This is a genomic window from Campylobacter concisus, assembly GCF_002913765.1.
GTDB lineage: Bacteria > Campylobacterota > Campylobacteria > Campylobacterales > Campylobacteraceae > Campylobacter_A > Campylobacter_A concisus_BB.
Window position 1 is genome coordinate 1 of the sequence record NZ_PPCH01000008.1, and the last position, 56,682, is coordinate 56,682.

Below are 56,682 nucleotides of genomic sequence, written 5' to 3' on the forward strand. Positions count from 1 at the left end.
AAAAAACTTTTAGTTTTTATATTAGTTTGTCTAATCTATTATTTAATCATAATAGACTGGCTCAATCGATCACTTGTTTAGATTTCAAAGATTGACTAATAGTTTAACAATTGTAAGTTAAAAGAACAACGATAAAAAGAAAAGGCTTTATTAACGGTGAAGTTAAAGGTGGTTTCTCGTTTCGTGAGCTGGAATTATATATGAGGGATGCTTAAAAATAGTTGAAATAATTGCAAAATATTTTATAAATTTAAATTTTATTTTGAGGTATAAATTTGGAGAGCTTCCTTGCCCTCCGTCTGTTTTATTGCTAGCACTCTGATAGCAAATTTACATCTATAATTACATAGGCTGTGTTACTTCATCCTTGATCTCTACAGTAACAGTTGTTCCGCTAGTATCATTTGTATATGCGGTATAGCCGTCAGTTGATGCACCCTTTTGCCAACCAGTATCTTTAAATTCTACTTTATCTCCAGCATCAGCTGTTATTTTTAGAGTATTATCACCATCTGTTAAGCTTATAACATCACTTAGTTTTACGCTTAAAGTAGTATTTTGGCTCTTGTTAGAGATATTAATCTCCTCAAAGTTATGTGCATGATCTGCGATGCTATCTAAATTTATAGATGTTCCTGGATTAGTGATAGCTAATTTGTCATAACCAGTGCCACCATCTATATCATTACCTTGCATATCTGACTTTGCAATCGTTAATGAGTCATCGCCTGCGCCTAGCTTTATAGTAGAGTAATGGATATAGTTGCCAACTTTGATGGTGTCGTTTCCACTTCCAGCTTCTACAGTACTATGATCTATATTTGTTCCAACTGTTAATGTATTGTTGCCATCGCCCAAATTTATATAAGAGCGATTTGTTATATATCCATCGACTTTGACGTTGTCATAACCATCTCCAGCAATTACTGATGCTCTATCGATATTTGTCTCTACTTTTAAGATATTATCTCCATCTCCTAAATTTAGTTTTGAGTCTTCTACCATGTCACCCCAAACACCGCCACTCTTATGCACCGTTACTATATCGTCACCATCGCCTAGTTTCACATCTGCTCTATGAGTGAATGTTTTAACATCTAGCTCTACTGCTTTACCTTGTGCTTCGATATTAACAGCACTTGCGCTTTTTGGATTGTCATCAAGTAACAAGCCTGTTCTATTTGTGCCATAAATAGCGCTAGCATTTATATGAGTAGGTGCATCACTAAAGTCAAAGACTATATCATCTTTGCCTGTTGATCCTTTGTTACCAGCAGCGTCTGTTAGATATGCCCAAGCTTCAAAAACTTTACCATCAGAATCCTTGCCAAAAGGAATATGTTCCCATGTTCCTTGAATCATATTTTGTTTTACAAAGCCTACATAGCCTTTTGCTATATCTTCGGCTTTTATAGTATAAGTTAGCTCACCAGTAGCACCTGGTCCACCCCACATATAGTGCATAACGTCACCAACTTTAACCGTGCCGTCGTTTGGAAGATATGCTTTCCAAGCTATACGTCCTGCGTGTTCAGGATTTAAATTCTCACTCCAGCTAAATTTACCATCATTGTTGAGATCATCTATCCATTCGACTTTTAAATTTGTCACTTTCGTATCAACAGTTATGGTTACTGGAGCAGCCTCGGCTGTGTTGCCAGCTTTGTCAGTAGTTTTTACTTTAAGCTCATGCTCGCCGTCGCTAAGCGGAGTGCTTACTTCAAATTTCCAAGAACCATCACCTTTTGCCTCTACTTGACCGATCTTGTTTGTACCATCAAAGATCTCTACAGTTGAGCCAGCCTCTGCCTTGCCTGATAGGGTTGGTGTGTTGTCATTTGTTAGGCCTTTTAGTGTTTTGCCATCAACTGTTACATCATTGCCCTTGACATTGCCATTTACGACGCCACCTGCAACATCATCAGTAACGCTATCAAATGTAACCTTAGTGCCTGTATCTACTGTTATAGTAGCTGGGTCAGAGGCCTTGATCGCATTTGTGGCTGGAGATGAAGCCGTGATACTATGAGCGCCTTCACCAAGCGGAGTGGCCGGAGTGATAGACCAGTTGCCAAATTTATCAGTTGTTGTGCTACCTATCTTAGTCGTGCCATCATATAGCTCTACTACTGAGTTAGGGTCCGCCTTGCCGTTAAATGTCGGAGTGCTGTCGTTTGTTAGTCCTTTTTTAGTTACGCCATTTACTACTACGTCATTATCTTTGACATTGCCGTGATCTACACCACCTGCAACATCATCGATCACCTCTGTGATAGTTACAACATTTACGTTCGCTAAGAATGCATAACCTGTATTGCTTCCACTATCGTTACCATTTAGGTTAAGGTGGTCTGTGATAGTAGCATCAACACCAGTTGCATGTACATAATCTGACTTCACAACGCCATTTTCATACATATTATATAGTGGCACGCCAGTTATTTCGATAGCATTGTTATTTAGTGCTGGGATGCCTGCATGTGTGACATTGCCAGCTGCATCGACTTCGTCAAAAGTCACAGTGCCGTCAGCTGCTTTGTGAATGATAAATGCCTTAACAAATGTTGGCTCTGGGTTATTTGCTGGATATTGTTTTACACCAGTGTCAGCATAAATTTTGTTATAGTCAGTTACAGCAACTGTTAGTTTATCGCCGTCTGAGAACACTTTTGGCAATGTTATGCGAGCTGTAGTGTGGCTGATATCACCGTCCTTTATAGCGTCAGCTACGCTTATACCAGCATTTAGTGCGCCCGAGCCACTTCCTGAAACACTTGGATCATAAACTTTGTTGCCTTCTATAAATTCTATCTTCGGAGCCTCCATGCCATCTCTAGATATCCATGTATTTCCATTAGACTGCTCTGCACGGTCATCACCTTTTATACTCACCTCTATACCACGTGAGTGTGTACCATTCATGCTGGCTGTTGGCATATCAGCTATATCTATACCAAATTTCTCGCCAGCACCATTTGTAGATGTAAGACCAGCTTTTATAGGTGTCTTATCAGTCGCTGAAGTGATCTGATCAACCGTCATAGAGCCATCAGCTGCTTTATGAACTAAGAAATACTTATAAGCAGTAGTATCTGTGCCACCTGTTTTTGCAAGAGAGGCTGCATCTGGTCCATATCCATATTTTACAGTTACTACATCGCCATCTTGAACATTCTCAGGTAGTGAGATGCGTGCTGTGGTGTGGTTGATATCACCATCTAGCATAGCTGTATTTCTATTTTGATTTGTTATTTGATCTGATTTTTCATTTAGAACATTGCCATGCTCATCAAGCTCAACAAATTTAACTTCAGCCTTACCAACATTTTCAAATTTAACACTTGAAGTAGCTTTAAGGGTTGTGCCTTCTAGCTCAGCTGTGATACTAGCTGCATTTCCGAGGGCTGTTTGATAGTGGTTATAGTCGTAGCTAACCTTTATGCCATTATCGCCGTCAAATACATTGTTTCCTTTTGTATCTATAACGCTTGTAATATTGCCACTAGCATCTTTATGAACTGTGTAATAGTCATTTATGCCAGTGCCTATGACATGTATCTTGCTGCCGTCCTTTGCAAGGTTTGGTATGCCGATAGTTGCAGTAGCTTTTGCGCCATCCTCAGCATAGTTCTCGCCTCTTGTGATAGTGCCGTTACCATCTGCATCATCATTAAATTTGATAGTAAATTTATCTGGAGCAGTAGTCTCGCCTGTGGCTGTGTTGCCAGCGCCATCAGTAGCCTTTGCAGTCACTGGAGTGTTGTCTTTTGTCGCATTGTCGCTGATAGTGACCTTGCCACTATGTGGATCAAGCTTGAAAGCACCTGTTGGAGCTGTCGTCTTGCCAGGAGTGCTATCTACGACCCAGCCAGCGCTTGGGTTTTTGACTACGGTGATTGTTTGCGTGTTGCCGCCATTATCTGTGTATGAAATTTCAACCTTTGTCGCGTCATTGTCGTGAGGCACCACATCAACTGTGCCGTCAGCCTTTGGAGTGAGATCTACTTGCGGCGGCACAACGTCTGATACTGGAGTAGTAACTGGTGTACCATTGCCTGCATCATCTTTTGGAGTAACTTTTACCTCAGTACCTGGTTTTAGTGGTTCATTATTTGGTGTAGGAACACTAAATGTACCATCAGGATTTACTGGAACTGTAACTGGGGTATGACCAGGAATTTCAACAATTACAGTGGTATTTGGATCAGGATTTGGAACCTTACCAGTTACTACTGTTGAAGTATTGTTAATTGGATCTAGAGTTACTGTTGGGATAGTTACGTCTGATACTGGAGTAGTAACTGGTGTACCATTGCCTGCATCATCTTTTGGAGTAACTTTTACCTCAGTACCTGGTTTTAGTGGTTCATTATTTGGTGTAGGAACACTAAATGTACCATCAGGATTTACTGGAACTGTAACTGGGGTATGACCAGGAATTTCAACAATTACAGTGGTATTTGGATCAGGATTTGGAACCTTACCAGTTACTACTGTTGAAGTATTGTTAATTGGATCTAGAGTTACTGTTGGGATAGTAGTATCTACAAAACCAGCGTCACCACCAGCATTATCGGCTGCGCCGCTTACGCCGCCTATCCTCTCGGCACCTCTTGCGCTGTTTAGATCGCCTATTGAGCGGAAATTTTCACTGATATTTGAGTAGTGACCACCCTCATCAAACGACGCTGCACCAAGGCTAACGCCATCTCCACCACCAGCTGCGGCTGCGTTACCACCAGCGGCAGTCTCCTCTAGTTTTGTTAGATCCTCGCCGTTTAACAACGCTTTTTGCAAGTCACTAACATCTGCTACGGTATTTGGTTTTTCTCCTGCGGCTACATTTTCGTCAAGCTTTAACGACTCATCACCCAAGATGGTGACGTCTTTGCCATTGTCCATTGAAACTACGGCTTTAGAAGAAGCTGAAGAGGTCTTTACAACCTCCCCAAGATATAAAGCGTCGCCAACTTTTAAAACGCGGCTAACACCATTTTGATCTACAGCTACCACTAAGCCTGAGATTTGTTTGATTACTCCTACTTGAGTTTGCATGTCTATCCTTATCGTAAAATAAATTTTACGTAATTTTAAGACATTTTAATCCTCTTTGTATATTGTACTTTGGTACAGTTGTGACATTATTGTGCTGCGATAACCTCAATTTCTACGAGTGCATCTTTTGGCAAAGTCTTCACAGCCACCGTGCTTCTAGCTGGATATGGCTCTTTGAAAAATTTAGCGTATGTGACATTTACTTTAGCAAAATCTGCCATATCTGCTAAAAAGATCGTAGTCTTTACGACATTATCAAAACTAAGTCCAGCCTCAGCCAAAATGTTTTGTAAATTTGTAAGTGACTGCTCGGCCTGAGCCTCTACATTGCTACCTGCAAACTCACCTGCTGGTGTGACGCCAAGCTGACCTGAGATAAATAAAAATCCATTCGCGCTAATCGCCTGAGAATATGGTCCGATCGCTTGTGGAGCGTTTTTTGTTGAAATTTGTTTTTTCATATCTTCTCCTTTGAAATTTGGCAAAATCCTACTATAAATTTCTAAATTTTTAGGCACCAAAGGCTATAATGAGCAAAATTTCAAAAGGACAAAGATGCAAATAACCCTTGCACCAAACGAATTTTTAGATGACTACGTACTTGGTGCGCAGCTTGCCAAAAACGCGGGCATCTCATCAAACGCCTACCTCTTTTGGAAAAATGCGATCAGCGCTAAATTTGAAAACTCACGCATCGTTTTTCTTAGAAAAAAGAGTGTCCCAGAGAAATTTGCAAGCGCTTTGCAAGCTTGCACGCCCTTAAATGGCCTCGTGCCAACTGGCGTTTTTTGCTCATTTACCTCGCTCGCCCCATCCCACCTCGTGGCGAAAAATGGCTCAAAAATTTATGAACTTTTTGAATTTCATGAAATTTGCGGTATCAAATTTTTAAATTTAAAGAAATTTTATGATGATTTCAAGCTTAGCTACTCGTATAGAATTTATATAGAAAAGTGCAAATTTTTCTCGCCAGCGCCCTTTGAAAAGCGTATAAAACTGACTGAGACTATGTGTCTTGGCTACTACTAGCCACCTCGAAAACGATTAGCGCCTCAGTTTTGTAGCCCCCTATCCTATCTTTATATAGCAAAATTTCATCGTTTTCTCTTTTGGCGTAAATTTTAATGTGAGCGGAGTTTGTACTCTCATCGTAGTCTTCGTATATAAATTTAAACTCCTCGCTACCTGGCGTGACAAACTGCAGCGCCTGAAACGAAACAGCAAGCACTATCTCCTCACTAATGCCACTTGCTCTAAATTTATCAGCCAGCTTCACTACAAACGACCCCACGTCGCTAAAATACTCCTCACGGCTTTCATACTCGCTTTCAAAAACTACTATCTCATTTAACGACCACTCATTTTGCGTCTTGTTTTGCTCAAATTTCTGCCTTTTTCTTATAGCAGCTTTTAAAAATATCCCTTGCGGTTTTGAGATAAAGCCCTCGTTTAAAATTTGCTTTAGTTTTAAATTTACTAGCTCGCTTTTGGTTTTGGTAAAAAATTTAAGTAGTGGCTTTGCTTGATCGTTGCAAAAAGTTTTCATTTTGGGGTAAATTCCGCTAGCCCCAAAGCTAGCGGATCAGATTTAGATTTTTTTGTAAGGTGCTTGACCGACTTCGTAGAAGTTATTGCCCTCGCAGTCGATAGCGACTATCGCTGGGAAGTCCTCTACTGTGAGCCTTGCGACTGCCTCTGGTCCTAGCTCTGGATAGGCTAGTACTTCATATTTTTTGATACTTTGGCTAATGACCGCTCCGATACCGCCGATAGCGACCATATAAACACAGCATGATTTTTTCATCGCATCAACTACTGCATCATTGCGATATCCCTTGCCGATCATGCCATTTATGCCAACTTCGTTTATCATAGTTGGTGTGTATTTGTCCATTCTGCCGCTTGTTGTTGGGCCTGCTGCGCCGATAGCTTGGTTTGGTTTAGCTGGTGTTGGTCCGACGTAGTAGATAGTCTCGCCCTTTAGCTCAACTGGCAACTTCTCACCACGTGCTAAAGCCTCTGTTAGTGCCTTGTGAGCGGCGTCACGAGCAGCGATGATAGTGCCTGAGATTAGGACATTGTCGCCTGCTTTTAGGCTTTTTACCACCTCTTTATCAAATGGTGCTGTTATTCTTTTTACTTCTGACATGTTATCTCCTTAAAGCTCGGCGTCTGCGTGGCGTGCAGCGTGGCAGTTGATATTTATGGCTACTGGTAGGCCTGCGATGTGAGTTGGATACCACTCGACATTTACTTTTATAGCAGTTGTATCGCCACCAAGCCCTTGAGGTCCGACGCCTGTTTTGCTAGCAAGCTCAAGAAGCTCATCTTCGAGTTTTGCATATCTAGCATCGGCATTTTTGCTATCTACTGGACGAACTGCGGCTTGTTTGGCTAGAAGTGCAGCTTTGTCCATAGTGCCGCCTATGCCAACGCCTATTGTCATTGGAGGGCAAGCGTTTGGTCCAGCGTATTTTACAGCCTCTAAAAATACCTTTTTAACGCCCTCTATGCCATCAGCTGGCACAAGCATTTTTAGTATTGATTTGTTCTCACTACCAAAGCCCTTTGGAGCGACTTTTATCTTTAGCTTATCGCCTGGGACGATCCTAGTGTGGATGACTGCTGGAGTGTTGTTTGTGGTGTTTTTTCTCTCAAAAAGTGGCTCAGCAACGACTGATTTTCTAAGATAGCCCTCAGTGTAGCCTTTTGCAACACCTTCATTGATCGCATCTTCTATGTAACCGCCTTCTATATGCACATCCTGACCGATCTCGACAAAGACAACCGTCATGCCCGTATCTTGGCAAATAGGCGCAACGCCCTCCTCTGCTAGCTTGGCATTTTGTAAAATTTTGCCCAAGATATCCTTACCTAGAGATGAGCTCTCAGTGGTTTGTGCTTTTGTAAAAGCAGCCTTTAGATCTGGCGTAACGACGTAACAGGCTTGTTTGCAAAGCTTTGCAACAGTCTCTTTTATATCTTTTACGTTTATCGTTCTCATTTATCCTCCTCGTAAAAAACAATTTTTAATTATATAAATTATATGTAAAATTTAAGATTAAATTATAATATTAAATTTAATCACCAAACCTCGGTGTTTAAATACTCTTAAGCAACTTTGGATAAACTACAACAAACTTAAATTTCAAAGGAAAAGTTATGAATTCGTTAGTCATCGTGATACTTGTTATCGCAGTCATTTTTGTCTTTTTCATCAGCCTTTACAACTCGCTTGTTGCAAAGCAAAACCAGGTAAAAAGCGTGGAGGCTGGCATCGACGCACAGCTAAAAAGAAGATATGACCTCATACCAAATTTAGTAGCTACTGCAAAAGAGTACATGGTGCATGAAAAGAGCCTACTAGAAAACATCACTGCCCTTAGAGAGAGTGCTAGAAGCGCCTCTACAAATGAGGAGAAATTTGAGCTAAATAACAAAATTTCAGGCTTGCTAAATGGTTTAAGAGTGAGCGTAGAAAACTACCCAGACCTAAAAGCAAATCAAAATTTACTTCACATCCAAAGCACGCTAAACGAGGTCGAAGAGCAAATTTCAGCTGCCAGACGTGCTTACAACTCAGCTGTTGAAATTTACAACAACGCCACACAGATGTTTCCTTCAAACATCGTAGCTTCAATGTTTGGCTTTCACAAAGATGTGTTTTTTGATATCCCTGAAAATGAAGCAGCTGCTCCAAACGTCGGTGATCTTTTCAAAAAATAAGGCATAAAAAATGCAAGCAGACGAACTAAAAGGCATCGATCTAAGCGACCTTGACGAGCTTGAAAAAGAGCGTCTTGCCATGGGGCAAAAAGCCTTTAAAATGATCGTTTATGGCTTTCTTGGCATCATAGTTGTAAGTGGTTTTTTGGCATCACTGCACCTTGGAAATTTATTTTTCTTTTTGCTAATCGGCGGAGTTTTTTATCTTGGCAAGACGATAAATGGGCTAAAAAACGAGCTTATAGCAAAATTTAAACAAAAAGTAGTTGGCGTCATCGTAAAAAACTATGGTCTAAATTTCAGTGCAAATGGCGGACTAAGTTTGAATGATTTTTATAAAATTTATGACGCTGATGTAAATAGACACTACGCAGAGGATATGATCTACGGACAGATCGATGAGACGCAGTTTAAGCTTTGCGATTTTTATGCGGCAAAAGAGACACAAGGCGAGAAACGAACCACTACAACGGTAAAATTTCAAGGCATTTTGCTAAAGGCTGAGTTTAAAAAAGAGCTAAACGCCACGATCTATGTCTGCGATAAAAAGCGAACTTCTGATCTAAGAAGCGATGGCGAGCAAGCGATGATGGATAATCCTAAATTTAATGAGCTTTTTAAGACCTTCACGACTGATCAGATCGCAGCCAGATACGCTCTGACGCCAAAGCTGATGGAAAATTTAACCACTCTAAGAACTAAATTTAACGCCCCACTCTCGGCAGTGTTTTTAAAAAATGAAATTTTTATCGCGATCGATCTTAGAAAGGATAGCTTTGAGCCTGATCTTAAAAAGCCGATAAACAGCAACGAAAGCGTGCAAAACTACATCTCTAGCATCAGTGACTTTTCGCAGATCATGCAAGATTTAGAGCTAAATAAAAACATCTGGAAGAGCTAAATGCCAGATAAGACAAAACTCAAAGAGGGCGACATATTTTACGTCTATAATGATTACTACAAGAGATATTTCTTTGGCAAAATCTTAGTTGATATTAAAAACCGCCTTGTAAAGCGAGCGAATGAGGGCCTTCTTTGGCCGCTTGATTTTTTTAGTGACTGCTACTTGGTTGCTGTTTATAAAGATATAGCAGATACACCAGTGCTAAAAAGCCGTGAATTTATAATCCCAGGTAGCTTCATCTACAAAAGCAGTTTCAACCGCAAAAATAAAGATGCTATAAAGTGGGTCTATTATGATCACGAAGATATCAACTACAAAGAGCTAGAATTCCCAGAGTATATCGTAAGTAGCAATGATAAAATTTGCCTACAACGGGGAGAGCTTAGCATACCAACTGGCTTAACTCGCGCGCAATATGAGAATGAATTTAACATTACTGGCACCAAAACTGGCGGCATAAACTACTCAAATGCCCTGCTTTTACAAGGTTTGCCAGCGTATAAAAAGAGGATAGATTATAACGATCTTCGCCTTTTGCCAGAGCTTCGCAAAAAGCTCTATGAGATGATAGGAGAGGATCCAGACATGCCCTACTACGAGCTAGCATTAAAGCATGGCAAAGATCTAGCACGCTTTTATAAATGATAAAAAATAGATAAGCAAATTTGGCCACAAAAGGGCTATTAAGAGGCGTTTTAAAATTTAACAAAAGAATTTAGCTCTCTTGCTTCAGCCTAGATGAGCGCGATAGAGAAATTTATGACGAAATTTCGTGACGTCGCATCTACGAGCCAAGGCTAATAAACTTTAGTAAATTTAAATATCACAAGCAAGATCAGTCGCAGCTACTTTTGCAAGTGGATGATAAATTTAAAACTAGCAAGCTATTTTTAAAATTTATAACCAAATTTACAAAAAGCGGCGGTAACGTTTTAGAGAGCTATTTAAATAAGGTAGTGCCACTTTAAATTTTGTGGTTTTAGAAGTTAAATTTAAGGGCTTGTAGCCTTTAAAAAGCACAATGCCGCTTAAATTTGCCCTATTTTTTATGATTTGTGAGGTTAAATTTAATGGCAAAAAAGCCATTAAATTTATAAACTAAGCCTGAGCAGGCTCCTCTTCTTCTTTTATCTTTTTTCTAACTTTTACGCGTGAGATGCTAGCTCCATCCATCTTTCTCACCTCGTAGTAGCAGTTTTCATCCTCGATCTTGTCCCCAACTACTGGCAAACGACCGATAAGGTTAAAGACATATCCGCCGATCGTTACTTGATCGGTCTCTTCATCAAAGCTTATGCCAAGGACCTCTTCAACGCTCTCTAAGTCGTATCTGCCTTGAAATTCATAGATATTTTCATTTATCTTTTTATAGTGCTGATCGACCTCATCGTGCTCGTCGTTGAAGTCGCCAAGCACCTCCTCCATGATATCTTCCATCGTAAGAAGTCCAGCCGTGCCGCCATACTCATCAACGACAAGCGCAGCCGAAATTTGTTCCTTGTTCATCATCACAAGCACCTTTGAGATAGAAAGGCTCTCAGGCACGATGACAAATTTACGTACGATCGCGTCAAAGCTCTTCTCTTTTTCCTCGCTAAAGTGTAGCTGCAAGATATCTCTAATGTGTATCATGCCTAAAATGATATCTTTTGAGCCGTCTATATAAGGATAGCGAGTATATTTTGACTCAAAAACGACTTGTAAATTCTCTTCAAAGCTCTTTTGTTTATTTATACAGATCATATCGCGTCTTGGCGTCATGATCTCTTTTGCGACCGTGTCACTAAAATCAACTGCATTTTTGATAAGCTCAGTCTCAAAACTATCAAGCACACCGCCCTTTAAGCTCTCGCCAACGATGATCTTGATCTCCTCTTCAGAGTGTGCTAGCTCATTCTCTTTTGCTGGCTGGATGCCTAAAATTTTAAGTCCAGATGTAGCTAGGATGTCAAAAAGCTTTATGATAGGCGAAAATAGTATCCAGAAAAAGTGAAGCGGACGAGCGATTTTAAGCACTGCTGATTCTGATTTGGCTATGGCGACTGACTTTGGAACAAGCTCGCCCATAACGACGTGAAGTAGCGTGATAAGCGTAAATGCGATCGCAAAGCCGACTGTATGAACTAAGATATCGCTAAGGTTGAAAACATTTTTAAGTGGGGCTTCTATGAGCCTTGCGACTGCTGGCTCACCGATCCAACCAAGGGCGAGTGAGCTTAGCGTGATGCCAAGCTGAGTGGCGCTAAGATAGGTATCAAGCTTGTTTGACATCTCAAAAGCAAGCTGGGCGTTTGGCTTTTTCTCTTTGATAAGCTCTTCAAGTCTAGACTTGCGAACCTTGACAAGGGAAAATTCCGACAAAACAAAAAATGCGTTTAGTAAAATGAATATAATGGCAAGTATTACCATTAAAAGCGAGTTATCGCTACTGGGGTACAATTATGATCCTTAAGAGTTAAAAATTTTGGCTGATTATAGCGAATTTATATTTAGCGGTCAAATTAGCCACGCCCAAAAGTAACAACGTTTCTTAAATTTAAGATTTATAAAAAGTTCTTAAATCATATTTTGGTAACATTATTTTCATCACTAAATTTATGGATTTTACAATGAGCAAAAAGAATTTTTCATCACGCTGGGCGTTTATACTAGCCTCAGTTGGTTCAGCCGTTGGTATGGCAAATGTTTGGGGCTTTCCTTACAAGCTTGGCACAAATGGCGGTGGAGCATTTTTACTCATCTACATCTTTTTCGTAGCGCTTTTTTCTTACGTTGGCTTAAGCGCTGAGTATGCGATCGGTAGGCGAGCAAAGACTGGCACGCTAGGATCATATAAATTTGCTTGGCAAAGTAGAAATTTAGGCGTCATCGGAAGTATCATCGGCTGGCTTCCACTTGCTGGCTCACTTTGCATAGCCATTGGCTACGCTGTCATCATCGCTTACGTGCTAAAGGCCCTTACTCAGGCGCTTACTGGCTCATTTATGAGCGTTGATACAAATGTTTGGTTTAATTCATTTGCGCTTCATGAGTACTCAGTCCTGCCATATCACTTCATAGTCATTATTGGCACGCTTCTTACGCTATTTTTTGGAGCAAAAAGTATAGAAAAGACCAATAAAATAATGATGCCGCTATTTTTCGTGTTATTTGCCATTTTGGCTATAAATGTCGCGATGCTGCCAAACGCACTTGAGGGATATAAATTTCTATTTATCCCTGACTTTAGCAAGCTTGAAGATCCGATGGTATGGGTCACTGCGATGGGTCAAGCCTTTTTCTCGCTCTCTATCACGGGTTCTGGCATGATAGTTTATGGAGCATATCTTTCAAAAGATGAAGACATCGTAGAAAGCGCCAAAACTACGGCATTTTTTGATACGCTTGCAGCGCTTGTAGCAGCGCTTGTTATGATCCCAGCGGTCTTTGCCTACGCTATGGATCCAGCTGAGGGTCCAAAGCTACTTTTCGTAACGCTTCCTAAAATTTTACAAAATATGATCGGCGGTCAAATTTTTGCGATCATACTATTTACCGCGGTCATCTTTGGCGGTATCACCTCACTTCAAAATATGTTTGAGGTCGTGGCTGAGTCGCTTATGCATAAATTCCCGCGCCTTAGCAGATTTTGGGTGCTTGCTCTACTTTGCGTAGTTTGCTTTGGGGTTGGAGCATTTATGGAGCCTATTAGTAGCTGGGGGCCTTGGATGGACTTTGTCTCTATCTACATTATCCCAATCGGCGCAGTCATCGGCGCAATATCTTGGTTTTGGATCATTAAAAAAGAAGAAATTTTAGACGAGGTAAATTCAGGAGCAAATAAAACTTACGGCTCATTTTGGTATTTTGTGGGTAAATTTATCTATGTGCCAATAGCCTTTTTGCTCTGCATCATCGCCATTAGCAAGGGAATTTCTTTTTAACTTAGCCCATCAAAAGACGAGCTAAGTCTAAATTTGAAGTTATTTTAGCTTTTTAGAGCCGATGTAAGTAGCAAAGACCTCTTGCGAGCCATCTTTTTTAAAGAGTATGACGTCGTATTGCTCGGCTTTGCCGCCTTGCTCCATGCCCTGACTCTCCATAGGCATGCCAGGCACTGCGATACCAACGACATCTTTTGGTTTAAGCTCAAGCAGGCGCTTGACCTCATCTGCTGGCACGTGACCCTCGATAACATAGCCATCAACGATAGCTGTGTGGCAGCTTGAAAGCTCTAGTGGCACGTGAAATTCTTTTTTGACCTTGACCATGTCATCTACTTTTATGGTCTCTTCGCTAAAGCCAGCCTTTTGCATAGCATTGGCCCAGTTGCCACAACAACCGCAAGTTGGGCTTTTATAGACCTTCATATCGGCCGCAAGCGCCAAGGTCGCACAAAGACTAAGAGCTAAAAATGCAAATTTCTTCATCATTTTCCTTTACGTTAAAATTTCCAAAATGATATAGTTTGGGTTTAAATTTTATATAAATGCTTAAACCTTGCCTGCTATAATTTCCAAAATTTACAAAAGGCACTTTATGTTTTCATCATTTTTCAAAGACAAAAAATGGGCGCTTTGGGCTTACGGCGGAGCGATGTTTATCATCTTGCTGCTTGTCTATCAAACGCACCTAAACGTCCGCATCAACGAGTGGTATAAAAATTTCTACGACATCATGCAAAACTCAAAGGATCACAAAGTAGATGAGTTTTGGCAAGGGATATTAAATTTCTTAAAGATCGCCATGCCATACGTCGTGACCTACACGGTGATATCGTTCTTTGCGAGCCACTGGGTCTTTCGCTGGAGGGAGGCGATGACCTTTAAGTATCTCAAATTTTGGCGAAACTGCCACAGCGACATCGAGGGCAGCTCGCAGCGTATCCAAGAGGATGTTTATCGCTTTGCTAAGATCATGGAGAGCCTTGGTGTGCAGGTTTTAAAGGCGTTTATGACGCTCATCGCCTTTATACCGGTGCTTTGGGAGCTAAGCAAGAGCGTGAGCCTGCCCTACATCAAAGACATCGAGGGATCGCTGGTTTATATCGCTCTGCTAATTAGCGTTGGAGGCCTCATCGTATCGTGGTTTGTAGGCATAAAGCTACCACATCTTGAGTATAACAACCAAAAAGCGGAGGCGGCGTTTAGAAAAGAGCTAGTTTATGGCGAGGATGATAAGGTCAAATTTTGCCAGCCAAACGTCATGCTAGAGCTTTTTACAGGGGTCAAGCTAAACTACTATAAACTCTTTTTGCACTATGGCTACTTCAACCTTTGGCTCATCTCGTTTTCGCAAATTTTAGTCATCGTGCCTTACATCATCATGGGTAATGGCCTATTTAGCGGTGTCATCACACTTGGTGTTTTGATCCAAGCTAGCAACGCTTTCTCACAGGTCAGAGAGAGTTTTAGCGTCTTTATCGATAACTGGACGACGATAACGGAGCTAAGGTCGGTCAATAAGCGTTTGAGAGAATTTGAGAGAAATATAGACTATAAAGCGTAGTGGGTTAAATTTATATATCAAAAAACTCAGACAAATTTTAAAATTTCATGAACGAGTAGTTTCGGCTTTAAAACTTGAGCTAAGCGATAAGCGAAGCCAAATTTTAGTAGTCAATTCTTGCGAGTGAATGAAGTTTTAAATTTTACAAAGACAGCTTGATTGAATTTGTAAATTTCTTTTTATCCAAAAGGGAGACAAGGGGACTTGAATTACGGTCTGCTTGCAGTTGCGAGCTAGCGAAGCAAAGCCGTCCCCTTATCCCCCTTTTTAAATCCCCCGTCTGCTTGCAGTTACAAGACGAAGTCGAAGTAAAAACCCCTCGCACGTTCAAAGGGCATGCAAATGTGCTTCGCACTGCATGCGATCTATTATAGGACAAGTGTTTGACAAATTTTAAAATTTATGAGCGAGCATATCACGGCTCTAAATTTAGTGGTGAGTGACTACGAGACCTAAATTTAGTAGTCTGCTAAGGCGAGTGAGTAAGATTTTAAAATTTGTAAATTTACTTTGTCAAATCAGACAAGCGTCAGGCAAATTTTAAAATTTCATGAACGAGTAATTTCGGCTCTAAAATTTGAGCTAAGCGTTAAGCGAAGCCAAATTTTAGTAGTCAATTCTTGCGAGTGAATGAAAGTTTTAAAATTTGCAAAAATGGTAAATTTCTATTTTTGAAATCGCAAAATTTAAATTTCACCCCTCGTTTAACAATGCATATCCAACTCAAGCTATAATACGCCAAATTTTAATCCAAAAAGGATGAAAATGAAAAAAATTTTACTTACGTTATTAACAGCTAGCATGCTTATCACTGGCTGCACGAGCGTCACAAAGTCAGGCGTTGTGGGCGCAGATCGCAAGCAGTTCATGCTAGTATCTTCTGAAGCGATGGAGCAAAGCTCGGCTCAAGCTTATGTCAAGACGCTCACAGCTGCTAGAAGCAAGGGCGAGCTAAATGTCGATCCGATCCTCACAAAAAGGGTTCAAGATATTGCAAAAAGGCTGATCGCGCAAACTGGCGTTTTCAGAGACGACGCCCTAAAATGGAAGTGGCAAGTAAATGTCATAAACGAAGATACGCTAAATGCTTGGTGCATGCCAGGGGGCAGGATCGTCGTTTATAGCGGTATTATTAAAAAGCTAAATTTGACAGATGCGCAGCTAGCAGCGGTCATGGGTCACGAGATCGCCCACGCGCTTAGAGAGCACAGCAGGGAGCAAGCGAGCACCGACCAGCTCAAAAACATCGGCATCTTTGCAGTCGCAACCGCCACAGGACTTGGCGATCTTGGCGCAAGCGCTCTAAATTTAGCCAGCCAATACACCATCTCACTGCCATTTTCTCGCTCACACGAGACCGAGGCTGATCACATAGGCACCGAGCTAATGGCAAGAGCTGGATACGATCCAAAAGAGGCGGTCGAAGTTTGGGTTAAGATGAGCAAGATGAGCGGTGGCAAAGTGCCTGAAATTTTAAGCACTCACCCATCAAACGAGAGCAGGATCAAAGACCTAAAAGAGATCGTAGCAAAGCTTGAGCCGATCTATCAAGCAGCCAAAAAAGGTTAGACTTGATCGAGCGAGCAAATTTAAGCGACCTTGAAGCGATCACGCAAATTTATAACGACTACATCTTAGAAAGAAGTGCGACTGCTGATATGCGGCCAGTTAGCACAAAGGAGCGAGAGCCTTGGTTTAACGCCCACGGCGGCTCGCGCCCTATCTTTATCTACAAAGAAAATGATGAAATTTTAGGCTACTGCTCGCTAAGTGACTTTAACCCCAAGATCGCTTATGATATAAGCGTAGAGATAAGCATCTATGTCGCTAAAAAGGCTCTTAAAAAGGGTATCGGCAAGCAGCTTTTAGCCCACAGCCTAAATGAAGCTAGAGGGCTAAATTTAAAAAACATCATCGCGCTAATCTTTAGCAAAAACAAAGCGAGCCTTGGGCTGTTTTTGAAATTTGGCTTTGAAAAATGGGGCGAACTGCCTGGCGTTTGCCTGATGGATGGCGAGTATAAAGATGTCGTTATCTTGGGGCTAAAGCTCTAAAAGCCAAGCATTAAGCAAATAAAGATATAATCACTTTCTTCTTGGGTAGATGTCCGAGCGGTTTAAGGAGCACGCCTGGAACGCGTGTGTGGGGCAACTCACCGAGAGTTCGAATCTCTCTCTACCCGCCATAAATTTGACAAAATTTACTCTATTGCCCTAATACAAAAAGAAATTTAAAGGATCAAAATGATCGAACATTTACTGCTAGTTTTTGCACTGCTAGCTATCATCATCGCTTTAGTGATGGTCTCAAACCGCCTAAAGATCGCCTATCCAGTGCTATTAGTCCTTGGCGGTCTTGCCATTAGCTTTGTGCCAAATTTACCCACCGTCAGGATCGATCCAGAGCTTATTTTCATCATATTTTTACCGCCGCTTCTTTACGAGGCCGCATGGGCAAACTCGATAAAAGAGCTCTATAAATGGCGCCGAATGATTGGCAGTTTTGCATTTATCGTCGTTTTCATAAGCGCAGCAGCAGTTGCTTTGATAGCAAATTTAGTGATCCCTGGCTTCTCGCTCGCCCTTGGCTTCATGCTTGGCGCCATCGTCTCGCCACCAGATGCGGTGAGTACGGCTGCGATCCTTAAATTTGTCAAAGCACCGCGCAGGATCAGCGCTATTTTAGAAGGCGAGAGCCTTTTAAATGACGCCTCATCGCTCATCATCTTTCGCTTTGCCGCAGTTGCAGTGACGACTGGGCAGTTTATCTGGTACAAGGCGGCTGCGAGCTTTGTCTGGATGGTGGCTGGCGGTGTTTTGGTCGGTCTTGTGGTGGCGCTTGCGGCATATTTTTTACATAAAATTTTACCGACTGATGAAAACAGCGATACGATCATGACGATCACGACGCCTTATGTCATGTATATTTTGGCTGAGGAGCTTGGCGCGAGCGGCGTTTTGGCGGTGGTTTGCGGCGGACTTTACCTCTCGACAAAACGAAATAAAATTCTCACCGCTGCAACAATGATCCACGCTGTGCCCGTTTGGAACAATTCTATCTTCTTGCTAAACGGCCTTGCCTTTACCATGATCGGCCTTGATCTGCCTGAAATTTTAGCAGGGCTAAAGCGTAGCGGCGTCTCGCTGCTTGAGGCGCTATCTTACGGCGTTTTGGTGACTGCCGTGCTCATCGTCGTTCGCCTCATGGCATCATACGGAGCCGTTTATATCACGATGTTTATGAAGCGCTTTATCAGCGTGGCGGATGATCGCAATCCAGGCAAAGCGACGCCGTTTATAGTCGGTTGGGCGGGCATGAGGGGCGTAGTCTCGCTGGCTGCGGCACTCTCTATCCCCGCTATGGCCGGTAGCGAGCCGTTTCCGCATAGAGATCTCATCTTGTTTATCACCTTTGTCGTTATCTTGCTAACGCTCGTAGTTCAGGGACTAACTCTGCCGCTACTTATAAAAAGCGCGAAATTTCCAGACTTTAACGACCACATGCCAAACGAGCTAGCCAGAATCAAGATAAAAAAGGCGATCGCCGAGGCTTCGCTTAAATTTCAAAGCGAGAAATTTTGCAATGAGGAGAATTTCTTGTTTCAGAAACTCAAAGAAGTTTGGAATTTCGAGCTTTCAAATGAAAATTTCGAGATCAGCGACGAGGTCAGGCAGACCTATTTTGAGATCCTAAATGAGCAGCGAAAGGCGCTACTTGAGCTAAACAAAGACCCAAAAATCGACGAAGAGATCATCAGGACCTTTTTGTATCGCATCGACCTTGAGGAGCAAAGGTGGCAGCCATATAGCGAGCATTAAAATTTTCTTCCAACATTGCAACTTACCGCACCGCAAAATCTCTTGCCAAATTTGGCCTCGACGATGAGCACAAGCACGAAAAATATCTTCTCATCGTTTAGCCGTGCGATCTGGCGCAGGGTCTGGCTGGCGTTATTAAATTTAACATCATTTTCGCGCAAACTCTTGCAAAACTCAGTCTCGTCAAAGCCAAGCATACGTGAAATTTCACTGATAGTGTAAGGCTCAAGCGAGGCGATGATGCGGTCCATGTTGCATATAGTTGGATTTTTGCGGTGCGTGGTGACGTCGATTATCTCATTTACGAGCTTTACTAGCTTTCTTCTGCGGTTAAAAAGGTGCAAGATCACGGCACAAACGATCAAAGCTCCTGCAAATTTATGCGCGCTCATCATCCACTCACTATAATCACCCATGGCGAAATTTAGCCCAGTAAATGCAAGCAGGCAGATCCCACAAGCAAGAGCGCAAACAAGACAAAATTTATATATCACTTCCACTTTAAGCAATGCAAATTCCTTAGTTTTTTGAAATTATACACCTACTATGCAAAAAATGAAGAGCGCCAACTAGAAATTTAGCTGGCGCGTTAGAGTAAATTTAGCTAAAACTTATAGTTAAAGCTGAGATTAAAGGTGCGTGGATCGCCATAAACCATCATGTTTTTGCCGATACCTTCGTAGTATTTTTTATTAAAGAGATTGTCGATATTTAGCTGCACATCAAAGTTTTTACCAAATTTATATCCAAACATCAAATTTGCCAAGGTGTAGCCCTTTTGTGTGATCTCACCTGCGCCTTTGCCAGTGTAAATTTTGCTCTTATACATAGCTCCAGCTCCTACTCTAAAGTCCCTAAATTCATACTTTGCAAATAAATTTGCCGTGCTTCTTGATGAGTCGGTGGCATATTTTTCACCATTAGCATCTTTTGCGTTAAAGTGCGTTGCACCAAAGCTTAGGCTTAAGTTTTTAGTGATCTCGCCGTTTAGATCTAGCTCGACACCCCTGCTTGTCACGCCTTTGCCAGCTTCATATATGTCGGCATTTGTCGCTGGATTTTTCTTGCCAGTCTTTACGCCAAGCTTGTCTTGCACGATCTTAAAGACGCCAAGACTTGCTTGAAGCGCCCCGTCAAGATACTCGCCTTTGATGCCCACTTCATAGTCCTTGCCTTGGATAGGATCAAGATATTTGTCATTTGCATCTTTTACGGTTTGAGGTTTAAATATGCTCGTGTAGCTAGCATATAGAGTGTGGTTTGCTCCGATGTCGTAAGTGACGCCAAGATATGGTGTGATCTCATTTGTGAAATTTCTATTGCCTTTACCACCCTCGATCTCGTATTTGTAGTAGCTCACCCTAGCACCTAGCAAAAATTTAAGCTCATCGGTGATTGATAGTTTATTTGCCGCGTAAAATGCCTTTTGTATCGTTTTGTCTTTATTGTTTTGATCTTCGTAAGGAAATTTTGGATCATCAAGGTGCAAATTTTTAAAGTCTATCCTACTTCTTGCCGTATAAGCAAGCCCAGCTGGCGTAGTCCTTTGCAGCCAGTAGCTACTTACCTTATCGCTACTTTTTTTATAGTTGTTATACATCGCGCCAAAGACAAACTCATGGGATAAATTTGCTATCTCGTAAGGGATATTTGCGTACGCATCGACGTTGTGGATGTTCTCCTCTCTTTTGTTTGCATAAGCGCTAAGACCACTCATATTGCCGGTGCCATCTAAATTTACCGCTCCGCCGTAGTAGAGTAAATTCGAATCAGTGTTTGCCCGTCTAAATGAGTAGCTTAAATTTAAGCTTGCTTCATTTTCAAAGTAGTGCTTAAAATCAGCGTAAAAATCAAGCGTTTTTATGTCCCATCTAGTCCAAGGCTGAGAGAAAATTTCATTTTTACTAAAATTTGTCCTAGAGCCATCTGTGTAAAAAGCTGGCATGCCCCCCCATCTAACACCGTGGCGTTTTAGCTCTTGATAAAACGCACCAAGACTAAGCCATGAGCTATCACCTATATCACTATCGACTACGCCGTAAATCGCGCTATTTTTGCGGTTGTAATAATCCATATAAGAGTGCGACTTCTCATGCATAAAAGAAAGCCTCGCTCTGACGCTTCCACTCTCATTTACAGGCGTTTGCACATCGCCATTTACGCCGTATCTATCGTATGAGCCAGCACTTACACCAAAATTTCCTTTTAGCTCCTTTGAGTCTGCTCTTTTTCTTATGAAATTTAAGCTTGCAGCTGGGTTGCCAGCGCCTGCAAGTAGGCCATTTGCCCCTTTTACCACCTCAACTCTCTCATAAGGCAGCAAGCTCATATCATTTGCGCCAAGGCTAAAGCCGCCAAAGCTAGGCATCGAATCAAGCAAGTAATAATCTATCGCAAAGCCACGAGCCGTCGGATATACGCGCTCGTCCCATTTATTTAGCGTGACGCCAGGGACATTTCTAAGAAGCACCTGATAGTCCTTGATGCCTTGATCTTTTAGCCTGGCCTCTGTTAGCACAGTTAGCGACTGGGGCGTTTGACGAGAGGTTAAATTTAGCCTAGTTGTACTCTTTACAAGCTCTTTTGCAAAATAGTTTGCGTCGTCTCTTCGCTCGCTCTCCACGACATCGACCGCTTCTAAAACCTTCTCGTTTTCACTAGCATAAATTTGAGGCAATGCCAAATTTAAAGCAACTAAGCTAAGTAAAATTTTTTTCATTTTTTTCTCCTTTTAAATTTTCTAAACCACAGATAAAGCCCTGATATACTCAAAACTAACGGTGAGATGCCCACTATAAACCAGATAAATTTTGTAGTTTGGTTGTAGTTTCCAAAGTGCGATCTTCTAAAGGCTGAGAGGATTTTCTCGCTTAAATTTGCATTTTTTATGTCTAGGACGCTAACTAGTTTGCCGCTATCTTTGTCATAAGTGATCACGCTTGAGTATTCGTTATGCAAGAAACTTTGCCACATCACGTAGCCAAAGATGCGGATGTTTGCCCCTTGCATGAAAGGCAGCGAGATAAAATGTGGCTCAAAGCCTTTGATCTCCTTTTTCGATCTAGTCACCAGCTCATCAAGGGATAAGCTCTTGTTATAAATTTTTGCGTCTATCACGAAGTCACCTTTAAACTCTGGCGCGCGTGCCATCTGAAATTCCCACCAAGCGCCACTTATGCAAATGAGTAGCAAAACTGGCGTGCAAAAAATTCCTATTATCTTGTGGATGTCGTTCATGAAAACATTTAGCCCATTTACACGCAGCCTAAGCAGAGTTAGCCAAAATTTACGGTAGATCACAAAGCCGCTAATGCAGATAAAAAATGTAAAAATAGCTGTTAGAAAGAGGATAATGTTGCCACTTTTCTCAAGCAAGAGCTCCTCATGGATATGCGCCAAAACTCCGAAAAATCCCTCATCGTGTGCCAGTGGCTCACTCTTTATCTTGCCACTAAAAGCGTCAAAATAGATAAATTTCCACTCTTTTTTGCTGTCGTTATGCTCGATTAGCCAAATTTTGTCGCATTTTTTAGGGTTTGCATCGATGTTTATGCCAACCATCTCGTAGCCGCTAAGCTCGCTTGCGACGATATCTCTTAGCTCATCAAAGCTGATCCTTTTGCTCAAATTTTCTTTGTTTAAATTTACATTTACGATATTTGGGTTAAAAAGGCTATTTAGCTCGTCTTTATAAACTAGGATCGCCCCGCTAAAGCAAACTACGACAAGCGGGATAAAAAAGAGAAGCGACAAATATGCATGCACCTTGTAAAAAAAGCTTTAAATTTAAAAATTTCACCCCTTTTGCCACCTTTATAAAAGTTAGTCTTGATAACAGCTCGCAATTTTATAAGATTTTTGCTTTTATAATTTTTAAAACCATTATCAAAATATAATTTTAAAAAGAAAGTGACGTTTGTGAAATTTGAGTTTAGAAAGGTAAAAAATTTGATTTAAAAAAGAGAGACAACTCCTCTTTGTGTAAGCGGAAAAGCCAGAAAAGGGGGAAGCAAAGTCTTAACCGCTACAAAAAGGAGGGTCCGTTTAGGACGATGAAATATTATTATTTAAATATAAATTTTAATGAAATTTTTAGTTAATAAAAAAGAAATTCTGCGTAATACTAAAGTCAATTACGATATTTAGGCATTTTCTAAAGAAATTTCTCTTTTAAAAAGGTAAAAATATATGCTTTTACATGAAAGCAAAAATCACATTTAAAATTTCATTTTTATTACTATTAAACGTGGTTTATAATGTTTAATTTAGCGACGTAAAAAAGGTATCTCGCTAAATGCGCTTAAAAACTCGGACAAATTTTCTTTATCAAGTCAGATAAGTATCGAGCAAATTTTAAAATTTCATGAACGAGTAATTTCGGCTCCAAAATTTGAGCTAAGCTACAAGCGAAGCCAAATTTTAGTAGTCAATTCTTGCGAGTGAGTGAAAGTTTAAAATTTGCAAATTTGCTTCGTCAATTTATATAAGTGTCAAGTAAATTTTAAAATTTGCAAAAAGCTTTATAAATCTTAATTCTTAGGCACGAGTTCTAAGACGTTGCAAGCTCGTTTGCTGCCCATTTTGCAAGCTTTATTAAGGGCATTTGCAGATAGATCAAAGCTCTGCTCTACGCCGTTTCCTTGCAGATATTTTGTAGCTAGCTCGTAGCAAGCTTCGCTGCTGCCATTTTCGCAAAGCGACTTAAATATCTCATAAGATCTAACCAGATCTCTCTCCACGCCAAGACCTCGGCCTAGCATGTCAGCATATAAAAAGCAAGAGGTTTTGTCTTTGTTCTCGCACTCGCCTGAAAGCTTTTTAGTAAAGCTCTCGCAAGCTTTTGCGTCACTTTTATTGATGCAGTTTTGCATATTTTCATCCCAGTTTGCGCTTAGAGATAAAACGCCAAAGGCTAAAAATAAAATGGATTTTTTCATAAATTTCCTTAAGAGATAAACCCCCTTTGGGGGAAAGGGGGTCATTACAAAAAGGAGGTTTCTTGTTGGACAAGTGGAATAATACAAGCCTCGTCTAAATTTAAAGCCAACTCTTATTTAACAAAAAACAATCAAACAAGATCTCTCTTGCTAAAGCCCAAATAGCCGCAAACTAGCAAGATCGCGCCAAGTACCAAAGGGTAGATGATAGCGTAAGCTACGAAGGTCGCTTTTGAAAATGTGCCTAAGATAAAGTAAGACGCAGTGCCGATGACTGCTAAATTTGGATCAAAAAGGCTAAGCGCTGCTATCCTAAAAAGCTCGATCGGATTTAACATCGCGATAGAGTAGATGACGTACTCATCGACAGAGCTTCGCATAAGCAGCCCAATAAGCGCTAGGTCGATAAAAGCTAGCATGATAAGCCAGAGCAAAAACGCCACGCCTTGACCTGTTTCTTGATTTTTGATAAGGCTTGAGATGAAAAAGCCAAGCGATAAAAAGACGATACTTAGGCTAAAAAGCAGGCCAAAGTAAAGCACCAGCACGCCCCAAGGTATCGACACGCCCTTTATAAAGCCAACCACCACGCAAAGCAAAAGCGAGAACAAAAGCGGCACAAAAACGACAAAAGTCCGCCCAAGCGCCTTGCCAAAATAGTACTCTTTAAGGCTTAGTGGGAAGCTTAGCACGTACTCAAGCAGGTTTGTGTCCCTATCTTGATTTATGCTTCTAACGGTTGAGATGAGGATAAATATCGGCACGATGATGACGCAAATTTGTATAAACAAAAGTAGCGCCCTTGTTAGCCCAGAAAAGCCAAGCACGCGCGAGTCGGTCACTCCGCTAAATAAAAATCCTATCATCAAAGCAGAAAAAAGAAGCGCATAGATCGCAAACCACCTCGAGCGAAACGACTCTTTGACGTCTAGTTTTGCTATTAAAAAAAGGTTATTCACTCTTGCTCCTTAAATTTTCTTCTTTGATGATCTTGCCAAGGTCCATATAGACGCATCTATCAAGCAGATGAGCGATCTCATCTATGCGGTGCGAGATGAAAACTAGCGTCTTTTTTTGCGTGAAGTTATCGAGCAAATTTTTAAAAGACTCCCTTGCTTTTACATCTAAATTTGCCGTTGGCTCGTCAAACATCAAAATTTCGCTATCTTTGGCAAATGCGATGGCTATTAACATCTTTTGCTTCATACCGCCAGAGAGTTTGTAAAAGGACTTATTCAAATTTGCATGCAGGTCAAGCTCTAAAAGCTTGCTAAATTTCTCAATATCTTCAAATTTGACATTTGAGCTTTTGCAGACAAACTCGCAAAGCTCACGTAGGCTAAATTTAAGCGGTGGCGGGGTTTGCGGCACAAATGATATAAATTTTAGCGCCTCTTTTCTATCTTTTAGGGTATTTACGCCATTTATCGCGACGCTTCCGCTATTTGGCACAAACTCACCCAAGATGATACGCATGAGCGAGCTTTTGCCAGCTCCATTTTGCCCAAGTATCGCTATCTTTTCGCTAGCTTTTACATTTAGACTGACGCTATCAAGTATCTTTTGCGAGCCAAAAATTTTCGTTACTTCTTTTATATCTATCAAAAAATTTCCTTATATGAGTTTCTTAAAGCCGTTGTCAAATTTAAGCGCATCTTGGTGGCAAACGTCGATACACCTGCCACAAAGCGTGCAGTCAGCCCCAGCTATCCTAAAGAGCTTTTTACTATCATCAGTTTTTGCCCCCTTTTTTGTCATAAAAAGCACGTGTGGCACTAGGCAAACATCGGTGCAAACCAAGCAGTGATCGCACTTTTCTTTATCCCAGCTGACCTTTATCGCATTTGGCTTAGCCAGTAGCGAGTAGGTCGCTCCAACAGGGCAGACATACCTGCACCATGCCCTGCGTGAGAAGAAAATTTCCACCACAAGCATAGCTACAACAAGCCAGATAGCGTGAAAGTAGCCATAGATGATAAATCTTGAAAATATCCCAACGACGTTAAAAATTTCAAAGACAAGACTTGAGCTAGCAAAGCTAAGAGCCAAAAACAAAATGGTAAAAGCATATCGCCACTTTGTGTCAAAAACTCGCGGTTTTACTATCTTCTTGGCGCGTAAATTTTCGTGAATTTTCTCAGCTATCTCGCTTATGAGTGAATACGGGCAAACCCACGAGCAAAAGCCCCTGCCACCAAAAATGATGTAAAAGGCTAATATACTAAGCGAGCCAATTAGCAAATTTACATGAATTTCATGCGTTGCTAAAAAGACTTGCAAGCTCATAAATGCATCTGCTAGGTGAAAGCCAAGTATCCTTGAGGCGCTGATGTCACCCTCTAAAATTTGCACATCGACCCTATAAGAGAGCACAAATAAAAGATGCACTAGCACGATGGTAAAAATTCGCCAAAAACGTATGCTTGGGCGCTTTTTGCCATCTTTTGTAGTCGTTATTAGCGTGCTTAGAAAGCTTACATTTCTAACTGTCGCACGAACGTTATATTTATCCATTTTTACTTTTTAAATTTAGAAATTTCATCAGCAAGGCTGTTTAGATCGCTGTCGCTAACGTTTGTAAGCAGTCCCTTCATAAGCGTGTTTTGCACCTTGCCAGCCTTGTAATCAGCTAGTTTTTTTAGCAGATCCTCTTTGCTTAGATGAGTGATATCAGGCGCTACTATGCCTTTGCCATTTGCGCCGTGGCACGGAGCGCAAGAGGTTAGGTATTGCTTGCTAACGCCTTCATTTTGCGTCTTAGCCACGCTTAGGCTTAGCTCTTTTACCTTTTTTAGCTCATCTTCGCTGGCAAATTCCTCGCTAGACTTTGACTGCTCTTTTGAGATATTTTGCTCCACTTTTGGCTGAACGCTAGCTTCTACTTTCTCCTTTTTAGGCGGAGTTTGGCTTAGCATAAACACCATGATGCCACATATCAGCACCGCTAAAATGATCGTTATGATTTTTCCGATTTTCATTGTTTGCTCCTAAACTGCGCATTAAAATCGCTTATCTCTTTGGCTAATTTTCTAATCTCACTTTCATCCATCTTTTTAACAAGATCACGCATCAGCACATTTACTTTCTCTTTGTTTTTATAAGCGTTTATCATCTTATAAATTTCATCCTCGCTCTTTGTTAGAAGCGATGGTCCGATGATGCCATTTGCATAGTCGTCGTGGCAGGCTGAGCACTTTGTGATGAAGTCCTTGCTAAGTCTGCCCTTTATAAGCCTTAAATTTATAGTTTGAAGCGGGCTTTTTACCATGGCAAGCGCTCCGATCTGGCGGCTTACGTTGTTATCTTCAAGACCAAATTTAACGCTTTTTTCGCCGTGCATGTCGTATTTTATAAATTCATTTTGCTTATTTGCACTCTCGTTGTTTTCATTTTTTTCGACCTTTATGCTAGCACTTGTCGCTACTTTTGCACCTTGCTCGCTAGCAGCCTCTTGCGCTTTGTCCTCACTCTTTTCACAGCCGACAAATAGCAACGCAGCAGCTATTAAAGGTATTATTGCTCTCATTTTTTCTCCTTGTAAATTTCATCATAGCTCATCTTTGGGGCGATATTTATGATCTTTGCTGGGCAGACCTCAGCGCAAACGCCACAACCCACGCAGCCATTTTTTATAAGTGGTAAATTTGCCTCGCTCATTGCTATCGCGCTATCGCCAACTGGACAAAGCGTGACGCAAAGATCGCAAATTTGATCGATCTTGCCTTTTATCTTATCTTTTAGCGCCTCTTCTCTGTCGTTATAGGCTTTGCGATCAAGCAGATGTTTAACGTCAGCTTCGCTTAAATTTTCTCTTTTCACGCTCAAACAGGCAGCCGTGTCACTTAAAACTGCAACGCCCATTTTGACATCACCCACGACCTTTGTGGCGTGATCGAGCGCACCGCTAGGACAGGCTAGCACGCATGGAAAAAGGTCGCACAAGTAACATCCTCGCTCTTTGGCGTCGATGTGAGCTGAGCCACTTGAGTAGCCATCTTCTATATCAAGTAAGCTTATACTGTGATAAGGGCAGACTTGTACGCACTGACCGCATTTTACGCAAAGATCATCAAAGTCATCAACAGCACCTGGCGGTCTAAGATAGAGCTTGTCACCACTACTTTTTGGCAAAAACTTGCCTATGGCGTATCCAGCCACCGCTGCAGCTGAGCCAATTATCATAAAATTTCTTCTATCCACGTTTCGCCTTTAAAGCGTTGAAATTTGAAACATCAAGCGGTTTTATCCTAGGCGAACTATCTTCAAGTAGCTTTATCGGTTCAGAAAATGGAGCGAGTTTAGCTAAGAAATTTAAGACGCTAAAGACGCTTGAGCCATAGAAAAACTGCAAATTTGGATAGTACTGCCAGAGCTTATCGATGTATGAGAGGTGCAAAAATGGCGTGTCGCCGTAGCCATCTTTATCTCTATCAAAGCTCTCATACTCATCATAATAATTCTTACTCCATCTGTTTAGTAGCATCTTTTCGCCCGGGGTATCGTTTACGACGATGTCCATGTTGCCGATAAAGTCGTTGTTTTCAAAGATGCTTGTGCCTTGTGTGGCGTGAAAATAGACGCCAACTACGTTGTGTAAAATTTTATTGCCTATAAAATTTATAGTTGATCCCGGCTGAAAAGGCGAGTTATCAAGCAAGATGCCACGCGCGTTATAGACAAGGGTGTTGTTTTCTATCGTAAAGTCAGACACGTCCTTTAGCCCGATGCCGATACCAAAGGCGCCGTCGCTATCCATAACGAGATTGTTTTTTATATTTGAGCTAGCTGAATACATAAAAAACATACCAACAGCGTTGCCGATAAATTCGTTATTTTCTACTAAATTTTGATTAGCATACATGAAGTGAAGCGAATATCTGCTGCCAACTGCTTTGTTGCTTAGAAATTTATTGTGGCTTGCGTACCATGCGACCATGTCACGGCTGTCGCGGATGTTGTTGCGCTCGATCAAATTTTCATGGCTATACCAAAGTCTCACCGCATCGCCTCTAAAGCCAAGGCTAGCGCCCTTTTTTGAGGTGATGTTGTTTTCAGTGATCTTTGAGCTGCTGCACTCTTTAAAGTCAATCCCAAAAAGCACATCACTTATGTCGTTTTTAGAAATTTCAACGTTATTTGCCTTGTCACAGCCTATGCCAGCGTCAAGCTCGCCAAGGTCGTTGCCACTGCCACTTATCTTTAAATTTTTAAGTGTCACGTTTGAAGCGATGATCTTTATAACGCTGCCCTTGCCGTCACCTTTTATGTGGGCATTTTTGCCTTCTCCGATGATAGTAAGAGGCTTAGAAATGATTATATTTCCTTCATAAACGGCATCCCCTAGTTTTATCACATCGCCAGGGTTAGCGTTGTTTATCGCATCTTGAAGGACGTTTGCAAAGCCAAAAAGTGGCAAAAAAACAAGGGCAAATTTAGAAATTTTACGCATTTAGCTCTTTTTTCTTTGAAAATACCGCAAGTATGCAAAGCACGCTCATCACCATCATCACCCAAAAGCCGATAGTTGGGTATGAGTGCGTTGTAAAGTGCGCCACGCTACCATCGCCTAAGACTGTTGGCATGAATGGCTTGATCTTAAAGGCGCCCCACTCTTGCATATTGTGTCCATACCAGTATAGCCAGCCCACAAATGCGCTCATAAATAGCACAGGTGCGATGATCGTTGGCACCATGAGAAGTGAGTTAAATTTACCGTCATAGTATAAAAATGCAAGCATGCAAAGTGTAGCGATGAGTAGATAATAAGGTGCGATCGCTCGCTCGACATTGCCACCATGCTCCATAGGATACATGCCGATGTAGTGGTTTATCGTATTCATCTCGTGCACGTCGCCACTATATCCATCTACGTGAAAATATACAGGGATGCCATCTGGAAAGGCTGCCTTTGGATAGTTTGGCGCTTCAAGAGATACGTACCAGATTGGGAAAGATGGCGTGCCTATCTCTGCTTTTTGCTCGATCATCTTATGAAGATCGCTTGCCACCTCTTTTGGCAAAAGGTGGTTTTTATACTGAAATGAGCTATAAAGATCGTAGATAGTGTAAGCATAAGATGGTAGCTCGTCGCCGTTAGCTATACGCTCTTTTGCTCCATGCCAGCCAAGAACTGGCAGAGTAAAACAAACGCTCATGATGATTAGTGCAACAATGGTATAAATTTTATATTTACTCATAATCTCTCCTTTAAATTTTAAAATTTAGCCTAGCAAAAGTTAAATTTTAAAATTTAAAAGGGGCAAAAATGCCCCTTAAAACTACATACCTGCGTTTTCGTCTATCCATTTTAGATACTGGATGATATTTTTGATCTCTTCGTCGTTCATGTGCTGATTTGGCATTCTAAGTTTAAAGAAATCAATCATCGCTTTAACGTAGTCGTCGTTATAGAATTTAGCAGGGTCTTTTATAAAGTCTGCTACCCATTTTTCGCCATTTTCATGTCTTAGCAAGACACCAGTTAGGTCTGGACCTGAGCTTACTTGACCGATAACGTGGCAGCCATTACATCCACCTTTTAGATAAGCTTCTTCGCCTTTTGCAGCAGCTGGGCTCATCGGAGTTGCGATCTCTTTAGCTAGGTTGTTTTTAGCTCTTAGACCAACGTCAGCAGTTTTAACCATGTATTGCCATACTTGGTACTCCCAAAGGATAGCGCCATTTACGTCGCCTTTTTTGTAAGCTTCGTCAGCTTTAGCTTTTACCTCTTTGATGTGGCCGTATTGATCAAGTGCGTCATCGACCAAAGCTTTTACTTTTGGATATTTCTCATAATGTTTCTCTTTTAGGTATTTAACAACCTCTTGGATAACATCATCAGTAGCTTTGTTAGTTGCGATTACTTTGTCATACTCAGCTTTTAGAGCCTCTGGGCTTAGAGTTTTTAGCTTGCTATTTTTTGCAGATTCGTATTTTTTATTTGGATCTTTAACAAGCAAGTAACCCATCATCTCTAGGTGAAGTGCTGAACAAAACTCGGTGCAGTAGTATGGGAAGACACCTTCCATATCAGCTACGAAATTTACTGAAGCAGTTTTGCCAGGCTCTAGTGAAGCGTGGATGTTGTAAAGGTCGATGCCAAAGCCGTGAGTCTCATCTTGAGCGCGCTCTAGGTTTGTTAGGTGAATTGTTACGTTATCGCCTTTATTTACCTCGATGTGCTCTGGGTTGATGTGGCTTCTGATCATTGTCGCATAGACAGTTACGTTTTTGCCGTTTCTCTCAACTCTTTCTTGACCAGCTAGAGTTGCATATGGGCTAGCCTCGCCTGTTCTTGAGTTTGTACCCATGTTGTAAGTAAGCGCTGGGCTTAGCTTGCTAGCAGCGATTGAGACAACGTCGTGTGGCTCACCAAGTGGGATAGGCATATCGTAGATTAGCTCCATTTTTGGACCATTGATGTCGATTAACTGGTGGTTTTGTGGATGGAGTGGGCCAACTGGGTTGAAGCGATCGATTGAAAGTTTATCAAGAGCGATTGCGTATTTGCCAACTGGTTTTGCTGATTTTCCCTCCATTGTGTCAAGGTGACCGATGTTGTAATGAACATTTACTTTATCAAGCACTTTTAAATTTTTGTAGTCCCATTTTACGATTTGACTATCAACGTAAAGTGAAGTATATACTACGCCATCTTGTGAGTCAAATGATGTATGCAGTGGTCCAAGGCCAAGTTCTACTTGTCCGTGCATTGTCTTTTCTCTATCTAAGATAGGTATGCCGTATGGGTCAGTGCCAGCGTACTCTTTTTTGTCGATTAGCTCTTTGATCTTTTTAAAGTCATAAACTGATGCGTGAGTATCAAGCTTGCCACCAACGATGATGTATCTACCATCTGGTGTTACGTCACAACCATGTGGGCTCTTTGACTCTGGGATCAAAAATAGTGCCCCAGCTTTTACAGCAGCCTCTATCGTAACTACCCTGTGGCCATTTATAACTTTGTAGTTTTTCTTGTCTTGTGCAAGTTTTTCTAAAATTTGCCAGTTATAAACGTGTAAGAAGTCGGTGTCGTTTCTACTTGCACCTGCCTCAAATGGAGGAAGGCCTTTTTCGATACCACCTGTATACATCTCGCTATTTATTGAGTTTGTAAAGCCCCAGCCGTAGCTCTCGCCCTTACCAGCGTCACTTAAGTCTTGCCAGTATGGAGGAAGCTCAAGTGAGAAAGATGCTTTCTCGTCGATCTTGCCTTTTGGATAGTCAAATTTCCAAAATGTCACAGCGCCTCTATAAACGGCTTCGTAGTCGTCCATAGAGTGGTAGTTATCATCAAGTGGAGCTGCGTACTGGCTGGCTTCGATGACATACTCGCTGTTTGGAGTGATGAAGCTACCGCCGTGGTCGCTCTTCATGATAGGGTTTACGACCATTTGAGTTGTCTCAAAGTCTTTTAAATTTATAACAGCGATCCTTGGGTTTGCCTTGTCGTTGATAAATAGATAATCACCAACATACTCACCATTTTTCTCAGTGAAATTTGGGTGGTGTGTATCGCCCCAAGTTATCTCTTTGCCCCTGATGTTGCCTTGTTTTAAAACAGCTTTTGACTCATCGTCATAGCCATATCCTTGCCAAGGCTCTGGGGTGAAAACGCCGATGTATTTGTAAATTCTCATCGACGGAACGCCATAAACTAGCACTTGACCACTCTGCCCGCCAGATGAAAAGACGATGAAATCATCTTTTTTACCGCTTGGCTGGTAAGTCTTAGCAGCTGCAAGGACATCTTTTTCGCTTAGCCCGCGCTCTTTCATGACTTTTTCAAGGTCACTACTAGCAGCACAAGCAGCAGTTAAAGATAGCCCAAGCAGTGCAGCACTTGCGACACAAAATAACTTTTGCATTTACTCTCCTTTTTAAAATGAATTTATCTCTAAACTCTTTGTCTTATTACCTAGATCCACGCCAACAAGCACGTTTTTATCTATAAAAATTTCTTTTATCTCGCCGCTAAAAAGCTCTTTTTTACCCTTTAGCTTAAAGCTTTTGTCAAATTTATAGATCACTCCGTCCTCGCCAGCTACCAAAACCTCATCTCCCGCGCAAGCAAGAGCTGAAATTTTAGATCTTAAAACTTGCTTTTTAGCTCCACTTTTAAGATCTAAAATTTCTCCGTTTCTAAAGCCTATGAAAATTTCATCATCGCTAAATTTACAAGCGCTAATGGGCGCAAAGCCAACGCTTTTTTGCTCTTTTGCGTTAAGCTTGTTATCAAGCAAAAATGCCTTGCCATTAAAGCTTGTAAAAAACACTCCCCCGCTAAGCGGCAAAAAGCTAGAAATTTTATAAACATTGTTAAAATTTTTTGATATAAATTTTTTAGAACTCTTGTCAAAAGTAGCGATCGTTACGACATTTGCCATATCGCAAGCGACGTAAATTTTCTCTTTATCTAGCAAGATATTTGAAACCTTACAGCCGACATTTGGCAGTGCAAATAAAAATTCCCTCTCGCTAGCTACCTTTACGATCTCGTTGTTTAAATTTGCAACGTAAAAAGAGCTCTCATCATAAGCACATCTTTGATCTTTGTAAATTTTCTCCTTTAGTCCTAGGCTTTTTGTCTCGCCATCTTTTACAAAGATGATGTTTTGACTATTTTCATCAACGAAGCAGCCCTTACTCTCAGCAAAAAGCGCTATCAAAGATAAGCTAAGACATAGCAGAAATTTCATTATCTAGGTTGCTTTCATCGTAAATTTAAAATTAACAAAAATATACATATTCATATCTTAAAAGCAAATTAGAAGTTAGTTTGTTTTCTTAAGCTTTTAAAGAAAAATATCAATAATTTTTTTTAAATTTTGCCATTTACAATAAATAGACTTTGGAATTTAATGGATAGAAATATATTTTTGATAAAATTTATTATCTATAAAAATTCGTATTTTAGGCTTTCTTTGCATTAAAAATTTAAATTATAAATATTTCTTTAAAAAAATTATTTAAATTATATAATTATATTAAGAAATGAAAAATTTCTCTTGCGTTTTGAGCGAGGGCTAAATTTTAGGTTTTTGATATTTTTTGCTTAAATTTGCTGATAACTTAAATTTGTTTAAATAGGCTATAATCCACCAAAAAAAGGAGAGATAATGCTAACACATTTAGATGAAAAAGACCGTCCAAAGATGGTCGATGTAAGCCCAAAAGATCCAACTAAAAGAGTAGCAACTGCTAGTGGGATCATCAAAATGAGCAAAGATGCTTTTAAGGCGATCAAAGAAAACACAGGCAAAAAAGGACCAGTCATCCAAACAGCCGTTGTCGCTGCGATAATGGGCGCTAAAAAGACAAGCGAGCTAATACCTATGTGCCATCCACTGGCCATTTTAGGCGTGGATTGTGACATCGAGGAGCTGCCTGAAATTTGCGCTTTTAAGCTTTTTGTAAGCGTAAAGATAGAGGGCAAAACAGGCGTCGAGATGGAGGCGCTAACAGGCGTAAGCGTGGGACTTCTTACTATTTATGATATGGTAAAAGCCATAGATAAAGGTATGGAGATCGGAAGCATCGTACTAGAGAGCAAAACAGGAGGCAAAAGTGGCGAATATATGCGATCTAAATAACAAAAAGGCAAAAATCGACTACCCAACACACTGGGAGTATAAAGTGATATTTGACGCTGGCGTAAATGCCGAAGAGAAGGTAAAAGAGATAGTAAAAGATAGAGAATTTAAGCTAGTTTTTTCAAAATTTAGCAAAGATAAAAAATACGCTAGCTACGATCTAGCTGTGCTAGTTTTAAGCGAAGAAGAGAGGCTAGAGATTTTTTCAGCGCTAAAACACGAAACAAAATACGTTTTATAAGGCAAAAATATGGATAAACTTGAGAAAAATTTACGTGATTATAAAGATAGCGAGGGGCTACTAACTAGCATAAAGGCTCTTTGCAACGACTTTTTTAAGGACGTCTCAGACAAAGACGAAAACACACTGCCTGATCTTTTGAAGCAAAAGATGAACGAGCTTTACGACAAGATGGATAAAGAGAGCCTCATAAGTGCCAAAAATCTAAAAAGCGCTATGGAGGGGATAAATCAAGCTCTAGTTAGCGGCGAAGAGAAGGAGCTTTATGAGCTATTTGATAAAAGAGATGAGATAAATAGAGCCATCGAGGCAAAGCGTGAAGAGATAAAAAATAGGCTAAAAATTTCATTTGAAGCGGCTGAAGAGGTCGTAAAAGATAGAAATTTTGGCGAAAAAGAGGAAATTTTAGAGCTTTTAAACAACGCCATTATCAGAGAAACAAGGATGCTTGGCATCTTAAAAGAGAGCGCTCAAATCGCCTTTTTAACAACACTTGAAGGCGCAAAAGATGTCGAAGAGACCGCTGGCGCGATAGCTAAAAATATGACCTACGCTGCGATAAGAGGCGGGGAATTTAGCAAAGAGCGAATGTTTGAAATTTCAAAAAATATCATCAGTGCAGCGGGGAATTTAGCAAATGAGGGGCACATCTTTGCAAAAGAGCTCATAAAAGGCGCGATAAATGGCACGAGAGATGGCATTTTAAGAGCTATTGAAAAGCTAAAAGATGAGGCTAAATTTGCTCCAGACGAGCTAAGGCTAAACTCACAGCTTTTAAATTTAAAAAACGTGGATGAAGAGTTTATAGCGCTTCTTAAAGAGCTTGAAAATGAATTTGACGGCGTGGCTAAAAGCGAGATCGAAAGCGTGATAAATAGCGAGCTTGACACAAATCTAGCAAAATTTAAACGCATAAGCGATCAAGCGATGGAGCAGATCAGCTCAAGGCTTGAAGAGCTAAAGTCAAACGGCGTTGCAAAGTTTGTGAGCGAGGCGAACAATAAATTTGAAGCCCTAAAGCAAGAGCTAAACGACAAGAGCAAAAAGCTAAAGCTAAATTTTGACGCAAACGATAAGCTTGAAGGCCTCAAACAAGATATCGCAGAGTTTGAGAAAAAAGCAAATGATAAGCTTGAAGACATCAAACAAATGGATATAAAATCAGAAGCTAAGAAATTTGGCGACAGAGCATATCAAGCCGCAAAAGACTTCATAAACGTCATAAAAAAAGATAAAAAAGAGGAGTAAATTTGCCAAGTTTTTGGCAAATTTATCATTTTGGCTAGGTCTTAGCCTAGCCCTTTTCATCACTTAAATTTATAAGAATAGATAGAGTAAAAACGCACCCAAGATCAAGCGGTAGATGACAAAAGGCAGCATCCTGATCCTTGAGATGATCCCCATAAAAAGCTTCACGCAGATATAAGCACTAACTGCACTTATGATGACGCCAAGGGCGATGTCGCTCCAAGGAAGCGCGTTTGGATCTTTTATAAGCTTGATGCTCTCAAGTCCGCCAGCTAGGATGATGACAGGGATCGAAAGTAAAAATGAGAAATTTGCACTGCCTTTATGGCTAAATCCTAAAAAAAGTGCCGCTGTCATCGTTATGCCTGATCTTGAGACGCCAGGGATGAGTGCCACAGCCTGCGCTAAGCCTATTATGAGGGCAAATTTTATGGTCATTTCGTATTCGCTCTTGTTTGATGAGCGAAGGTCGGCAAAGTAAAGTGCGATGCCAAAGATGATAGTTGTAACTGCGATCACAACGCCGCTTCTTGCGTACTCTTCGATCACGTTGTTAAACAAAAGCCCAAAGATGCCAACTGGGATAGTGGCAAATCCCACGCACCAGACAAGCAAGCTATCGCCAACCATCTTTCGTTGCGCTATCGAGGCAAAAAAGTCGCGAAGTAGCTTAAAAATCGTATCTTTAAAATAAAAAAGTATCGCGCTTAGCGTACCAACATGCACTGCCACGTCAAAAGCAAGCCCTTGATCTGGCCAGCCAAGTAGCTTTGGCACCAAGATGAGATGAGCCGAGCTTGATATCGGCAAAAACTCGCTTATGCCTTGCACCAAGGCCAAAACGATAACGTGAGAAATTTCCATAAAATGCCTTTTTGATTTTAGATTGCAGCTGGGGATTTTACTCCCCAAAGTTAAATTTTATATAAGTTCGCTAGCAAAATTTGCAAGCTTTTTCGGAGTAAATCCGAAGTGGTCAAATAGTTCATTTGCCTTGCCGCTAGCGCCAAAGCTGTTCATACCATAAACTGCGTCGGCAAATTTATACCACTCATAGCCAGTTGCTGCCTCAACTGCGATGATGGTTGTGTTTTTATCTAAAATTCTAGCCACATACTCAGCTGGCTGCTCGCAAAGTAGGTCAAAACAAGGCGCTGATACGATATTTGCACCCACACCTTGCTCAGCTAAAAGTGCAGCTGCTTTTACGCAGAGTGAGACCTCGCTGCCGCTTGCTATAAATGTGATCTTCGCATCTTTTGCCGAGCTTACAAGATATGCGCCGTTGCTAACCTCGCCAAATTCGCCTTTTGCAAGTGGGTCAAGCCCTTGGCGGCTAAGCACAAAGGCACTTGGAGCGTTTAAATTTAAAGCCACTTGCCAGCTAGCTGCGTTTTCGTTGCCATCAGCTGGGCGAAAAGTGTAGAAATTTGGCATCGCTCTAAATGTGCTAAGCTGCTCGATAGGCTGATGTGTCGGACCATCTTCGCCAACGCCGATGCTATCGTGTGTGAAGACAAAAAAGTGCTTGATGCCCATTAGCGCTGCTATCCTAGCACTTGGCTTTAGATAGTCGCTGAAGATAAAAAATGTCGCTGAAAATGGCAAGAAAAGACCGTATCTAGCGATGCCGTTGTTGATAGCTGCCATGGCGTGCTCTCTGATGCCGTAGTGGATGTTTTTGCCATTTGGGAAGTCGCCCATACCCTTTAGCTCGGTCTTGTTTGAAGGAGCAAGATCAGCGCTACCGCCGATAAAGCCAGGGAGTTTTTTAGCTATCTCATTTAAAATGACATGGTTTGTATCTCTTGTGGCTAGCTTTTTATCGCTAAAGTCTGGAAATTCGATCTTGCTAAAGTCTGGATTAAGAAGTGAATTTAATAAATTTTTGCCTTCAATGCTTAACGCCTCAACCTTTTTGTTCCACATCGCCTCTTCAAGATCGCCCTTTTCAACTGCACCTCTAAATCTTAAAAGCACGTCCTCATCGATAGCAAATTTCTTCTCAGGGTCAAAGCCAGCTGCGGCCTTTGCCTTCTTGATGATCTCCTCGCCAAGCGGTGCGCCGTGGCTATGGTGGCTGCCTTCAAGCTCCATTGCGCCGCGTGCTATGTGTGTGTTTGCGATGATGAGATATGGCGACTCTTTCTCGCTTGCTTGCTCAAGTGCAAATTCGATCTGGTTGTAGTCGTGTCCGTCGATGCGTGCGACCTCCCAGCCCTGCGCCTCAAATCTTGCCTTGACGTCCTCGCTAAATGCGATCGCTGTATCGCCCTCGATCGTGATGTTGTTTGAGTCGTAGATTAGCACAAGGTTGTCTAGTCTTAAATTTCCTGCGATCGAACATGCCTCGTAGCTTATGCCCTCTTCAAGATCGCCGTCACCACAAAGACAGTAAATTTTATGATCGATTATTTTATTATCTGGCTCATTTAGCACGTTTGCAGCGTATTTTTCTGCCATGGCTAGACCAACTGCATTTGCTACGCCTTGACCAAGCGGGCCAGTAGCCATCTCAACGCCTGGAGTGTGAATTTCTGGGTGTCCTGGGGTGTTTGAGCCAAGTTGGCGAAATTTCTTAAGCTCATCTAGGCTTAGATCGTAGCCGCTTAGGTGCAAGAAGCTGTAAACCAAACTTGATGCGTGACCACCGCTAAAAACGAGCCTATCTCTGTTTAGCCATTTTGGATTTTTAGGGTTGTGTTTTAAAAAGTTGCTTAAAACCACCATGATATCAGCTAGGCCCATAGGAGCACCTGGGTGTCCGCTGTTAGCGTTTTGCACCATATCAGCGCACAAAAATCTTATAGTATCGGCTTGTTTTTTTAGCATATGATCTCCTTTTTATTGCGTCAGATTATACAAAAAAGTGATTAAAACTTGCCTTGCATTTTTGCCCAAAATGTCTAAAAAGTGATATAAATTTACGAAAATTACGCACTATCTTAGATGCTTGTCTGTAAGCTCTAAGATCATTTTTGCGATATTTGCATCTACCTGTTTTAGCGCCTCTTCTATCTGGCAAATTAGCTCATCTTTTTTCTTTTTTGCACCAGATAGACCAAGTAAATTTGTAAATGAGTTTTTAGCTAGATCGTTATGCACGGGCTTTCCAGCGGCCGCTTCGTCGCTTGTAAGATCGATGATATCGTCTTGTATCTGAAAAGCAAGCCCAAGCTTTAGGCCGATATCGTAAATTTTCTCGCACTCATTTTCAGCTAAATTTGCTATCACAGCGCCCATTTTTAGGCTAGCAGCGATGAGCTTTGCGGTTTTATGGATGTGCAAAAAGACTAGCTCATCAAGGCTTAACATCTTGCCAGAGAGGCCAAATTTAGCCTTTGCTCTTTTTATATCCTCTTTGTTTGTATTTTCAAAAAAACAATCCAGTGCCTGACCTAGCACCATACCGCTAACGCCAGCATTTTGGCTTAAAATTTCAACGCATTTTATACGAGTGTCAGCTGGCAAGTTGGCACGTGAAATTTCATAAAAAGCATGCGTATTTAGCGCATCTCCTGCAAGTATGGCAGTAGTCTCGTCGTATGTGACGTGAAGCGTTGGTGTGCCGCGTCTTAGGCTTGCGTTATCCATAGACGGCAGATCATCATGGATGAGCGAGTATGTGTGCATCATCTCAAGTCCCAAAGCCACTCTCATCGCCTTTTGCGTGAGGCTTTTATCGACATTTTCCACCACACCAAGAAGCAATAGCGCCCTAAAGTGCTTGCCTCCAGCCTTTAGCATAACGCCAAGCGCCTCCTCGTAGTAAGGATGAAAGCTCGGTGCTTTTGGCAAATTTGCATTTAGAAATTTTACGAAGTCCTCAAGTAGGCTCATTTTGGCACTCTTGCAAAAAACTGAAAGTCATTTCTAGTAAATAAAAGCACGAAATTTTGCAGATCGCTGATCTTTTCTAAAAGCTCCTCGCGGTTGCTCACACTCTCTTTGTTGTAGCCTAAAATTTTATCGCCTATTTTGATGCCAAAGATGTCAGCATTTGACTTTGGCTCGACCTTAGTAACGACTAAATTTTTATCAACCGTGATACCATAATCCACCAAAACTTTATCATCTAGCAAGCTCTCAGGCGACTTTGGCATGACGTTTAAATTTGGCAGATCAAGGCTTGAAGGGGCGTCAATGTCTAGGCTTTGGTTAAATTTCACATCCCCGCTTACTGGCACTTGAAAGAGTAGTTCTTGCCTATCACGCTTTACAATGATGTCCAGTTTTGCGCCTTTTGGAGCAAAAAGCACCATCTCATTTAGCTCTCTTAGGCTCTTTGGCTTGATGCCATTTATCGTAACAAGCTCATCATCAACCATCATCATCTTGCCGCGACCCAAAGGATCAACAAGACCCACAAAAAATTTATCCTCTTTTTGCAAGAATTTCACGCCGATATCGCCGTAATATACGTCATCGTAAGATACAAAGTGCTTTAGATAGCGATTTGGTATAAATTTATCAGCTCCAACAGCTATGCCTATCATCTTACAACAAGGGGTGTTTATCTCGCCAGTTGCGTTGTACTCGAAGCTTAGCGTGTCAAAGTCGCCTAAATTTTGCCCCAAAGACTTAATGTGACCCATGACGGTGTTATTAGAGTCGTTTAAGATGCCAACCCAAGTGCTCTTTTTGATGCGCTCCTCATTGGTCTCATCAGCCATCACAACAGGGCTTAGCTCCTTGCTAGAGCGCACTAAGAAAAGCTGCAAATACGGGTCAAATTTGACATATTCGCCAAGCGGAGCTCCGTCACTTTTTGGCACTGCAATCAAATTTTTAGTGATAGCCACGCCAAAGTGTTTATTTACCGAGACGATTGAGTTTTTGTTCTTTTCAAAGCAGGCGTTAAAGTCCTCTTGCGTAGGCCTAGGATCGGCGTTTAGGCAAAGCGCTGATAGCAAAAAAGCAAGGGCAAATTTATATTTTAGTCTCATTTTATCCCCATCGAAGCAAGACCGCCAAGCATCCTTGAAGCGGTGTTTTTCTTATCGGCCTCAACTGATTTTAGCACGTCATTTACGGCGCTTATTAGCAAAATTTGCATGCTCTCTTTATCTTCAAGCAAGCTATCATCTATGCTGATATCAAGTATCTCGCCGCTGCCGTTTGCTCTAACGCTCACTAGCCCGCCGCCACTTTTTGCGCCAAATTCTTTATTTTTGCTCTCTTCTTCCATCTGTTTGGCTTGCTTTTGCACATCTTCAAGCATCTGCCCCATCTTTGAAAAGTCAAATCCCTCAAACATCGCCTACTCCTTTATGATCTCGTTTTTGTTATTTACATGCACGATGGTTGGCTTAAATTTCTTAGCCTTTTTAAATTTCATACTAGCATAAGCCACGATGATGACCACGTCGCCAACGCAGACCTTTCTAGCAGCCGCGCCGTTTAGGCAAATTTCGCCTTTTTTGCCCTTTATCACGTAGGTGGCAAATCTCTCGCCATTATTTACGTCTAAAATTTCAACCTTTTGATTTTCTATCAAATTTGCAGCCTTTATAAGCTCCTCGCCGATACTGATCGAGCCAACGTAATTTAAATTTGCGTCTGTTACGACGGCCCTGTGGATCTTACTAGCTAAAATTTCTATATTCATTTTCCGCCTTGTTTAGTTTATTTGCACTCTATCACTGGTCTGTTTGCTAAAAATTTCTCGTTAAATTTCTCTGCCTTTAGCGTCTTTTCTAGCTCGTCAAGGGTTTTAAAATTTCTAGCAAAAGATACGCCGACTAACCCGCACTCGCTCGTTTTTGTAACATCTAGTGTTATCTCGTAGCTGTTAAATTTTGGATTATTTGGCTCTGGATAGTAAATTTCCTCGCGGTAAGAGCTGTCACTACCTATCTTTTCTATCTTAAATTTGCCCTTTTTTGGATCTGTGGTTTTTTTTATCGCTGTTATAAAATCATCTATGTTTTTGATGCTTGGCGCATAGGTAACGCTGATTAGCTTACTCCATCCATAGCCACCCTCATCTTCCAAATAATACTCCACCGTAAATTCATTTTGGTATTTTTGGTGATAAATTTGGCCGTCATACTCTATATTTTGAGGTAGGTTGCTCACCAGATAGCTCTTTTGGTTTGCGCTAGATTGTAGCTTTTGCGGCTCTTTTTGAGCAGTGGTACATCCTAGTAGCAGCGCACTACAAGCAGCTACAAAGGCTAAATTTAAAATCCTCATCGTTTTTCCTTTCGTAAGTTATCTAGATAAAATTTCAAGCACCACTTCTTTGTCGCTAAATGGGTGCTTGACGCCCTTTATCTCCTGATATGGCTCGTCGCCTTTGCCAAGTATGACAAGCGCCCAGCCGGGTTCTAGCTTACTAATGGCTAGAGCGATCGCCTCTTTGCGGTTGGCGTTTCGTATCAAATTTTCATTTTGGCTCATGCCAGCGCAAATTTCATCGATTATGCTCTCTGGCTCTTCGCTTCTTGGATTGTCACTAGTGACTATGCAAATTCTTGCGTATTTTTGGGCTATCGCTCCCATTTTAGGGCGCTTTGTCCTATCTCTATCGCCGCCTGCGCCAAAGACTGCGATCAAATTTAGATGTCTAAGCGAGTTTAGCACCTTTTCGATGCCATCTGGCGTATGGGCAAAATCCACGATGACTAGCGGATCGGTGCTAACAACCTCCATCCTGCCGCTCACGCCTTTAAATTTACTTATCGCCTTTGAAAGTGCGACTGCGTCTGGGCGCTCTAGTAAGCAAACTGCGCCAAGGGCTGCTATTAGATTGTAAAGATTAAACTCACCTTGAAGGCTTGAGTCTATCTCCACATCGCCATTTGGCGTCTTGATAACTGCGTCTATGCCGTCTTTTAGCCCATAAACTATCGGCGCAAAGCTAGCTGGCTTTTTGAGCGCGTATGTGTAGGCGTTTTTTGGGTTAAATTGAACTCCGCCATCGTCAATGTTTATGAGTTTTACGCTCTCATCGTCAAAAAAGCTTGATTTTACCCTAGCATACTCCTCCATGCTCTTGTGGTAGTCAAGATGGTCTTGAGTTAAATTTGTAAAAATTTTTAGCGCAAATTTCAAGCTCTCTATGCGTTTTTGAGCGATCGCATGCGAGCTAACCTCCATCACGAAGTACTCACAGCCCTGCTCGCTAGCTGCTTTGAGATATGAGAGCGTCTTTAAAATGGCACTTGTAGTAAGCGCCTTGTCATCTATCTGCTCGCCCTCTATAAACGCCCCTCTGGTGCCACTTAGGCCGCATTTTTTGCCTAAATTTCGCAAGGTCTCGTATATAGCTGCAGCCGTTGTGGTCTTGCCATTTGTCCCTGTGATACCAACTATTTTTAGATTTTCATCGATCTTTAAAAGCTTTTTGCACTCTTCAAGGGTGATTATCTTAGCACCATTTTTTACTGCGTCCTCTGCGAATTTCGCATTTGCAGTAGTTTGCACAAAGTATGCACCATGTTCGCACTCGTTTGAGTCATCTGTTATGAAGCTATTTTCTACTGATATTTTCATCGTTTTGTCTTTTTTGTATCTCTTTAAAAAGCTGGTCTATACGCTCGTCGCCGCCAAACATCACCGCCGCACTCTCAAGGTAGTTCATGCTCATATCAATGAAGTCATTTTTTATCAAATTTCCTAAAAATTCCAAAAAATCGTCTTTGTTTGAGATCATGACCTTGGTTGAGAACATGATGTTTTCAAAGACCTTTTTAAAGCTGCCGTCCTTATAAACAGCCCTTTTAAAGTCCTCGTAGCTGATCGCGTCTTGCTCTTCAAAGTACTCGCTCTCCTCGTCTCTGGACTCTAAAATTTTTAAAATTTCCTCCACGCCCTCGTCGTCTTCGCCGGCTCTTACTTTCGCCATGTAGTAGTCAAACAAGAGCTTTGCTTCTTCGGCATTTTCCTCGCCAAGAGAGCAAATTTGTATCAAAAATAGCAAATTTTTCTCCTGCGTCTTTTCGTAGGCTAGTGAAAAGTAAAAGATCGCATCTTTAAATTTAGAGCGCTTGAAATATTTTATGCCTATTTTTTTATAATCTATCAATGTCAAATTCCTCGCCGATCGGAACATTTATGACCTCAAGCTCTGGGTGAATGTCTATGCGAAGCTGCCTTTCGATGCCGTATTTTAGCGTGGTTGTGCTAGCTGCGCATCCGTGACAATGTCCTGTTAGTCTTACGTAAATTTTGCCGTTTTTTATGCCAAGTAGCTCCATGCCGCCGCCATCATTTTCAAGCATAGGCAGCACCTTTTGCAAACTCGCAGTCACTGGTTTTAAAAGCTCTTCATCACTAAATGGGATCATATTTTTTCCTTAAATTTTTTAGCTATTATAGCAGATAAAGTGCAAACAAACGTTTTCTAGGCTTTTGCTGGGGGCATTTTGGCTTTAAATTCTGGTGTTTTTTGTGGAAAAAAAGGGCAAATTTGCCCTTTAAGTTTAGTTTAGTAGAAGTGATTTTATATCAATTTTATGTTCAATCATCTTGCTCTCAAGCATAAATTCTTGCGTAGCCTCAAGCGCTTTTATATCATCAGCCGTGATCTTTGAGCTAAAGTCGTACTGAGGATACATGCTCTTTACCGCCTCTATGCTAAGCCCAGTCTCTTCGGCTGTAAATTTAAGCGCCTCGTCCTCATTTGCTTTGATGTAGGCTAAAATTTCATCCTGAGCCTTTTTAAATTTCTCAACTACATCTTTATGCTTTTTATAAAACTCTCCGCTTGTGGCAGTGACGATGACTGGAGTGATGACGCCTTTGCCAGTTGTCACTACATTTAGGCCTGATTTTTGAGCATTGTAGGCCGCTGGTCCTGCAAGAAGCGCTGCATCGACGCTGCCGTTTTCAACTGCGGCTTGCGCAGCTGGTATGCCCATAGAGATGAACTCTACGTCGTTTATGCTAAGTCCGCCAAGAGCTAGGTATCTAACCAAAAGCTCGTTTAGGATAGTGCCTTTTGGGCCTGCTACTTTTTTGCCTTTTAGATCTTTTGGCGACTTGATGTTTTGATCTTTTGAAAATATAACAAAGGCTTCAGGTGCCCTTGAATAGGCACTTATGATCTTTATATCAGCCTTATTTGCAGCTGCAAGTATAACCGAAGTGCCACCCACGCAGTTTAGAAACTGGAGAGAATTTGAAGCGAGCGCTTGCGTCTGCTTCGCACCTGAAGTGATCTCAGAGTACTCAACCGGCACGCCAAAAGACTTTGCGTAAAAGCCTTTAAATTTATCAACGATAGATGGGACGTTTAGCGGCGATTTGACGTAGGTCATGCCGATCTTATCTAAGCCTTCGCTTGCGTTTGCGACTAGGCAAAGCAAAGAGGCCGCATACAAAACCTTAAAAAACTTTCTCATACTTACTCCTTTTAAAAATTTTCAAGATTATATATTTTTTTGCTTCATTTTGGTTTTAATTATCATTTTATTTGCCTAAATTTCACTCAAAATTTTGCGTTTTATCGCTATTAGCTCCTCGCTTAGCAGATCTCGTGGTCTTGCTAAATTTGATAGATCATAGTTTGACTTTATACCGCCTTTTTCAAGCAAGATGATCTCATCCGCCAAAAATAGCGCCTCGTCGATGTTGTGCGTGACAAAAATGATGGTTTTGCCAGCCTTTATCTTTAAAATTTCAGCCTGCATGCTAGCTCTAGTAAAGGCATCAAGTGCGGCAAATGGCTCGTCCATAAGGATCAAATTTGCCTCATACGCAAGCACCCTTGCAAGTGAAACGCGCGAGCTCATACCGCCAGAGAGCTGCGAAACTGCGGCAAATTTAAAGTCGCTAAGCCCTATCATCGATATAAGAGCGTCTATCTTTGCTGGCTCGATCTCCTGCTTTTTAAGCGCAAATACGATATTTTCATAGACGTTTAGAAAGGGCATAAGGCGGGCTTCTTGAAAGACAAAGCCGATCTTTGCTTGCTCTTTAAATTTTATCTCACCAAAGCTAATGCTCTCAAGGCCTGCAACAAGCCTTAAAAGCGTCGTTTTACCGCATCCACTTCTGCCAAGTATGACGGTGATCTTATCTTTTTTTACGTTTAAGCTTAGCTCTCTCAAAACGTCGATACGTTTTTCGCCTATAAAAAAATGCTTGGATAAATTTGAAATTTCTATCATTTTTCACCTCGCAAAAGGCTAAATTTCGCTATCAAAAGTAAAAATATCCTATCTATAAGCACGCCGCAAATGCCGATCGTAAAAATGCCGACAAATATCCTATCCGCGCGCGAAAGCTCCTCCGCGTCGAGTATGAGGTAGCCTAGCCCGCTTGAAGCCGCTATCATCTCAGCTCCTATGATCGCGCGCATGGCGTAGCCAAAGCCTATTCGCATGCCGACAAAGATATCTTTTAGCGCGCTTTTTATGATGATCTTGTAAAAAATTTCAAATTTACTAAAGCCAAAAATTTTACCAACCTCGATGAGCTTTATATCGCAGCTCGTTAGCCCTTTTTGGATGCTTAAAAACATCGGGAAAAACGAAGCTAGGATGATAATGATGATCTTTGGCGTCTCGTTTATACCAAACCAAAGCACCAAAATGGCGATCAAACTAAGCGGCGGGATATTTCTAAAAAACTCCAGTATCCACTCGTAATAAACGCTGATCTTTGGCAAAAGTGCCGCTATACCGCCAAGCACGAGTGCTAGGGCAAACGAGAGAGCATATCCTGCAAATATGCGCTTAAAGCTGATAATGGTGTGTGTGGCAAGCTCGCCGCTTAGGCTCATGCTATACATCGTCTTAAAGGTCGCAACGGGGCTTGGCAAGATATACGGCGTGAAAATTTCTAGCTTGCAAACGACCTGCCAGATGGCAAAGATCGCTAGGATCAAAATGCTCTTTTTAAAAATTTCCCTCACAGCCCATCTCCGTTGTGACAGCCGTTTTCGCAGTATAAAAGCTCGATAATCTGGTAGTTTTTAAGCTCGCTAAATTTATATGAAAGGGCATTTTCTATCTTCTCTTTGCTACCAAGGCTTAGAGTTTTTACGCCCAAATTTGTGAAAAATCCTGGCGGTACCGGACTTTGCTCGATACTACGCATCTTTAAATTTATAGCGTTTTGCTCCCTAAAGCTTCTCCATGTCAAAAATGTAGTTCGCTCCAAATTTAGCCCCCTGCCATGCTCTGCCAAGTCCTCACAAGGCGTCGTCACGTAAAGCCACTCATCCTCTTTTAGCTTTGAGCTAAGCTCAAGCGCGCTTTCTATCAAAATAGGGTTTAAATTTGAGATGAATACGGCCTGCTCTTTGAAATTTGCCCTGATGAAATTTACAGCCCTCGGACAGCGACTATCGTAAATAAGCTCACTTTGCGCAAGAGCGTTTTTGTATGCGTTTTTTACGCTTTTAACGTGGTCTTTTTCGCACTCTACTACGCTAAAGCCTTTATCTTGCAAAATTTCTTTAAGTGCGGCAAAGTCGTAGATATTTTTTACAACAGGATTTAACCAAACCACTTTTTTCATAAGAGCTCCCGTCAAATTTAAAAGCAAAATGTAATAATTAAAATCAAAATTGTATCACTTGAAAGTAAAAAGATGGCTTTGGAGGTTAAATTTATAAAAATGGCTAGACTTTTATGTCCAAATTTCGCTTTTTTTGGCTTTTCTCCATTAGCTTTAGTATATCTATGCCGTTTTTTTCAAGGCGCATTAGCTCCTTAAGGTAGGCAAATTTCTCATCTTTATTGATGTCGTAGGTCGCTAGTTTCTCGCTTCGGCCGATCACCGAAGCATAGACCTTGTTGCCGTCAAGTTTGTCGGTATTTTGCACATTGTAAAGCGACAGCACGCCCTCTATCACCTCTTTAAATTTCGCGCCGCTCTTCATGCCAGCCTTCATCAGCGTTAAAAATCTCTGCCTGCTCTCATCGTCAGTGAAATTTATGCTTTGCATTGTCTCATATTCGATCGGTGGCTTGTTCGTGCTAGTTAGCATTGAGATGGCCTTCTTACCTATCGTAATACTCTCCACGCCGACCCTCTCACCAAGATATTGCCTCAGCGCATAGTCCAGCCACCTATCCTTGAACTCCTCGACGCTCAGGTCCTTATCAAGTATCTCAAAGCCCTCCACGTGGCTTTTGCGGCCAAGTCCGAGCAAGGTGCCGCTATCATCTTTTGACGTGTACTCTTTCGCGAAGAGATCGACGTTTGTTGGATAGTATCCGATGATTGATTCGTAAAGTCTTCCAAAGCCAAGCGCCTCGGTCTGACTAACAAAGCTTTTAAGCTCGTTTATCTCCTCTTGACTCATTTGCTTGTCGTACCCCATGAGTTTGCCCCAGATGCTTATCTTGCCATTGGCAGCTATGCCTGTGAGTGAGTAGTCTTTAGCAAATTTTAGTGGCTCATCATCTTTGCTAAATTTGCTCTCGTTTGTGCGACTTAAATTTATCTGATTGGTGTTTTTGGCTAATTTTTGAGATGATAAATTTAAAGAATTTTCATCTGTGCTAGGCTTACTACGGCTAGCGCTTTGCTCTCTAATGTTTTGAAAGCCGCTATATAAATTTACATTAGCTCCGTTTACGCCACCTATCATCTCAAATCCTTTGTAAGATAGTTAAAACAAATATCGTCTCTTTTAGAGTAAAATTTAGAAATTTGTAGAGTTTGACTTGTAAATTTAGGCTGGTTGAAGCTGGCTAATTTTTAGATATTTTATTATTTTGCTATTTTTTGAAATTTATCTGCGCCATTTTTATTGCATTTGACCAATATATTTGGTTTTGGCTGTAAGTCATATATTTAGAGCAAATTTACACCATTTCTGCCCTCACAGCCACATTACCAAGCCCTTCTGCAACCTATCAAAGTGAGAGTTTTGCAGCTTTTTGGATTGTAAATTTGAAATTTGTTTTTTGAATAATTTAAATTTGAGATAGTTTGTCTGGATGATTTGCCCTGCTTTTTTGCATTTTAAATATATAGCCCTTAATCCTAAAACTACGCAAAATAGCTTATAAATTTGGCCCAGAAACACTCAAAATAAAAACAACCCGCCTAAAGCAAATATCACAAAAAATCAAAGAAGTAAAATTTAAAAACTACTAGATCTAAATTTAGAAATTTATGGTGTTAGCTTTGAAATTTAATAGATAAGTTTGATATAGAAATTTAAAACAACATTTTGGAGGCTTTGGCATAAATTAAAGAGTGTCTGTTTGCGTTTTTTGTGCTTTAAAACCGCTATAAATTTACTTAGGCCAGCTATTTTAACCTATCGCATCAGCTCATCTAAAAGCCACAAAAGCAAATTTATAATGCTCCGACTTGTAAATTCACTACAATACAGAATGAATAAAATTTAATACAAAAACTTTAAAAAATAAACGTAAAAAGATAAATTTAGAAAGATAAGAGAGCCAGATAGGCTCTCTGTGGATTATTCAGCTACTAGCTCTATATAAGCCATCTCAGCTGCGTCGCCTCTGCGAACACGAGTTTTGATGATTCTTGTATAGCCACCGTTGCGCTCTTTAAATTTTGGAGCTACTTCAGTAACTAGCTTATTTGTAGTCTCTTTGTCTTGCAATGAAGCAAATACTGCTCTGTGAGCGTTAGAGTCGCCCTTTCTAGCTCTTGTGATAAGCTTTTCAACATAGCTTCTAAGCTCTTTTGCTTTTGGTAAAGTCGTCTCTATCTTTTCGCTTTTGATGATAGCTATCGCTAAATTCTTAAGCAATGCAGATCTATGAGATGACGTTCTACCAAGTTTGCGATATCCGTGTTTATGTCTCATCTATTGTCCTTTTATTCTTTTGCACTCATTTGTGATTTTAGCTCGGTTATTTTCTTTCTGAGTTGCTCTTTGCTATCTTTTAACACATCGACACCAACTGGATAGCCTATCTCTTCCATAACCGCTTTTATCTCTTCAAGAGATTTTTTACCTAAATTTTTAAGCTCTTTAAGCTCATTTTCGTCCATCAACGCAAGCTCACCGATAAATCTAATATCGGCTTTGTCAAGGCAGTTAAAACTTCTAGCGCTTAAATTTAGATCTTCTACACTAGAAAGTAGCTTTGAAAACTCGCCACTTGCGCTTGAACTAGCAACTGGGGCGCTAACGTCAATATCTAAAATTCCTTTAAATACTGACATTTGTTGATACATAGCTTCTAAACAATTTTTAAAAGCCTCTACTGGACCAACTTGACCATCTGTTGTTATCGTAAATATGATCTTCTCGTAGTCTGGGTCGTCTTCAACCAAGACGTTTTGTATCTCATAAACTGCTTTTTTAACAGGTGTAAAGAAAGCATCTAGCGCGATATACTCGTCTTCGATCTCTTCTCTGATCTCTTCACTAGGAACATATCCGATACCTTTTTGGATGATAACTGAGAAATTTAACTCAGCATCTTCGTTGATGGTTGCAAGATATGCGTCTGGATTAACGATCTCAACTAGGTCGTTATTTAGGTCAGCTCCAGTTATCTCTTTTGGTCCTTTAAAGCTATACTCTATAACTTCACGCTCGCTGCCGCTTTTTAATTTAAATCTGATCTTCTTCAAATTTATAATAAAAAATGCCACGTCTTCAAGCATGCCGCGCATACTATCAAATTCGTGACTAACGCCTTTTATCTTTACGCCGATAGGAGCAAAGCCTACCGTACTTGTGTAAAGAAGACGGCGTAGTGGGTGAGCCAAAGTAACAGCATAACCTGCTTCAAAAGGATATGCTGTAATGTTAGCGACATTTTCGCTAACACTTTTAACTTCTATTTCAGTTGGCATATAAGCTGATGTAGTAATCTTTCTCATCTTTATACCCTCTATTATTTTGAGTAAAGCTCTACTATAAATCTTTCCTCAACAGGAATGATAACCTCTTCTCTTTCTGGATTTCTAGTGAAAATTCCAAATTTTTTCTCTTTTTCCACATCTACCCAAGCAACGATGCCAGTTTGAGCTGTAAGATCGATCGCGCGAACGATTTGTGGATTGTTTTTAGATTTCTCAGCAACTTCTACTTTAGAGCCTGGCTCCACTCTATAAGATGGGATATCCACTCTCTTGCCATTTACCAAAATATGTCCGTGAGTTACAAGCTGGCGAGCAAAACGACGAGTCGTTGCAAAGCCCATTCTATAAACAACATTGTCTAATCTCTGCTCTAGTAGTTGAACCAAAAGAGCACCAGTGTTGCCCTCGCGGCGTGCTGCTTCTTGGAACAATCTTCTAAATTGTTTCTCTGAAACGCCATACATAAATTTAGCTTTTTGCTTCTCGCGAAGTTGTAAGCCATATTCGCTTATTTTTGCTCTTCTTTGTCCATGTTGTCCTGGTGCATAAGGTCTTTTTTCTAAAGCACTTTTACCAGCAAGTCTTCTTTCGCCTTTTAACGCAAGAGACACACCAAGACGTCTTTCTAATTTTTCAACAGGTCCTGTATATCTAGCCATAATAATTTCTCCTAATTTTCTCTAATTATACGCGGCGGCGTTTTGGCGGTCTGCAACCATTGTGTGGTAAAGGTGTGATATCTTTGAAGAAAGTTACTTTTATGCCTTCAACACCACCTACACTCTTCACAGCCGTTTCACGTCCGCTACCTGGACCTTGAACCTTGATGCCAACTTCTTTAATGCCGTGTTCTTTTGCTTTATTTAAAGCATCTTCTACAGCTTGTTGAGCTGCATAAGGAGTTGATTTTTTACTACCCTTAAAGCCTAAGCCACCCGCACTACTCCATGCAATAGCATTTCCCATTTCATCAGTTACAGTTACCATAGTGTTGTTAAATGTTGCACTGATATAAACGATACCTTTGGCTATGCTTTTTCTAACTACTTTTTTCTTAACAATTTTTCTTTTCGCCATTTATTATCCTTTAACCCTTGCCTTACTTAGTAGCCGCACCGACAGTTTTACGTCTGCCTTTTCTGGTTCTAGCATTAGTTTTAGTCTTTTGACCACGAACAGGAAGACCCTTTCTGTGGCGAAGACCTCTATAACTTCCAAGATCCATAAGAGCTTTGATATCCATAGCAACTTGTTTTCTCAAATCACCCTCAACGATATGGTGCTCTTGAATTTCTTTACGGATAGCTGCTGCTTCGTCTTCGCTAAGCTCGTAAACTCTCTTGTCGTAAGAAATTCCAGCTGCGTCAAGGATTTGACGAGATTTATAAAGACCTATACCATAGATATAAGTCAAACCATACTCTATTCTCTTTTTGTTTGGTAAATCTACACCTGCAATACGTGCCATGCCTTATCCTTGTCTTTGTTTATGTTTTGGATTTTCGCAGATAACACGAATTATGCCACTACGTTTGACAATTTTACATTTGTCACACATCTTCTTTACAGAAGGACGAACTTTCATTTTAGTCTCCTAAAAATTTATTCCACTTTTTTAGGGGCTGCATCAGGTCTAAAGAAATAATTTAAACCAACTATTTTCAAAATAAGTGGGGAACTTTGAAAATAATTCTTCATACAGCTTTTCGCAAAGCTTGGATTTTACCCAAAACCAGCTTTAAATTTACTTAGCATATTTGCCACAAAATCAAATTTACTTATATCTATAAGTGATCCTGCCCTTGTCTAGGCTATATGGCGTAAGTTCTACTTTTACGCGGTCGCCAGGCATTATCTTTATATAATGCATTCTCATCTTACCGGCGATATGACATAAAATTATATGTTTGTTGTCAAGCTCAACTTTAAAAGTTGCATTTGGCAGTGCTTCAACAACATTTCCATCAATCTCAATGACATCATCTTTTGCCACAAACTCTCCTTTCTTTAAATTTTTGCTATAAAATTTACGCTTGGCTTAAAATTTCGACTTTGCCATTAACTATCGCCATGCAATGCTCATAATGGCTAGTTCTCAAACCATCTTTTGAGGTTACTTTCCAGTTATCGCTTCCTAAAACTGGCGTGCCATCTTTTTGGCAAATCATCGGCTCTATACAAAAAACCATTCCCTCTTTTATCTTTGGTCCAGCTTTTGGATTGTTTCCTTCAAGATAGTTTGGAATTTCTGGCTCTTCATGTGGCCTTTTGCCTATGCCATGACCGCAATATCCGCGCAAAGGTACATAGCCTCTGCCTAGTATAAATTTCTCAAGCTCGTAGCTAATCTCTTTAAAGTGCATACCAGCTCTTATAAAATCTATCGCAAAATATAGCGCGTCTTTTGAGCAAGCGATCAAAGCCTCGTCTTCTTTTGAAATTTTACCAACTCCAAACGTCCTAGCTGAATCGCCAAAATAACCATCTAAATTTGAACCAATATCTACACTAACGATATCGCCCTCTTTTAGCTTGTATTCATTTGGAATTCCGTGGATCACCACTTCATTGACGCTTATGCAAGCTGCATTTGGAAAGCCATAAAGCCCTTTAAAGGCAGGTTTTGCTCCAGCGGCTCTTATCATATCTTCGCAAATTTTATCTATCTCAAGAAGTGAAATTCCAGGTTTTATGATCGTAGAAACGTGATCAAGTGTTCGAGCGACGATCTTGTTCGCCGCTCTCATTTTCTCTATCTCAGCTGGTCTTTTTAGCGTGATAGCCATTTTATAGACCTACCGCACTTAGAGTTTGGTATTTATTTGTATAAGACTGGGCTTCTATACGTCTCATCGTATCAAGTGCTACTGAAACCACAATAAGAACTGATGTACCGCCAAAATAAAATGGTACGCCCATAGTCTTTACAAGTACCCAAGGTAATGTTGAAATGATACCCAAGTACAAAGCTCCACCTAAAGTTAGCCTGCCAGCTACTTCATTTAGATAGCTAGCTGTACTCTCGCCTGGTCTAACACCTGGGATAAATCCGCCTTGTTTTTTCAAATTTTCACTTATATCTTTTGTGTTAAACACGATAGATGCGTAGAAAAACGCAAAAAAGATGATAAATAAAAATGTTAAAACATTAAACATATAGCCATTTGGACTTAAAAAGTCGTTGATAGCCTGGATTACTGGATTTGTGCTAGCCTGCAAAATAGTGCTTGGAAACATCAAAATCGCACTAGCAAATATCGGTGGGATAACGCCACTTAAATTTACTTTGATCGGTATATAGTTCATTATACGCTTGTTTTGATTTTCCATTATCACTTTTCTTGAGTAAGAAATAGGTATACGTCTTTCGCCCATCTCGACAAAGATAATAGCACCGATGGTCGCTAAAATGATCACCAAAATAGCGATGACTGTTAGGAAATTCATCTCAGAAGTATTTACCAAATTTACAGTTCCGCCAATCGCACTAGGTATGCCAGAGACGATGCCTGCAAAGATGATAAGACTTATACCATTGCCTATACCGCGCTGCGTGATCTGCTCACCTATCCACATAAGTAGCATAGTGCCAGTTAGCATAGATACAGCAGAGATCGCGATAAATAAATTCATATCTATCATGATAGCTTGCTCGCCACCACGACCGCTTAAGCTTTGAAGTCCGATAGAGACGCCGATTGATTGTACAAGAGTGATAACGATAGTTGCATAACGTATGATTTGCATATATTTTTGCATACCGTCGCGCTCTTTTTTCATCTGACCTAACTTTGGAAATGTCGCTGCTAGAAGCTCCATGATGATCGAAGCTGTGATGTAAGGCATAATGCCTAGAGATATGATACTTAAACGCTCAGCGGCCTTACCACTAAACATATTAAATAGACCCAAGGCGTTGCTATTGTTTGAATTGAAAAATTCTTTAATTACGTCGACATTAACACCAGGAACTGGCACATAAGCCAGTATCCTGTATGCGAACAAAAATGCCAACGTGATTAAAATCTTGTTGGTCAGTGTTTTATCCATTATTTTGTTCCGCTAACGCTAACGTTCTCGTCTTTGATCTTTGAAGCAAGAGCTTTTGCGCTTGCACCGATTAGTTTTATCTTAGTAACGCTCTTTGAAATTTTATGAACGCTAGCTATTGTTGCTATTGAAATTTCCGCAAGCTCTTTTATAGCTGCGATCTTTTCAATGTTGATAACATAAGGTTTTTCAAATTTAGAAGCAAAGCCTACTTTTGGAAGACGTCTTTGAAGTGGTTGTTGTCCGCCCTCAAAGCCTCTTTTTTCATTGTAGCCTTTTCTTGCTCTTTGACCTTTGTTGCCTTTGCCAGCAGTTTTGCCATTGCCACTGCCTTGACCACGACCTATTCTTTTAGTTGCATGAGTTGAACCTGCAGCAGGTGTTAATTTTTCTAATGCCATCTTAACTCCTTTCTCTTAGCTTTTTAGCAAACTAAGTGCTTTTATAGTAGCACGAACGACGTTTGCTGAGTTGTTTGAGCCAAGTGATTTAGTAAGGATATCCTTAATACCTGCAAGCTCGATAATAGGACGCGCACTACCACCAGCAATAACACCAGTACCTTCGCTAGCTGGACGAAGTAGCATTCTACTTGCGTTGTATTTTACCTCTACGTCGTGAGGGATAGTTGTGCCCTTGATCTTAACGTGGATAATATTTTTAAATGCGTCGTCAATCGCTTTTCTCATCGCATCTGGCACCTCTTTAGCTTTGCCATATCCAAAGCCAACTAGGCCATTTCTATTACCAACAACAACTAAAGCTGTAAATCTAAATCTACGACCACCTTTAACAACCTTTGTAACCCGACCGATATCGACGATTACTTCTTCAAATTCTTCTCTATTATATTTTTCCATCGATTTTCCTTTGGGTTATAGCTTGATGCCATTTTCTCTTAAAGCTTCAGCAAATGCTGCGATAACGCCATGGTATAGATAACCATTTCTATCAAAAATTGCAACATCTATCTTCTTAGCTTTCAAAGCCTTAGCAAATTCTTTAGCTAAAGTGACCGCACCTTCTTTATTTGCTTTTATGCCTATTTTTCTACCATCAACTGCAGCTAGTGTAGTAGCTGTAACGTCGTCAATCGCTTGAACATAAAGAGTTCTGTTTGATTTGAAAATAGAAACTCTTGGGCAAGTTGCAACACCAGAAATTTTACCTCTGATTCTTCTTTTTCTCTTAATTCTAAGAGCGATTTTTCTTTTTAGTACTTTTGCTGTCATTTACCGCCCCTTACTTCTTAGATGTCTTGCCCGCTTTGCGGATGATACGTTCTTCTAGATATTTAACGCCCTTGCCTTTATATGGCTCAGGTGGTCTAAATCCTCTAACTTGAGCAGCCACTTGGCCTACTACTTGTTTGTCGTCACCTTTGATAGTAATAACGTTTTTATCAACGCTAGCTTCAACGCCTGCTGGTAGCTCATAGTTGATAAGGTGTGAAAAACCAAGAGAAAGCTCTAAAATTTTACCTTTTGCAGCTGCTTTGTAACCAACACCGTTGATCTCAAGCTGGCGAGTAAAGCCATGAGTGATACCAGTTACGATGTTGTTAGCAAGTGCTCTATATGTTCCCCAGTAAGCTCTGCTTTGGCGATCTTCGCCCTTTGGAGCAAAAACTATATGACCATTTTCTATCTTGACATCAACGTGACCTTTTGTGTCAAGCTCTTTTAAGTGATTGCCCTTTTTAAATTTTAGGACATTATTTTCAACGCTAACGTCTACACCACTTGGGATAGCGATAGGCTGTTTTCCAATACGTGACATTTTTTTCCTTTACTTGTCTAGGGTGTTCCTACATTTACGAATAAACACCACAATGCCGTAAATTTGATCGTCAAATTTGACGAAACCT

Annotated in this window: 61 protein-coding genes and 1 tRNA gene; 13 read left to right on the forward strand and 49 right to left on the reverse strand. The window is 40.9% G+C overall.

What is annotated here, in order from left to right; translation table 11 throughout:
• Positions 1 to 342 precede the first annotated feature (342 nt).
• Complete coding sequence (locus CYO89_RS02260; RefSeq protein WP_103597001.1) at positions 343 to 5,055, reverse strand: retention module-containing protein; 4,713 nt, start codon at positions 5,053 to 5,055, stop codon at positions 343 to 345.
• Between the two features lie 86 nt (positions 5,056 to 5,141).
• Positions 5,142 to 5,516: a RidA family protein gene (locus tag CYO89_RS02265; protein ID WP_103597002.1), complete on the reverse strand. Its 375-nt coding sequence runs from the start codon at positions 5,514 to 5,516 to the stop codon at positions 5,142 to 5,144.
• A gap of 94 nt (positions 5,517 to 5,610) precedes the next feature.
• Here CYO89_RS02265 and CYO89_RS02270 point away from each other — a divergent pair, with 94 nt between their 5' ends.
• A complete protein-coding gene (locus CYO89_RS02270) occupies positions 5,611 to 6,084 on the forward strand; it encodes a hypothetical protein (RefSeq protein ID WP_002942954.1) in 474 nt (157 codons plus the stop codon).
• On the opposite strand, the gene CYO89_RS02275 is transcribed toward CYO89_RS02270, so the two are convergent.
• Genes CYO89_RS02275 through CYO89_RS02285 form a run of 3 tightly spaced genes read right to left on the reverse strand, consistent with a single transcriptional unit; the run spans position 6,062 to position 8,059 of the window.
• A complete protein-coding gene (locus CYO89_RS02275; RefSeq protein ID WP_103597003.1) occupies positions 6,062 to 6,601 on the reverse strand; it encodes an L-cystine-binding protein TcyA in 540 nt (179 codons plus the stop codon). The genes CYO89_RS02270 and CYO89_RS02275 overlap by 23 nt on opposite strands.
• A 42-nt stretch (positions 6,602 to 6,643) precedes the next feature.
• Positions 6,644 to 7,204 (reverse strand): Fe-S-containing hydro-lyase, encoded by a 561-nt coding sequence (locus CYO89_RS02280; RefSeq protein WP_002942950.1) that lies wholly within the window; start codon positions 7,202 to 7,204, stop codon positions 6,644 to 6,646.
• A gap of 9 nt (positions 7,205 to 7,213) precedes the next feature.
• Positions 7,214 to 8,059, reverse strand: a complete 846-nt coding sequence (locus tag CYO89_RS02285) for a fumarate hydratase (protein ID WP_103597004.1) — start codon at positions 8,057 to 8,059, stop codon at positions 7,214 to 7,216.
• Positions 8,060 to 8,217: 158 nt separating this feature from the next.
• Between CYO89_RS02285 and CYO89_RS02290 the strand changes: the two genes are divergently transcribed.
• Genes CYO89_RS02290 through CYO89_RS02300 form a run of 3 tightly spaced genes read left to right on the forward strand, consistent with a single transcriptional unit; the run spans position 8,218 to position 10,330 of the window.
• Complete coding sequence (locus CYO89_RS02290; RefSeq protein WP_103559189.1) at positions 8,218 to 8,781, forward strand: LemA family protein; 564 nt, start codon at positions 8,218 to 8,220, stop codon at positions 8,779 to 8,781.
• Between the two features lie 10 nt (positions 8,782 to 8,791).
• The gene (locus CYO89_RS02295; RefSeq protein WP_103589852.1) at positions 8,792 to 9,682 is read left to right on the forward strand and encodes a DUF3137 domain-containing protein; all 891 of its coding nucleotides are present in this window, start codon (positions 8,792 to 8,794) and stop codon (positions 9,680 to 9,682) included.
• Positions 9,683 to 10,330: a sugar transporter gene (locus CYO89_RS02300; protein WP_103597005.1), complete on the forward strand. Its 648-nt coding sequence runs from the start codon at positions 9,683 to 9,685 to the stop codon at positions 10,328 to 10,330.
• Positions 10,331 to 10,783: 453 nt separating this feature from the next.
• Here CYO89_RS02300 and CYO89_RS02305 read toward each other — a convergent pair whose 3' ends face one another.
• Positions 10,784 to 12,124, reverse strand: coding sequence for a hemolysin family protein (locus CYO89_RS02305; RefSeq protein ID WP_103573059.1), 1,341 nt, complete (start codon positions 12,122 to 12,124; stop codon positions 10,784 to 10,786).
• 170 nt (positions 12,125 to 12,294) lie between these two features.
• Between CYO89_RS02305 and CYO89_RS02310 the strand changes: the two genes are divergently transcribed.
• The gene (locus CYO89_RS02310; RefSeq protein WP_103573058.1) at positions 12,295 to 13,608 is read left to right on the forward strand and encodes a sodium-dependent transporter; all 1,314 of its coding nucleotides are present in this window, start codon (positions 12,295 to 12,297) and stop codon (positions 13,606 to 13,608) included.
• A gap of 39 nt (positions 13,609 to 13,647) precedes the next feature.
• Here the strand turns inward: CYO89_RS02310 and CYO89_RS02315 are convergent, their stop codons facing one another.
• On the reverse strand, positions 13,648 to 14,094 hold the full coding sequence (locus CYO89_RS02315) for a DUF411 domain-containing protein (RefSeq protein ID WP_021090169.1): 447 nt from the start codon (positions 14,092 to 14,094) through the stop codon (positions 13,648 to 13,650).
• Positions 14,095 to 14,203: 109 nt separating this feature from the next.
• Here CYO89_RS02315 and CYO89_RS02320 point away from each other — a divergent pair, with 109 nt between their 5' ends.
• From CYO89_RS02320 to CYO89_RS02340, 5 genes are all read left to right on the forward strand, one after another.
• On the forward strand, positions 14,204 to 15,172 hold the full coding sequence (locus CYO89_RS02320; protein ID WP_103573056.1) for a putative transporter: 969 nt from the start codon (positions 14,204 to 14,206) through the stop codon (positions 15,170 to 15,172).
• A 765-nt stretch (positions 15,173 to 15,937) separates the two neighbouring features.
• The gene (locus CYO89_RS02325; RefSeq protein WP_103597006.1) at positions 15,938 to 16,741 is read left to right on the forward strand and encodes a M48 family metallopeptidase; all 804 of its coding nucleotides are present in this window, start codon (positions 15,938 to 15,940) and stop codon (positions 16,739 to 16,741) included.
• A gap of 2 nt (positions 16,742 to 16,743) precedes the next feature.
• Complete coding sequence (locus CYO89_RS02330) at positions 16,744 to 17,226, forward strand: GNAT family N-acetyltransferase (RefSeq protein WP_103575473.1); 483 nt, start codon at positions 16,744 to 16,746, stop codon at positions 17,224 to 17,226.
• 43 nt (positions 17,227 to 17,269) lie between these two features.
• Positions 17,270 to 17,357, forward strand: a tRNA-Ser gene (locus tag CYO89_RS02335).
• A gap of 58 nt (positions 17,358 to 17,415) precedes the next feature.
• On the forward strand, positions 17,416 to 18,990 hold the full coding sequence (locus CYO89_RS02340) for a Na+/H+ antiporter (protein ID WP_103597007.1): 1,575 nt from the start codon (positions 17,416 to 17,418) through the stop codon (positions 18,988 to 18,990).
• Here the strand turns inward: CYO89_RS02340 and CYO89_RS02345 are convergent.
• The 14 genes from CYO89_RS02345 to CYO89_RS02410 all read right to left on the reverse strand — a co-directional run bounded on the left by CYO89_RS02345 (position 18,987) and on the right by CYO89_RS02410 (position 33,625).
• Positions 18,987 to 19,499: a chemotaxis protein gene (locus tag CYO89_RS02345; RefSeq protein WP_103597008.1), complete on the reverse strand. Its 513-nt coding sequence runs from the start codon at positions 19,497 to 19,499 to the stop codon at positions 18,987 to 18,989. The two genes, CYO89_RS02340 and CYO89_RS02345, sit on opposite strands and share 4 nt — an antisense overlap.
• 95 nt (positions 19,500 to 19,594) lie before the next feature.
• Positions 19,595 to 21,709, reverse strand: a complete 2,115-nt coding sequence (locus CYO89_RS02350) for a TonB-dependent siderophore receptor (protein ID WP_103597009.1) — start codon at positions 21,707 to 21,709, stop codon at positions 19,595 to 19,597.
• Positions 21,706 to 22,743, reverse strand: coding sequence for a PepSY-associated TM helix domain-containing protein (locus CYO89_RS02355; RefSeq protein WP_258032500.1), 1,038 nt, complete (start codon positions 22,741 to 22,743; stop codon positions 21,706 to 21,708). Before CYO89_RS02355 ends, CYO89_RS02350 begins: the two co-directional genes overlap by 4 nt.
• A 776-nt stretch (positions 22,744 to 23,519) precedes the next feature.
• Positions 23,520 to 23,927, reverse strand: a complete 408-nt coding sequence (locus CYO89_RS02360; protein WP_103597011.1) for a tetratricopeptide repeat protein — start codon at positions 23,925 to 23,927, stop codon at positions 23,520 to 23,522.
• 131 nt (positions 23,928 to 24,058) lie between these two features.
• On the reverse strand, positions 24,059 to 24,886 hold the full coding sequence (locus CYO89_RS02365) for an ABC transporter permease (protein ID WP_009295293.1): 828 nt from the start codon (positions 24,884 to 24,886) through the stop codon (positions 24,059 to 24,061).
• Positions 24,879 to 25,532, reverse strand: coding sequence for an ABC transporter ATP-binding protein (locus tag CYO89_RS02370; RefSeq protein WP_103597012.1), 654 nt, complete (start codon positions 25,530 to 25,532; stop codon positions 24,879 to 24,881). The genes CYO89_RS02365 and CYO89_RS02370 overlap by 8 nt, the downstream gene beginning before the upstream one ends.
• A 9-nt stretch (positions 25,533 to 25,541) precedes the next feature.
• Positions 25,542 to 26,441 carry a NapH/MauN family ferredoxin-type protein gene (locus CYO89_RS02375; protein ID WP_002941641.1) on the reverse strand — a complete coding sequence of 300 codons (900 nt, stop codon included), beginning with the start codon at positions 26,439 to 26,441 and terminating at the stop codon, positions 25,542 to 25,544.
• Positions 26,442 to 26,443: 2 nt separating this feature from the next.
• Positions 26,444 to 26,905 carry a c-type cytochrome gene (locus CYO89_RS02380; protein WP_103597013.1) on the reverse strand — a complete coding sequence of 154 codons (462 nt, stop codon included), beginning with the start codon at positions 26,903 to 26,905 and terminating at the stop codon, positions 26,444 to 26,446.
• Positions 26,902 to 27,453, reverse strand: coding sequence for a c-type cytochrome (locus CYO89_RS02385; protein ID WP_103597014.1), 552 nt, complete (start codon positions 27,451 to 27,453; stop codon positions 26,902 to 26,904). Before CYO89_RS02385 ends, CYO89_RS02380 begins: the two co-directional genes overlap by 4 nt.
• Complete coding sequence (locus tag CYO89_RS02390) at positions 27,450 to 28,127, reverse strand: 4Fe-4S dicluster domain-containing protein (protein WP_103597015.1); 678 nt, start codon at positions 28,125 to 28,127, stop codon at positions 27,450 to 27,452. The genes CYO89_RS02385 and CYO89_RS02390 overlap by 4 nt, the downstream gene beginning before the upstream one ends.
• The gene (locus tag CYO89_RS02395) at positions 28,120 to 29,376 is read right to left on the reverse strand and encodes a nitrous oxide reductase family maturation protein NosD (RefSeq protein ID WP_103597016.1); all 1,257 of its coding nucleotides are present in this window, start codon (positions 29,374 to 29,376) and stop codon (positions 28,120 to 28,122) included. The genes CYO89_RS02390 and CYO89_RS02395 overlap by 8 nt, the downstream gene beginning before the upstream one ends.
• Positions 29,369 to 30,124, reverse strand: a complete 756-nt coding sequence (locus CYO89_RS02400) for a cytochrome C (RefSeq protein ID WP_103571961.1) — start codon at positions 30,122 to 30,124, stop codon at positions 29,369 to 29,371. The genes CYO89_RS02395 and CYO89_RS02400 overlap by 8 nt, the downstream gene beginning before the upstream one ends.
• Positions 30,125 to 30,205: 81 nt before the next feature.
• Positions 30,206 to 32,794 carry a Sec-dependent nitrous-oxide reductase gene (gene nosZ / locus CYO89_RS02405; protein ID WP_103597017.1) on the reverse strand — a complete coding sequence of 863 codons (2,589 nt, stop codon included), beginning with the start codon at positions 32,792 to 32,794 and terminating at the stop codon, positions 30,206 to 30,208.
• 12 nt (positions 32,795 to 32,806) lie between these two features.
• The gene (locus CYO89_RS02410) at positions 32,807 to 33,625 is read right to left on the reverse strand and encodes an ATP-dependent protease (RefSeq protein WP_103597018.1); all 819 of its coding nucleotides are present in this window, start codon (positions 33,623 to 33,625) and stop codon (positions 32,807 to 32,809) included.
• A 417-nt stretch (positions 33,626 to 34,042) separates the two neighbouring features.
• Between CYO89_RS02410 and moaC the strand changes: the two genes are divergently transcribed.
• The 3 genes from moaC to CYO89_RS02425 are packed head-to-tail and all read left to right on the forward strand — an operon-like array spanning position 34,043 to position 36,008.
• Entirely contained in the window at positions 34,043 to 34,519 is a 477-nt protein-coding gene (gene moaC / locus CYO89_RS02415) for a cyclic pyranopterin monophosphate synthase MoaC (RefSeq protein ID WP_181001873.1), read from the forward strand.
• The gene (locus CYO89_RS02420) at positions 34,494 to 34,760 is read left to right on the forward strand and encodes an HP0495 family protein (protein WP_103597020.1); all 267 of its coding nucleotides are present in this window, start codon (positions 34,494 to 34,496) and stop codon (positions 34,758 to 34,760) included. The genes moaC and CYO89_RS02420 overlap by 26 nt, the downstream gene beginning before the upstream one ends.
• 9 nt (positions 34,761 to 34,769) lie before the next feature.
• Positions 34,770 to 36,008 (forward strand): hypothetical protein, encoded by a 1,239-nt coding sequence (locus CYO89_RS02425; RefSeq protein ID WP_103597021.1) that lies wholly within the window; start codon positions 34,770 to 34,772, stop codon positions 36,006 to 36,008.
• Positions 36,009 to 36,077: 69 nt separating this feature from the next.
• Here CYO89_RS02425 and CYO89_RS02430 read toward each other — a convergent pair whose 3' ends face one another.
• From CYO89_RS02430 to rplF, 28 genes are all read right to left on the reverse strand, one after another.
• Positions 36,078 to 36,872, reverse strand: coding sequence for an undecaprenyl-diphosphate phosphatase (locus tag CYO89_RS02430; protein WP_103597022.1), 795 nt, complete (start codon positions 36,870 to 36,872; stop codon positions 36,078 to 36,080).
• Between the two features lie 57 nt (positions 36,873 to 36,929).
• Complete coding sequence (gene tkt / locus CYO89_RS02435) at positions 36,930 to 38,840, reverse strand: transketolase (protein WP_103597023.1); 1,911 nt, start codon at positions 38,838 to 38,840, stop codon at positions 36,930 to 36,932.
• A gap of 108 nt (positions 38,841 to 38,948) precedes the next feature.
• Positions 38,949 to 39,848 (reverse strand): polyprenyl synthetase family protein, encoded by a 900-nt coding sequence (locus tag CYO89_RS02440; RefSeq protein ID WP_103597024.1) that lies wholly within the window; start codon positions 39,846 to 39,848, stop codon positions 38,949 to 38,951.
• Positions 39,845 to 40,954: a DUF7488 domain-containing protein gene (locus tag CYO89_RS02445; RefSeq protein ID WP_103597025.1), complete on the reverse strand. Its 1,110-nt coding sequence runs from the start codon at positions 40,952 to 40,954 to the stop codon at positions 39,845 to 39,847. Before CYO89_RS02445 ends, CYO89_RS02440 begins: the two co-directional genes overlap by 4 nt.
• Positions 40,951 to 41,265 carry a YbaB/EbfC family nucleoid-associated protein gene (locus CYO89_RS02450; RefSeq protein WP_002941513.1) on the reverse strand — a complete coding sequence of 105 codons (315 nt, stop codon included), beginning with the start codon at positions 41,263 to 41,265 and terminating at the stop codon, positions 40,951 to 40,953. The genes CYO89_RS02445 and CYO89_RS02450 overlap by 4 nt, the downstream gene beginning before the upstream one ends.
• A 3-nt stretch (positions 41,266 to 41,268) precedes the next feature.
• A complete protein-coding gene (panD, locus tag CYO89_RS02455) occupies positions 41,269 to 41,616 on the reverse strand; it encodes an aspartate 1-decarboxylase (protein WP_002941539.1) in 348 nt (115 codons plus the stop codon).
• Positions 41,617 to 41,633: 17 nt separating this feature from the next.
• On the reverse strand, positions 41,634 to 42,203 hold the full coding sequence (locus CYO89_RS02460) for a hypothetical protein (protein WP_103597026.1): 570 nt from the start codon (positions 42,201 to 42,203) through the stop codon (positions 41,634 to 41,636).
• Between the two features lie 18 nt (positions 42,204 to 42,221).
• A complete protein-coding gene (locus tag CYO89_RS02465) occupies positions 42,222 to 43,505 on the reverse strand; it encodes a UDP-N-acetylmuramoyl-L-alanyl-D-glutamate--2,6-diaminopimelate ligase (protein ID WP_103597027.1) in 1,284 nt (427 codons plus the stop codon).
• Entirely contained in the window at positions 43,483 to 44,037 is a 555-nt protein-coding gene (locus CYO89_RS02470; RefSeq protein ID WP_009295268.1) for a hypothetical protein, read from the reverse strand. The genes CYO89_RS02465 and CYO89_RS02470 overlap by 23 nt, the downstream gene beginning before the upstream one ends.
• Entirely contained in the window at positions 44,024 to 44,299 is a 276-nt protein-coding gene (locus tag CYO89_RS02475; RefSeq protein WP_009295267.1) for a NifU family protein, read from the reverse strand. Before CYO89_RS02475 ends, CYO89_RS02470 begins: the two co-directional genes overlap by 14 nt.
• A 135-nt stretch (positions 44,300 to 44,434) precedes the next feature.
• Positions 44,435 to 45,355, reverse strand: a complete 921-nt coding sequence (locus CYO89_RS02480; RefSeq protein WP_103597028.1) for an NrtA/SsuA/CpmA family ABC transporter substrate-binding protein — start codon at positions 45,353 to 45,355, stop codon at positions 44,435 to 44,437.
• A gap of 75 nt (positions 45,356 to 45,430) precedes the next feature.
• On the reverse strand, positions 45,431 to 46,123 hold the full coding sequence (locus tag CYO89_RS02485) for an ABC transporter ATP-binding protein (protein ID WP_103597029.1): 693 nt from the start codon (positions 46,121 to 46,123) through the stop codon (positions 45,431 to 45,433).
• Positions 46,120 to 46,869, reverse strand: a complete 750-nt coding sequence (locus CYO89_RS02490) for an ABC transporter permease (RefSeq protein WP_103597030.1) — start codon at positions 46,867 to 46,869, stop codon at positions 46,120 to 46,122. Before CYO89_RS02490 ends, CYO89_RS02485 begins: the two co-directional genes overlap by 4 nt.
• Positions 46,866 to 47,477 carry a hypothetical protein gene (locus tag CYO89_RS02495; RefSeq protein WP_103597031.1) on the reverse strand — a complete coding sequence of 204 codons (612 nt, stop codon included), beginning with the start codon at positions 47,475 to 47,477 and terminating at the stop codon, positions 46,866 to 46,868. Before CYO89_RS02495 ends, CYO89_RS02490 begins: the two co-directional genes overlap by 4 nt.
• Before the next feature lie 103 nt (positions 47,478 to 47,580).
• Positions 47,581 to 48,555, reverse strand: a complete 975-nt coding sequence (locus CYO89_RS02500; RefSeq protein WP_103597032.1) for a hypothetical protein — start codon at positions 48,553 to 48,555, stop codon at positions 47,581 to 47,583.
• A gap of 843 nt (positions 48,556 to 49,398) precedes the next feature.
• Entirely contained in the window at positions 49,399 to 49,755 is a 357-nt protein-coding gene (gene rplQ / locus CYO89_RS02505; protein ID WP_002941584.1) for a 50S ribosomal protein L17, read from the reverse strand.
• Positions 49,756 to 49,766: 11 nt separating this feature from the next.
• On the reverse strand, positions 49,767 to 50,783 hold the full coding sequence (locus tag CYO89_RS02510; protein WP_103597033.1) for a DNA-directed RNA polymerase subunit alpha: 1,017 nt from the start codon (positions 50,781 to 50,783) through the stop codon (positions 49,767 to 49,769).
• A 14-nt stretch (positions 50,784 to 50,797) separates the two neighbouring features.
• Positions 50,798 to 51,424 (reverse strand): 30S ribosomal protein S4, encoded by a 627-nt coding sequence (gene rpsD, locus CYO89_RS02515; protein ID WP_002941501.1) that lies wholly within the window; start codon positions 51,422 to 51,424, stop codon positions 50,798 to 50,800.
• A gap of 25 nt (positions 51,425 to 51,449) precedes the next feature.
• On the reverse strand, positions 51,450 to 51,842 hold the full coding sequence (gene rpsK, locus CYO89_RS02520; RefSeq protein ID WP_002941551.1) for a 30S ribosomal protein S11: 393 nt from the start codon (positions 51,840 to 51,842) through the stop codon (positions 51,450 to 51,452).
• Between the two features lie 22 nt (positions 51,843 to 51,864).
• Positions 51,865 to 52,233, reverse strand: coding sequence for a 30S ribosomal protein S13 (rpsM, locus tag CYO89_RS02525; protein ID WP_002941610.1), 369 nt, complete (start codon positions 52,231 to 52,233; stop codon positions 51,865 to 51,867).
• A 3-nt stretch (positions 52,234 to 52,236) separates the two neighbouring features.
• Positions 52,237 to 52,350, reverse strand: a complete 114-nt coding sequence (gene rpmJ, locus CYO89_RS02530; RefSeq protein WP_002941545.1) for a 50S ribosomal protein L36 — start codon at positions 52,348 to 52,350, stop codon at positions 52,237 to 52,239.
• 189 nt (positions 52,351 to 52,539) lie between these two features.
• Entirely contained in the window at positions 52,540 to 52,758 is a 219-nt protein-coding gene (infA, locus tag CYO89_RS02535; protein ID WP_002848031.1) for a translation initiation factor IF-1, read from the reverse strand.
• A gap of 34 nt (positions 52,759 to 52,792) precedes the next feature.
• The gene (gene map / locus CYO89_RS02540; RefSeq protein ID WP_103597034.1) at positions 52,793 to 53,551 is read right to left on the reverse strand and encodes a type I methionyl aminopeptidase; all 759 of its coding nucleotides are present in this window, start codon (positions 53,549 to 53,551) and stop codon (positions 52,793 to 52,795) included.
• A gap of 1 nt (position 53,552) precedes the next feature.
• Entirely contained in the window at positions 53,553 to 54,815 is a 1,263-nt protein-coding gene (gene secY, locus CYO89_RS02545; protein ID WP_009295263.1) for a preprotein translocase subunit SecY, read from the reverse strand.
• On the reverse strand, positions 54,815 to 55,216 hold the full coding sequence (rplO, locus tag CYO89_RS02550) for a 50S ribosomal protein L15 (protein WP_103597035.1): 402 nt from the start codon (positions 55,214 to 55,216) through the stop codon (positions 54,815 to 54,817). Before rplO ends, secY begins: the two co-directional genes overlap by 1 nt.
• Positions 55,217 to 55,231: 15 nt before the next feature.
• On the reverse strand, positions 55,232 to 55,675 hold the full coding sequence (rpsE, locus tag CYO89_RS02555) for a 30S ribosomal protein S5 (RefSeq protein WP_002941646.1): 444 nt from the start codon (positions 55,673 to 55,675) through the stop codon (positions 55,232 to 55,234).
• A 15-nt stretch (positions 55,676 to 55,690) separates the two neighbouring features.
• Positions 55,691 to 56,047, reverse strand: coding sequence for a 50S ribosomal protein L18 (rplR, locus tag CYO89_RS02560; protein ID WP_002941658.1), 357 nt, complete (start codon positions 56,045 to 56,047; stop codon positions 55,691 to 55,693).
• A gap of 10 nt (positions 56,048 to 56,057) precedes the next feature.
• Positions 56,058 to 56,594, reverse strand: coding sequence for a 50S ribosomal protein L6 (gene rplF / locus CYO89_RS02565; protein WP_002941606.1), 537 nt, complete (start codon positions 56,592 to 56,594; stop codon positions 56,058 to 56,060).
• Between the last annotated feature and the right edge of the window lie 88 nt (positions 56,595 to 56,682).

Bases quoted from the DNA above. Each gene is read 5' to 3' on its own strand.
- CYO89_RS02260 (WP_103597001.1), bottom strand. From the start codon at position 5,055: ATGCAAACTCAAGTAGGAGTAATCAAACAAATCTCAGGCTTAGTGGTA.
- CYO89_RS02265 (WP_103597002.1), bottom strand. From the start codon at position 5,516: ATGAAAAAACAAATTTCAACAAAAAACGCTCCACAAGCGATCGGACCA.
- CYO89_RS02270 (WP_002942954.1), top strand. From the start codon at position 5,611: ATGCAAATAACCCTTGCACCAAACGAATTTTTAGATGACTACGTACTT.
- CYO89_RS02275 (WP_103597003.1), bottom strand. From the start codon at position 6,601: ATGAAAACTTTTTGCAACGATCAAGCAAAGCCACTACTTAAATTTTTT.
- CYO89_RS02280 (WP_002942950.1), bottom strand. From the start codon at position 7,204: ATGTCAGAAGTAAAAAGAATAACAGCACCATTTGATAAAGAGGTGGTA.
- CYO89_RS02285 (WP_103597004.1), bottom strand. From the start codon at position 8,059: ATGAGAACGATAAACGTAAAAGATATAAAAGAGACTGTTGCAAAGCTT.
- CYO89_RS02290 (WP_103559189.1), top strand. From the start codon at position 8,218: ATGAATTCGTTAGTCATCGTGATACTTGTTATCGCAGTCATTTTTGTC.
- CYO89_RS02295 (WP_103589852.1), top strand. From the start codon at position 8,792: ATGCAAGCAGACGAACTAAAAGGCATCGATCTAAGCGACCTTGACGAG.
- CYO89_RS02300 (WP_103597005.1), top strand. From the start codon at position 9,683: ATGCCAGATAAGACAAAACTCAAAGAGGGCGACATATTTTACGTCTAT.
- CYO89_RS02310 (WP_103573058.1), top strand. From the start codon at position 12,295: ATGAGCAAAAAGAATTTTTCATCACGCTGGGCGTTTATACTAGCCTCA.
- CYO89_RS02315 (WP_021090169.1), bottom strand. From the start codon at position 14,094: ATGAAGAAATTTGCATTTTTAGCTCTTAGTCTTTGTGCGACCTTGGCG.
- CYO89_RS02320 (WP_103573056.1), top strand. From the start codon at position 14,204: ATGTTTTCATCATTTTTCAAAGACAAAAAATGGGCGCTTTGGGCTTAC.
- CYO89_RS02325 (WP_103597006.1), top strand. From the start codon at position 15,938: ATGAAAAAAATTTTACTTACGTTATTAACAGCTAGCATGCTTATCACT.
- CYO89_RS02340 (WP_103597007.1), top strand. From the start codon at position 17,416: ATGATCGAACATTTACTGCTAGTTTTTGCACTGCTAGCTATCATCATC.
- CYO89_RS02350 (WP_103597009.1), bottom strand. From the start codon at position 21,709: ATGAAAAAAATTTTACTTAGCTTAGTTGCTTTAAATTTGGCATTGCCT.
- CYO89_RS02360 (WP_103597011.1), bottom strand. From the start codon at position 23,927: ATGAAAAAATCCATTTTATTTTTAGCCTTTGGCGTTTTATCTCTAAGC.
- CYO89_RS02375 (WP_002941641.1), bottom strand. From the start codon at position 26,441: ATGGATAAATATAACGTTCGTGCGACAGTTAGAAATGTAAGCTTTCTA.
- CYO89_RS02380 (WP_103597013.1), bottom strand. From the start codon at position 26,905: ATGAAAATCGGAAAAATCATAACGATCATTTTAGCGGTGCTGATATGT.
- CYO89_RS02385 (WP_103597014.1), bottom strand. From the start codon at position 27,453: ATGAGAGCAATAATACCTTTAATAGCTGCTGCGTTGCTATTTGTCGGC.
- CYO89_RS02395 (WP_103597016.1), bottom strand. From the start codon at position 29,376: ATGCGTAAAATTTCTAAATTTGCCCTTGTTTTTTTGCCACTTTTTGGC.
- CYO89_RS02400 (WP_103571961.1), bottom strand. From the start codon at position 30,124: ATGAGTAAATATAAAATTTATACCATTGTTGCACTAATCATCATGAGC.
- nosZ (WP_103597017.1), bottom strand. From the start codon at position 32,794: ATGCAAAAGTTATTTTGTGTCGCAAGTGCTGCACTGCTTGGGCTATCT.
- CYO89_RS02410 (WP_103597018.1), bottom strand. From the start codon at position 33,625: ATGAAATTTCTGCTATGTCTTAGCTTATCTTTGATAGCGCTTTTTGCT.
- CYO89_RS02425 (WP_103597021.1), top strand. From the start codon at position 34,770: ATGGATAAACTTGAGAAAAATTTACGTGATTATAAAGATAGCGAGGGG.
- CYO89_RS02430 (WP_103597022.1), bottom strand. From the start codon at position 36,872: ATGGAAATTTCTCACGTTATCGTTTTGGCCTTGGTGCAAGGCATAAGC.
- tkt (WP_103597023.1), bottom strand. From the start codon at position 38,840: ATGCTAAAAAAACAAGCCGATACTATAAGATTTTTGTGCGCTGATATG.
- CYO89_RS02440 (WP_103597024.1), bottom strand. From the start codon at position 39,848: ATGAGCCTACTTGAGGACTTCGTAAAATTTCTAAATGCAAATTTGCCA.
- CYO89_RS02445 (WP_103597025.1), bottom strand. From the start codon at position 40,954: ATGAGACTAAAATATAAATTTGCCCTTGCTTTTTTGCTATCAGCGCTT.
- CYO89_RS02450 (WP_002941513.1), bottom strand. From the start codon at position 41,265: ATGTTTGAGGGATTTGACTTTTCAAAGATGGGGCAGATGCTTGAAGAT.
- panD (WP_002941539.1), bottom strand. From the start codon at position 41,616: ATGAATATAGAAATTTTAGCTAGTAAGATCCACAGGGCCGTCGTAACA.
- CYO89_RS02460 (WP_103597026.1), bottom strand. From the start codon at position 42,203: ATGAGGATTTTAAATTTAGCCTTTGTAGCTGCTTGTAGTGCGCTGCTA.
- CYO89_RS02465 (WP_103597027.1), bottom strand. From the start codon at position 43,505: ATGAAAATATCAGTAGAAAATAGCTTCATAACAGATGACTCAAACGAG.
- CYO89_RS02475 (WP_009295267.1), bottom strand. From the start codon at position 44,299: ATGATCCCATTTAGTGATGAAGAGCTTTTAAAACCAGTGACTGCGAGT.
- CYO89_RS02480 (WP_103597028.1), bottom strand. From the start codon at position 45,355: ATGAGAAAGTTTTTTAAGGTTTTGTATGCGGCCTCTTTGCTTTGCCTA.
- CYO89_RS02485 (WP_103597029.1), bottom strand. From the start codon at position 46,123: ATGATAGAAATTTCAAATTTATCCAAGCATTTTTTTATAGGCGAAAAA.
- CYO89_RS02495 (WP_103597031.1), bottom strand. From the start codon at position 47,477: ATGAAAAAAGTGGTTTGGTTAAATCCTGTTGTAAAAAATATCTACGAC.
- CYO89_RS02500 (WP_103597032.1), bottom strand. From the start codon at position 48,555: ATGATAGGTGGCGTAAACGGAGCTAATGTAAATTTATATAGCGGCTTT.
- rplQ (WP_002941584.1), bottom strand. From the start codon at position 49,755: ATGAGACATAAACACGGATATCGCAAACTTGGTAGAACGTCATCTCAT.
- CYO89_RS02510 (WP_103597033.1), bottom strand. From the start codon at position 50,783: ATGAGAAAGATTACTACATCAGCTTATATGCCAACTGAAATAGAAGTT.
- rpsD (WP_002941501.1), bottom strand. From the start codon at position 51,424: ATGGCTAGATATACAGGACCTGTTGAAAAATTAGAAAGACGTCTTGGT.
- rpsK (WP_002941551.1), bottom strand. From the start codon at position 51,842: ATGGCGAAAAGAAAAATTGTTAAGAAAAAAGTAGTTAGAAAAAGCATA.
- rpsM (WP_002941610.1), bottom strand. From the start codon at position 52,233: ATGGCACGTATTGCAGGTGTAGATTTACCAAACAAAAAGAGAATAGAG.
- rpmJ (WP_002941545.1), bottom strand. From the start codon at position 52,350: ATGAAAGTTCGTCCTTCTGTAAAGAAGATGTGTGACAAATGTAAAATT.
- map (WP_103597034.1), bottom strand. From the start codon at position 53,551: ATGGCTATCACGCTAAAAAGACCAGCTGAGATAGAGAAAATGAGAGCG.
- secY (WP_009295263.1), bottom strand. From the start codon at position 54,815: ATGGATAAAACACTGACCAACAAGATTTTAATCACGTTGGCATTTTTG.
- rplO (WP_103597035.1), bottom strand. From the start codon at position 55,216: ATGGCATTAGAAAAATTAACACCTGCTGCAGGTTCAACTCATGCAACT.
- rpsE (WP_002941646.1), bottom strand. From the start codon at position 55,675: ATGGAAAAATATAATAGAGAAGAATTTGAAGAAGTAATCGTCGATATC.
- rplR (WP_002941658.1), bottom strand. From the start codon at position 56,047: ATGACAGCAAAAGTACTAAAAAGAAAAATCGCTCTTAGAATTAAGAGA.
- rplF (WP_002941606.1), bottom strand. From the start codon at position 56,594: ATGTCACGTATTGGAAAACAGCCTATCGCTATCCCAAGTGGTGTAGAC.